The sequence below is a fragment of the Streptosporangium heterodermiicola genome (assembly GCF_051390675.1).
Lineage (GTDB): Bacteria > Actinomycetota > Actinomycetes > Streptosporangiales > Streptosporangiaceae > Streptosporangium.
In genome coordinates this window covers 56,107-111,324 of sequence record NZ_JBPJSR010000019.1, presented here as the reverse complement: position 1 = coordinate 111,324, position 55,218 = coordinate 56,107, and the positions used below count along the sequence as shown (strand labels likewise).

General features: G+C 70.4%; 57 protein-coding genes (2 of these 57 cut by a window edge). 35 read left to right on the top strand and 22 right to left on the bottom strand.

Annotated elements, in window-relative coordinates; genetic code table 11:
• The 3 genes from ACSC1Q_RS33005 to ACSC1Q_RS32995 form a co-directional block, all read left to right on the top strand.
• On the top strand, window positions 1-120 hold the final stretch of the coding sequence (locus ACSC1Q_RS33005; protein WP_012895497.1) for a histone-like nucleoid-structuring protein Lsr2. Its footprint begins 213 nt before the window's first position; only the last 120 of its 333 coding nucleotides appear in the window; its start codon lies beyond the left edge, outside the window; the stop codon is at window positions 118-120.
• A gap of 279 nt (window positions 121-399) precedes the next feature.
• Window positions 400-2,907: an ATP-dependent Clp protease ATP-binding subunit gene (locus ACSC1Q_RS33000; RefSeq protein WP_344744009.1), complete on the top strand. Its 2,508-nt coding sequence runs from the start codon at window positions 400-402 to the stop codon at window positions 2,905-2,907.
• 377 nt (window positions 2,908-3,284) lie between these two features.
• The gene (locus ACSC1Q_RS32995) at window positions 3,285-4,235 is read left to right on the top strand and encodes a TIM barrel protein (RefSeq protein ID WP_436762613.1); all 951 of its coding nucleotides are present in this window, start codon (window positions 3,285-3,287) and stop codon (window positions 4,233-4,235) included.
• Window positions 4,236-4,454: 219 nt separating this feature from the next.
• Here the strand turns inward: ACSC1Q_RS32995 and ACSC1Q_RS32990 are convergent, their stop codons facing one another.
• On the bottom strand, window positions 4,455-5,330 hold the full coding sequence (locus ACSC1Q_RS32990; RefSeq protein ID WP_436762612.1) for an HhH-GPD family protein: 876 nt from the start codon (window positions 5,328-5,330) through the stop codon (window positions 4,455-4,457).
• Between the two features lie 143 nt (window positions 5,331-5,473).
• Here ACSC1Q_RS32990 and ACSC1Q_RS32985 point away from each other — a divergent pair, with 143 nt between their 5' ends.
• The gene (locus ACSC1Q_RS32985; protein ID WP_436762611.1) at window positions 5,474-6,145 is read left to right on the top strand and encodes a hypothetical protein; all 672 of its coding nucleotides are present in this window, start codon (window positions 5,474-5,476) and stop codon (window positions 6,143-6,145) included.
• An 81-nt stretch (window positions 6,146-6,226) separates the two neighbouring features.
• On the opposite strand, the gene disA is transcribed toward ACSC1Q_RS32985, so the two are convergent.
• From disA to ACSC1Q_RS32960, 5 genes are all read right to left on the bottom strand, one after another.
• Window positions 6,227-7,312, bottom strand: coding sequence for a DNA integrity scanning diadenylate cyclase DisA (gene disA / locus ACSC1Q_RS32980; RefSeq protein WP_436762610.1), 1,086 nt, complete (start codon window positions 7,310-7,312; stop codon window positions 6,227-6,229).
• A gap of 156 nt (window positions 7,313-7,468) precedes the next feature.
• A complete protein-coding gene (gene radA / locus ACSC1Q_RS32975) occupies window positions 7,469-8,872 on the bottom strand; it encodes a DNA repair protein RadA (protein WP_436762609.1) in 1,404 nt (467 codons plus the stop codon).
• Between the two features lie 89 nt (window positions 8,873-8,961).
• Window positions 8,962-9,276 (bottom strand): thioredoxin, encoded by a 315-nt coding sequence (trxA, locus tag ACSC1Q_RS32970; RefSeq protein WP_436762608.1) that lies wholly within the window; start codon window positions 9,274-9,276, stop codon window positions 8,962-8,964.
• On the bottom strand, window positions 9,273-9,653 hold the full coding sequence (locus ACSC1Q_RS32965) for a MerR family transcriptional regulator (protein WP_436762607.1): 381 nt from the start codon (window positions 9,651-9,653) through the stop codon (window positions 9,273-9,275). The genes trxA and ACSC1Q_RS32965 overlap by 4 nt, the downstream gene beginning before the upstream one ends.
• Before the next feature lie 106 nt (window positions 9,654-9,759).
• Entirely contained in the window at window positions 9,760-10,458 is a 699-nt protein-coding gene (locus ACSC1Q_RS32960; RefSeq protein WP_436762606.1) for a class I SAM-dependent methyltransferase, read from the bottom strand.
• 162 nt (window positions 10,459-10,620) lie between these two features.
• On the opposite strand from ACSC1Q_RS32960, the gene ACSC1Q_RS32955 reads away from it, so the two are divergent.
• From ACSC1Q_RS32955 to ACSC1Q_RS32930, 6 genes are all read left to right on the top strand, one after another.
• Window positions 10,621-11,430: a sugar phosphate isomerase/epimerase family protein gene (locus tag ACSC1Q_RS32955; protein WP_350972497.1), complete on the top strand. Its 810-nt coding sequence runs from the start codon at window positions 10,621-10,623 to the stop codon at window positions 11,428-11,430.
• Between the two features lie 125 nt (window positions 11,431-11,555).
• Window positions 11,556-12,143, top strand: coding sequence for a TetR/AcrR family transcriptional regulator (locus ACSC1Q_RS32950; RefSeq protein ID WP_436762605.1), 588 nt, complete (start codon window positions 11,556-11,558; stop codon window positions 12,141-12,143).
• A 244-nt stretch (window positions 12,144-12,387) separates the two neighbouring features.
• Entirely contained in the window at window positions 12,388-14,538 is a 2,151-nt protein-coding gene (locus ACSC1Q_RS32945) for a (Fe-S)-binding protein (RefSeq protein WP_436762604.1), read from the top strand.
• Between the two features lie 168 nt (window positions 14,539-14,706).
• Complete coding sequence (locus tag ACSC1Q_RS32940) at window positions 14,707-15,501, top strand: hypothetical protein (protein WP_436762650.1); 795 nt, start codon at window positions 14,707-14,709, stop codon at window positions 15,499-15,501.
• Window positions 15,498-16,574, top strand: coding sequence for a glycosyltransferase (locus ACSC1Q_RS32935; protein WP_436762603.1), 1,077 nt, complete (start codon window positions 15,498-15,500; stop codon window positions 16,572-16,574). The genes ACSC1Q_RS32940 and ACSC1Q_RS32935 overlap by 4 nt, the downstream gene beginning before the upstream one ends.
• Window positions 16,575-16,592: 18 nt before the next feature.
• Window positions 16,593-16,874 (top strand): metal-sensitive transcriptional regulator, encoded by a 282-nt coding sequence (locus ACSC1Q_RS32930; RefSeq protein WP_031157959.1) that lies wholly within the window; start codon window positions 16,593-16,595, stop codon window positions 16,872-16,874.
• Window positions 16,875-17,359: 485 nt separating this feature from the next.
• Here ACSC1Q_RS32930 and ACSC1Q_RS32925 read toward each other — a convergent pair whose 3' ends face one another.
• Complete coding sequence (locus tag ACSC1Q_RS32925; RefSeq protein WP_436762602.1) at window positions 17,360-18,703, bottom strand: hypothetical protein; 1,344 nt, start codon at window positions 18,701-18,703, stop codon at window positions 17,360-17,362.
• Between the two features lie 229 nt (window positions 18,704-18,932).
• A complete protein-coding gene (locus tag ACSC1Q_RS32920) occupies window positions 18,933-19,487 on the bottom strand; it encodes a gamma carbonic anhydrase family protein (protein WP_436762601.1) in 555 nt (184 codons plus the stop codon).
• A 140-nt stretch (window positions 19,488-19,627) separates the two neighbouring features.
• Between ACSC1Q_RS32920 and ACSC1Q_RS32915 the strand changes: the two genes are divergently transcribed.
• On the top strand, window positions 19,628-20,938 hold the full coding sequence (locus ACSC1Q_RS32915; protein ID WP_436762600.1) for a hypothetical protein: 1,311 nt from the start codon (window positions 19,628-19,630) through the stop codon (window positions 20,936-20,938).
• A 208-nt stretch (window positions 20,939-21,146) separates the two neighbouring features.
• Here the strand turns inward: ACSC1Q_RS32915 and ACSC1Q_RS32910 are convergent, their stop codons facing one another.
• The 5 genes from ACSC1Q_RS32910 to ACSC1Q_RS32890 all read right to left on the bottom strand — a co-directional run bounded on the left by ACSC1Q_RS32910 (window position 21,147) and on the right by ACSC1Q_RS32890 (window position 24,880).
• Window positions 21,147-21,377: a hypothetical protein gene (locus ACSC1Q_RS32910; protein ID WP_436762599.1), complete on the bottom strand. Its 231-nt coding sequence runs from the start codon at window positions 21,375-21,377 to the stop codon at window positions 21,147-21,149.
• 126 nt (window positions 21,378-21,503) lie between these two features.
• A complete protein-coding gene (locus ACSC1Q_RS32905) occupies window positions 21,504-22,256 on the bottom strand; it encodes a GntR family transcriptional regulator (RefSeq protein ID WP_436762598.1) in 753 nt (250 codons plus the stop codon).
• A gap of 150 nt (window positions 22,257-22,406) precedes the next feature.
• The gene (locus ACSC1Q_RS32900; protein WP_436762597.1) at window positions 22,407-22,949 is read right to left on the bottom strand and encodes a VanZ family protein; all 543 of its coding nucleotides are present in this window, start codon (window positions 22,947-22,949) and stop codon (window positions 22,407-22,409) included.
• Between the two features lie 340 nt (window positions 22,950-23,289).
• Window positions 23,290-24,003 carry a dienelactone hydrolase family protein gene (locus ACSC1Q_RS32895; RefSeq protein ID WP_436762596.1) on the bottom strand — a complete coding sequence of 238 codons (714 nt, stop codon included), beginning with the start codon at window positions 24,001-24,003 and terminating at the stop codon, window positions 23,290-23,292.
• Between the two features lie 118 nt (window positions 24,004-24,121).
• The gene (locus ACSC1Q_RS32890) at window positions 24,122-24,880 is read right to left on the bottom strand and encodes an IclR family transcriptional regulator (RefSeq protein WP_436762595.1); all 759 of its coding nucleotides are present in this window, start codon (window positions 24,878-24,880) and stop codon (window positions 24,122-24,124) included.
• Window positions 24,881-24,954: 74 nt separating this feature from the next.
• On the opposite strand from ACSC1Q_RS32890, the gene ACSC1Q_RS32885 reads away from it, so the two are divergent.
• From ACSC1Q_RS32885 to kynU, 9 genes are all read left to right on the top strand, one after another.
• Window positions 24,955-26,409, top strand: a complete 1,455-nt coding sequence (locus tag ACSC1Q_RS32885; protein WP_436762594.1) for a 2-hydroxymuconic semialdehyde dehydrogenase — start codon at window positions 24,955-24,957, stop codon at window positions 26,407-26,409.
• Window positions 26,402-27,199 (top strand): 2-keto-4-pentenoate hydratase, encoded by a 798-nt coding sequence (locus ACSC1Q_RS32880; RefSeq protein WP_436762593.1) that lies wholly within the window; start codon window positions 26,402-26,404, stop codon window positions 27,197-27,199. Before ACSC1Q_RS32885 ends, ACSC1Q_RS32880 begins: the two co-directional genes overlap by 8 nt.
• Before the next feature lie 40 nt (window positions 27,200-27,239).
• Complete coding sequence (locus tag ACSC1Q_RS32875; RefSeq protein WP_436762592.1) at window positions 27,240-28,187, top strand: acetaldehyde dehydrogenase (acetylating); 948 nt, start codon at window positions 27,240-27,242, stop codon at window positions 28,185-28,187.
• Window positions 28,184-29,251 carry a 4-hydroxy-2-oxovalerate aldolase gene (gene dmpG, locus ACSC1Q_RS32870; RefSeq protein ID WP_436762591.1) on the top strand — a complete coding sequence of 356 codons (1,068 nt, stop codon included), beginning with the start codon at window positions 28,184-28,186 and terminating at the stop codon, window positions 29,249-29,251. Before ACSC1Q_RS32875 ends, dmpG begins: the two co-directional genes overlap by 4 nt.
• The gene (locus ACSC1Q_RS32865) at window positions 29,248-30,081 is read left to right on the top strand and encodes a 2-keto-4-pentenoate hydratase (protein ID WP_436762590.1); all 834 of its coding nucleotides are present in this window, start codon (window positions 29,248-29,250) and stop codon (window positions 30,079-30,081) included. The genes dmpG and ACSC1Q_RS32865 overlap by 4 nt, the downstream gene beginning before the upstream one ends.
• Entirely contained in the window at window positions 30,078-30,500 is a 423-nt protein-coding gene (locus ACSC1Q_RS32860) for a RidA family protein (RefSeq protein ID WP_436762589.1), read from the top strand. The genes ACSC1Q_RS32865 and ACSC1Q_RS32860 overlap by 4 nt, the downstream gene beginning before the upstream one ends.
• The gene (locus tag ACSC1Q_RS32855; RefSeq protein ID WP_436762588.1) at window positions 30,497-31,015 is read left to right on the top strand and encodes a 3-hydroxyanthranilate 3,4-dioxygenase; all 519 of its coding nucleotides are present in this window, start codon (window positions 30,497-30,499) and stop codon (window positions 31,013-31,015) included. Before ACSC1Q_RS32860 ends, ACSC1Q_RS32855 begins: the two co-directional genes overlap by 4 nt.
• The gene (locus tag ACSC1Q_RS32850) at window positions 31,016-31,987 is read left to right on the top strand and encodes an amidohydrolase family protein (RefSeq protein WP_436762587.1); all 972 of its coding nucleotides are present in this window, start codon (window positions 31,016-31,018) and stop codon (window positions 31,985-31,987) included.
• 126 nt (window positions 31,988-32,113) lie between these two features.
• On the top strand, window positions 32,114-33,346 hold the full coding sequence (kynU, locus tag ACSC1Q_RS32845) for a kynureninase (RefSeq protein ID WP_436762586.1): 1,233 nt from the start codon (window positions 32,114-32,116) through the stop codon (window positions 33,344-33,346).
• Window positions 33,347-33,461: 115 nt separating this feature from the next.
• Here kynU and ACSC1Q_RS32840 read toward each other — a convergent pair whose 3' ends face one another.
• The 3 genes from ACSC1Q_RS32840 to ACSC1Q_RS32830 all read right to left on the bottom strand — a co-directional run bounded on the left by ACSC1Q_RS32840 (window position 33,462) and on the right by ACSC1Q_RS32830 (window position 36,834).
• Complete coding sequence (locus tag ACSC1Q_RS32840; RefSeq protein ID WP_436762585.1) at window positions 33,462-34,223, bottom strand: hypothetical protein; 762 nt, start codon at window positions 34,221-34,223, stop codon at window positions 33,462-33,464.
• 446 nt (window positions 34,224-34,669) lie between these two features.
• Window positions 34,670-36,403 (bottom strand): pyruvate dehydrogenase, encoded by a 1,734-nt coding sequence (locus tag ACSC1Q_RS32835; RefSeq protein WP_436762584.1) that lies wholly within the window; start codon window positions 36,401-36,403, stop codon window positions 34,670-34,672.
• 83 nt (window positions 36,404-36,486) lie between these two features.
• Complete coding sequence (locus ACSC1Q_RS32830; protein ID WP_436762583.1) at window positions 36,487-36,834, bottom strand: alpha/beta fold hydrolase; 348 nt, start codon at window positions 36,832-36,834, stop codon at window positions 36,487-36,489.
• 155 nt (window positions 36,835-36,989) lie between these two features.
• Between ACSC1Q_RS32830 and ACSC1Q_RS32825 the strand changes: the two genes are divergently transcribed.
• The 7 genes from ACSC1Q_RS32825 to ACSC1Q_RS32795 all read left to right on the top strand — a co-directional run bounded on the left by ACSC1Q_RS32825 (window position 36,990) and on the right by ACSC1Q_RS32795 (window position 44,764).
• The gene (locus ACSC1Q_RS32825) at window positions 36,990-37,802 is read left to right on the top strand and encodes a class I SAM-dependent methyltransferase (protein WP_436762582.1); all 813 of its coding nucleotides are present in this window, start codon (window positions 36,990-36,992) and stop codon (window positions 37,800-37,802) included.
• A gap of 205 nt (window positions 37,803-38,007) precedes the next feature.
• Window positions 38,008-39,093, top strand: a complete 1,086-nt coding sequence (locus ACSC1Q_RS32820; protein ID WP_436762581.1) for a YihY/virulence factor BrkB family protein — start codon at window positions 38,008-38,010, stop codon at window positions 39,091-39,093.
• Between the two features lie 133 nt (window positions 39,094-39,226).
• Window positions 39,227-40,612, top strand: coding sequence for an MFS transporter (locus tag ACSC1Q_RS32815; protein WP_436762580.1), 1,386 nt, complete (start codon window positions 39,227-39,229; stop codon window positions 40,610-40,612).
• Between the two features lie 461 nt (window positions 40,613-41,073).
• Entirely contained in the window at window positions 41,074-43,422 is a 2,349-nt protein-coding gene (locus ACSC1Q_RS32810) for a sensor histidine kinase (protein WP_436762579.1), read from the top strand.
• Complete coding sequence (locus ACSC1Q_RS32805) at window positions 43,403-43,828, top strand: roadblock/LC7 domain-containing protein (protein WP_436762578.1); 426 nt, start codon at window positions 43,403-43,405, stop codon at window positions 43,826-43,828. The genes ACSC1Q_RS32810 and ACSC1Q_RS32805 overlap by 20 nt, the downstream gene beginning before the upstream one ends.
• Window positions 43,825-44,175 carry a DUF742 domain-containing protein gene (locus ACSC1Q_RS32800; RefSeq protein ID WP_350972445.1) on the top strand — a complete coding sequence of 117 codons (351 nt, stop codon included), beginning with the start codon at window positions 43,825-43,827 and terminating at the stop codon, window positions 44,173-44,175. Before ACSC1Q_RS32805 ends, ACSC1Q_RS32800 begins: the two co-directional genes overlap by 4 nt.
• Complete coding sequence (locus ACSC1Q_RS32795) at window positions 44,156-44,764, top strand: GTP-binding protein (protein ID WP_436762577.1); 609 nt, start codon at window positions 44,156-44,158, stop codon at window positions 44,762-44,764. Before ACSC1Q_RS32800 ends, ACSC1Q_RS32795 begins: the two co-directional genes overlap by 20 nt.
• A 61-nt stretch (window positions 44,765-44,825) precedes the next feature.
• On the opposite strand, the gene ACSC1Q_RS32790 is transcribed toward ACSC1Q_RS32795, so the two are convergent.
• Window positions 44,826-45,629 carry a TetR/AcrR family transcriptional regulator gene (locus ACSC1Q_RS32790; RefSeq protein ID WP_436762576.1) on the bottom strand — a complete coding sequence of 268 codons (804 nt, stop codon included), beginning with the start codon at window positions 45,627-45,629 and terminating at the stop codon, window positions 44,826-44,828.
• Window positions 45,630-45,783: 154 nt separating this feature from the next.
• Here ACSC1Q_RS32790 and ACSC1Q_RS32785 point away from each other — a divergent pair, with 154 nt between their 5' ends.
• The 5 genes from ACSC1Q_RS32785 (at window position 45,784) to ACSC1Q_RS32765 (ending at window position 49,746) form a co-directional block, all read left to right on the top strand.
• Complete coding sequence (locus ACSC1Q_RS32785; protein ID WP_436762575.1) at window positions 45,784-47,028, top strand: acyl-CoA dehydrogenase family protein; 1,245 nt, start codon at window positions 45,784-45,786, stop codon at window positions 47,026-47,028.
• Window positions 47,025-47,873 (top strand): SDR family oxidoreductase, encoded by an 849-nt coding sequence (locus ACSC1Q_RS32780; RefSeq protein WP_436762574.1) that lies wholly within the window; start codon window positions 47,025-47,027, stop codon window positions 47,871-47,873. The genes ACSC1Q_RS32785 and ACSC1Q_RS32780 overlap by 4 nt, the downstream gene beginning before the upstream one ends.
• 252 nt (window positions 47,874-48,125) lie before the next feature.
• Window positions 48,126-48,527: a type II toxin-antitoxin system RelE/ParE family toxin gene (locus ACSC1Q_RS32775; RefSeq protein WP_436762573.1), complete on the top strand. Its 402-nt coding sequence runs from the start codon at window positions 48,126-48,128 to the stop codon at window positions 48,525-48,527.
• On the top strand, window positions 48,524-48,823 hold the full coding sequence (locus ACSC1Q_RS32770) for a helix-turn-helix domain-containing protein (protein ID WP_436762572.1): 300 nt from the start codon (window positions 48,524-48,526) through the stop codon (window positions 48,821-48,823). Before ACSC1Q_RS32775 ends, ACSC1Q_RS32770 begins: the two co-directional genes overlap by 4 nt.
• Before the next feature lie 584 nt (window positions 48,824-49,407).
• The gene (locus ACSC1Q_RS32765; protein ID WP_436762571.1) at window positions 49,408-49,746 is read left to right on the top strand and encodes a hypothetical protein; all 339 of its coding nucleotides are present in this window, start codon (window positions 49,408-49,410) and stop codon (window positions 49,744-49,746) included.
• A gap of 357 nt (window positions 49,747-50,103) precedes the next feature.
• Here ACSC1Q_RS32765 and ACSC1Q_RS32760 read toward each other — a convergent pair whose 3' ends face one another.
• The 3 genes from ACSC1Q_RS32760 to ACSC1Q_RS32750 all read right to left on the bottom strand — a co-directional run bounded on the left by ACSC1Q_RS32760 (window position 50,104) and on the right by ACSC1Q_RS32750 (window position 51,596).
• Window positions 50,104-50,304, bottom strand: coding sequence for a DUF397 domain-containing protein (locus ACSC1Q_RS32760; RefSeq protein ID WP_436762570.1), 201 nt, complete (start codon window positions 50,302-50,304; stop codon window positions 50,104-50,106).
• Window positions 50,291-51,133 carry a helix-turn-helix domain-containing protein gene (locus tag ACSC1Q_RS32755; protein ID WP_436762649.1) on the bottom strand — a complete coding sequence of 281 codons (843 nt, stop codon included), beginning with the start codon at window positions 51,131-51,133 and terminating at the stop codon, window positions 50,291-50,293. Before ACSC1Q_RS32755 ends, ACSC1Q_RS32760 begins: the two co-directional genes overlap by 14 nt.
• A 154-nt stretch (window positions 51,134-51,287) precedes the next feature.
• Window positions 51,288-51,596, bottom strand: coding sequence for a GntR family transcriptional regulator (locus ACSC1Q_RS32750; protein WP_436762569.1), 309 nt, complete (start codon window positions 51,594-51,596; stop codon window positions 51,288-51,290).
• 747 nt (window positions 51,597-52,343) lie between these two features.
• Here ACSC1Q_RS32750 and ACSC1Q_RS32745 point away from each other — a divergent pair.
• From ACSC1Q_RS32745 to ACSC1Q_RS32735, 3 genes are all read left to right on the top strand, one after another.
• Window positions 52,344-52,571, top strand: coding sequence for a hypothetical protein (locus tag ACSC1Q_RS32745; protein WP_436762568.1), 228 nt, complete (start codon window positions 52,344-52,346; stop codon window positions 52,569-52,571).
• Entirely contained in the window at window positions 52,568-52,885 is a 318-nt protein-coding gene (locus ACSC1Q_RS32740; RefSeq protein WP_436762567.1) for a hypothetical protein, read from the top strand. Before ACSC1Q_RS32745 ends, ACSC1Q_RS32740 begins: the two co-directional genes overlap by 4 nt.
• Window positions 52,886-53,384: 499 nt before the next feature.
• Window positions 53,385-54,419, top strand: a complete 1,035-nt coding sequence (locus ACSC1Q_RS32735; RefSeq protein ID WP_436762566.1) for a DUF4331 family protein — start codon at window positions 53,385-53,387, stop codon at window positions 54,417-54,419.
• Here the strand turns inward: ACSC1Q_RS32735 and ACSC1Q_RS32730 are convergent, their stop codons facing one another.
• Window positions 54,420-54,614 (bottom strand): ferredoxin, encoded by a 195-nt coding sequence (locus ACSC1Q_RS32730; RefSeq protein WP_436762565.1) that lies wholly within the window; start codon window positions 54,612-54,614, stop codon window positions 54,420-54,422.
• 8 nt (window positions 54,615-54,622) lie between these two features.
• On the bottom strand, window positions 54,623-55,218 hold the end of the coding sequence (locus ACSC1Q_RS32725) for a cytochrome P450 (RefSeq protein WP_436762564.1). The gene runs 613 nt beyond the window's last position; the window shows 596 of its 1,209 coding nt (coding positions 614-1,209); the start codon falls outside the window, past its right edge; it ends in the stop codon at window positions 54,623-54,625.

The following is a 55,218-nucleotide window of genomic DNA, read 5'->3' as shown; positions in this document are numbered from 1 at the left end:
GCGCTCACGCGAGAGAAGAGCGCCGACATCCGGGCGTGGGCGAAGTCTCACGGCCTTAATGTCAGCGAGCGCGGTCGAATCGCCTCCAAGATCGTCGAGCAGTACGAAGCGGCTCACTAGATCGGCTCAGCGGATCGAGTGAATCATGCGGTTATGGCGGTCACGGTGGGGTCCGGTGGCGGCCATGACCGCATGATGCGTTTCGCCGACAGACAAACGTCGTTCGCTTGCGGCGTAGCGGGAACATCCCGCCCCTCGTAAGTAGTTGGATGGAGGGTGAACGCCCTGCTCTCGGGGAACGTCTTCTGCATAGAGCGGTCGCCGGGTCGGGGCTACCATGCGGGATGACAGGGCTCGGATATCCCGGACCTGCCTGACCGCTCTGTGAGGAGCGACGAGATGTTCGAGAGGTTCACCGACCGCGCACGGCGGGTTGTCGTCCTGGCCCAAGAAGAGGCCCGGATGCTCAACCACAACTACATCGGTACGGAGCACATTCTTCTTGGCTTGATCCATGAAGGTGAAGGCGTTGCCGCCAAGGCTCTGGAGAGCCTCGGCATCAGTCTTGAAGGTGTGCGTCAGCAGGTCGAGGAGATCATCGGCCAGGGTCAGTCTGCGCCGTCGGGGCACATTCCGTTCACCCCGCGTGCCAAGAAGGTCCTTGAGCTTTCGCTCCGCGAAGCCCTGCAGCTAGGCCACAACTACATCGGCACCGAGCACATCCTGCTCGGCCTCATCCGTGAGGGCGAGGGCGTCGCCGCCCAGGTGCTGGTGAAGCTGGGCGCCGATCTCAACCGGGTCCGGCAGCAGGTCATCCAGTTGCTCCACGGCTACCAGGGCAAGGAGCCGGCCGCCGCGGGCGGCCCGACCGAGGCCGCGCCGTCGACCTCCCTTGTGCTGGACCAGTTCGGCCGCAACCTGACCCAGGCCGCCCGCGAGGGCAAGCTCGACCCGGTCATCGGCCGGGAGAAGGAGATCGAGCGGGTCATGCAGGTCCTGTCCCGCAGGACCAAGAACAACCCGGTCCTGGTGGGCGAGCCCGGCGTCGGCAAGACCGCCGTCGTGGAGGGCCTGTCCCAGAAGATCGTCAAGGGCGAGGTGCCCGAGACGCTCAAGGACAAGCAGCTCTACACCCTCGACCTGGGCGCCCTGGTGGCGGGTTCCCGCTACCGCGGTGACTTCGAGGAGCGGCTGAAGAAGGTCCTCAAGGAGATCCGCACCCGAGGCGACATCATCCTGTTCATCGACGAGCTCCACACGCTCGTCGGCGCGGGCGCCGCCGAGGGCGCGATCGACGCCGCGAGCATCCTGAAGCCGATGCTGGCCAGGGGCGAGCTGCAGACCATCGGAGCCACCACCCTCGACGAGTACCGCAAGCACCTGGAGAAGGACGCGGCGCTGGAGCGCCGCTTCCAGCCGATCCAGGTGGCCGAGCCCAGCCTCAGCCACACGATCGAGATCCTCAAGGGCCTGCGCGACCGCTACGAGGCACACCACCGCGTCTCCATCACCGACGGCGCCCTGGTCGCCGCCGCCCAGCTGGCCGACCGCTACATCAGCGACCGGTTCCTGCCCGACAAGGCGATCGACCTCATCGACGAGGCCGGCTCGCGCATGCGCATCCGCCGCATGACCGCGCCGCCGGACCTCCGCGAGTACGACGAGAAGATCGCCAACGTGCGGCGCGACAAGGAGTCCGCGATAGACGCGCAGGACTTCGAGAAGGCCGCCGCGCTGCGTGACCAGGAGAAGCAGCTCCAGCTCAAGCGCGAGCGCCGCGAGAAGGAGTGGAAGGCCGGCGACATGGACGTCGTCGCCGAGGTCACCGAGGAGCTCATCGCCGAGGTCCTGGCGACCGCCACCGGCATCCCGGTCTTCAAGCTCACCGAGGAGGAGTCCCAGCGACTGCTCCGCATGGAGGACGAGCTGCACAAGCGGATCATCGGTCAGGACGACGCCATCAAGGGTCTGTCCCGCTCGATCCGCCGTACGCGCGCCGGTCTGAAGGACCCGCGCCGTCCGGGTGGCTCGTTCATCTTCGCCGGCCCGTCCGGTGTCGGTAAGACCGAGCTGTCCAAGGCGCTGGCCGAGTTCCTGTTCGGGGACGAGGACGCGCTGATCATGCTGGACATGTCGGAGTTCATGGAGAAGCACACCGTCTCCCGCCTGTTCGGCTCGCCTCCCGGCTACGTCGGGTACGAGGAGGGCGGGCAGCTGACGGAGAAGGTGCGGCGCAAGCCGTTCTCGGTCGTCCTGTTCGACGAGATCGAGAAGGCCCACCCCGACATCTTCAACTCGCTGCTGCAGATCCTGGAGGACGGTCGCCTGACCGACGCCCAGGGCCGGGTGGTCGACTTCAAGAACACCGTCATCATCATGACGACGAACCTCGGCACCCGCGACATCTCCAAGGGTCAGGGCGTCGGCTTCGCGAAGAACAACGACGCCGAGTCCAACTACGACCGGATGAAGTCCAAGGTCCAGGAGGAGCTCAAGCAGCACTTCCGGCCGGAGTTCCTCAACCGTGTCGACGACATCGTGGTCTTCCACCAGCTCACGCCGAAGGAGATCATCCGCATCGTCGACCTGATGCTCGCCCAGGTGGGCCTGCGTCTGAAGGACCGCGACATGGGGATGGAGCTCACGCAGGAGGCCAAGCAGCTGCTGGCCGACCGTGGCTACGACCCGGTGATGGGCGCCCGCCCGCTCCGCCGTACGATCCAGCGCGAGCTGGAGGACACTCTCTCCGAGAAGATCCTGTACGGCGAGCTCCGTCCCGGCCAGATCGTGAAGATCGGCATCGAGGGCGAGGGCGAGAACGCGAAGTTCACCTTCATCGGTGAGAACGCGCCGGTCGACCAGGTTCCCGACTCGGCCGCCGCCATCGCGGAGCCGATCCAGAACTAGGAGCGACCGGGCACGGCCTGATCAGGCAGGGAGCAGACCCCGCCGTGAGGAGACTCACGGCGGGGTCTGCTTATTTGTTACCAAAGACGGTATCTCGCCACGACAGGTAGTACTACACTCTGTAGAGCGAGTTCGGTCGATCCCACCCAGATGATCTCAATGTCGTACGGACTGCGGTGGGAGCGGTGTCGAGGTCAGCCCAGCGACGTACCGAGGAATCAGCTCCGGGAGTGACGCGGAGGTCGGTGCCCGCGCGGGATGCTTCGGACGACCGGGTCGAGCTCCCGGAAGGGAGAGCTCCGGCTCACGCCGCCCTCGGCGCCCGGCACGGAGCCATCGGGGACGCTCACACGGAAAAGTACGCCTTGGAGGCACACATGCGTTTGCGGCACGAGGACGGGACGCTCGTTCACCTGGCCTACAACGCGGGTGTGCACCCCGCCGAGGATCTGGAGAACCTCATCGCGCACCTGACGCGGTACGCGGTGCCGGTGCGCAAGCGCCTCGGGGTGGAGCGCATGGGGGTCGGCCTCTGGCTCTCCCCGAGCGTCGCCGACCATCTCACCGCCGACAGGATCGAGCTGGTGCGCCTGCGCCGCTCCCTGGAGGAACGCGGCCTGGAGGTCGTCAGCCTCAACGGCACCGGCGGCAGGAACCAGGAGGTCCCCGGCCCCGACTGGGCCAAGCCCGAGCGCTACCGCTACACGATGGCCCTCGCCAAGATCCTGGCCTTCCTGCTCCCGCAGGACGTCCGTTTCGGAAGCATCTCCACCATCCCCATCGGCTGGCGCCGCGACTGGCCCGCCGACCTGCACTCGATCGCCTCGCGAAGGCTGGAGCGCCTCGCCCGCGAGCTGCGCGGCCTGTACAGCGTCACCGGCAAGACGATCAGGGTCGGCTTCGAGCCGTGGCCCGGATGCGTGCTGGAGACCACCAAGCAGGCCCTCGACCGGGTGGGCGGCATCGACTCCGAGCATCTCGGGATCTGCCTCGACGCCTGTTACCTCGCGGGCGGCTCTGAGGAGCCCGGAGCCGCCCTGCGCGGCCTGGCCGACACCGGAGCCCCGGTGGTGAAGCTCGGCCACGTGCACAACCACATGGCCGCCGCCTGCCAGGAGCTGCCCAGCACTCGTCCGGTGCTGGAGGACACCCTCACCGCGATGCTCTCCGGCGCGGTGAGCGGCACCGCGCACATCGAGGTGGAGACCCACGATCTGGCCGTGCCGCTGCGGACCAGGGGCCCCGGCGCCCTGGTCAACATGATCGCCGAGGAGCTCGACTGGGCGCGCACCAGCCTCACCGCCCTCGGCCTGCGTCTCGCCGCCTGACCCCCGCGCCCGCCGGTCCGCCGGTTCCACGGCGCGGCGGGAGTCTTTCCCGTCGTGTACGGAGGCCTCGACGGGAAGGGCCCCGGCGGCCTCGTTCCCGGACGAGAGGCCGTCCGTGCCGACCGGCCGCCCCTCGGCGGGCAGGGGCTCGATCCGGCACGTGACCCCGGCCCGGAGGCGGTCCGCGTCGTTTCGGCCAAAAGTCTCAACCAGGAAGTCTCAGCCGGGGAGGCGGTAGGCGCCGTCGTCGAGGACCTCGGCCAGGCCGTCCGCCACCAGGCCGTCGAGGGCCCGCTCGCGCTGCGGGGCGTCGTCCCAGACCACGTCGAGAGCCTCCTTGGGCACGGCGCCGTGGGCCTGGCGCAGCACCGCGAGGAGGCGGCCACGGCACTGGCGGTCCGTTCCCGCGTACGTCTGGCCCTTGCGCGCCGGGCCGTCGTAGGCCGGCTTGCCCGCCAGGCGCCAGGCGCACAGGTCGCTGATCGGGCAGTCGGCGCAGCGGGCGGCGCGGGCGGTGCACACCAGGGCGCCCAGCTCCATGATCGCGACCGCCCAGACGGGGGCGCGCTCGGCGTCCGGGAGGAGCGAGGCGGCGAGCCTGCGCTCGGCGGGAGTGGTGGCCTTCGGCGGGTACTCCTGGCCGCTGACGGCCCGCGCCAGGACCCGCCGGACGTTGGTGTCGAGAACCGCGTGGCGGCCCTGGAAGGCGAAGCTGGCGACCGCGGCGGCGGTGTACTCGCCGACACCGGGAAGCGCCAGCAGGGCGTCGTGATCGGTGGGGACCTCGCCGCCGTGCCGGTCGGTGATCGCGCGGGCGCACGCGTGCAGGTTCAGTGCCCGGCGGGGGTAGCCGAGGCGGCCCCAGTGGCGTACGGCCTCGCCGGGGGCCTCGCGGGCGAGCGAGGCGGGCGTGGGCCAGCGTTCCATCCACTCGGTCCAGACGGGCAGCACCCTGACCACCGGAGTCTGCTGCAGCATGATCTCGCTGACCAGGATCGACCAGGGGGAGGCGCCGGGCGCCCGCCAGGGAAGGTCGCGGGCGTTGGCGGCGTACCAGTCGAGGACGGGTTCGAGTAAGCGGTTCGGCTCGGGCACCTTTCGACGATAGTGCGGCCCCGGGCCCCCTTGACCGGCCTTCCCCCGCCTTCGTCCGTCGGCGTCCCGTGTCGGGAGGCCGAAACAGGCCGGAAGCGGCGGGTCGCCTGCTGTGGCCCGCGAGGACTAACCATACTGAGCGTATGGATCCCGACACGTTCCGTAGCGATATCGGAGTCGACGTCTACTGGCGGCGCCGGATGGCCGCGCTCGTCGGTGTGCTCGTGGTGGTCGCCTTCGTGGCGTGGGCCTGCTCGTCGACGAGCGGTCCCGACGACGTCAGGGAGAGAAACTCGGCCGCCCGGCAGGAGACCCCGGACCCGCTGGTGGCCGTCCTGCCGACCGTGACGCTCATCCCCTCGCCGACCGCGAGCCCGACGCCCTCGCCGGGGGTGGCCAAGGCGTCCGCCAGGCCCAGGCGGCCCGGCGAGGCCTGTGTCTCCCCGCAGCTCGTGCTGAGCATGGAGGGCCAGGGGACGGTCTACCCGGCGGGCATCCGGCCCCGGTTCACCCTCACCCTCGTCAACGTCGGCAAGGTGATGTGCACCGCCGACGTGGGGCCGCGCGCCATGGAGGTGCGTATCACCTCCGGCGACGACCGCGTGTGGTCGTCCTCCGACTGCGTCAGCGGCGAGGCCACCAACGTCCGCGAGCTCGACCGCGGCATCCCGTACGTCAAGGAGCTGGTGTGGGACCGTCGCCGGTCCGGTGACGACTGCGCCGCCGACCGCGCGGCCGCCCTGCCCGGCACCTACGTCGCGGTGGTCCACGCCCCGGGCCTGAGGAGCCGCAAGGCCGTCTTCCACCTCAGGTAGCCGGCCCGGGGGGTCTCATCCGGTGGTCGCCCGGGACCCCGGCCCGCCTTCGGTGACCGGGGGCCCTCGTCCGGGGGAGCCTCAGACGTAGCGTTCCAGGATGGACGACTCCGCCAGCCGGGACAGGCCCTCGCGGATGTGGCGGGCCCTGGCCTCGCCCACCCCGCCCACCTCCTGGAGCTCGCCGATGCTGGCCGCCAGGAGCTTCTGCAGGCTGGCGAACTGGTCGACGAGGCGGTCGACCACCGTGTTGGGCAGGCGCGGGACCTTGGCCAGCAGGCGGTAGCCCCGGGGACTCACCGGGGTCTCCAGGGCGTCGTTGCCCGAGTGGCCGAGGATCTGGGCGACGACCGAGAGGTCGAGCAGCTCGGCGGAGGAGAGCTGGTCGAGCTCGTGCAGCGCCTCGGCGAACTTGCGCGGCCGGCGGCCCGCCACGGGCAGGTAGTCGCGCACGATCAGCTCGCGGTCGCTCTCCGTGCCGGCCACGAGCTCGTCCAGCTGGAGGGAGAGCAGCCGGCCGTCGGTGCCGAGCTCGACCACGTAACCCGCGATCTCCTCCGAGATGCGCCTGACCATCTCCAGCCGCTGGGCGACCACCGCGATGTCGCGGACCGTCACCAGGTCCTCGATCTCCAGCGCCGAGAGTGTGCCGGAGACCTCGTCCAGGCGGAGCTTGTAGCGCTCCAGCGTGGCCAGGGCCTGGTTGGACTTGGACAGGATGACCGCCGACTCCTCCACCACGTAACGGATGCCGTCGAGGTAGAGGGCGATGATCCGCATGGACTTGCTGAGGGAAATGACCGGCAGCGACGTCTGCAGGGCGACGCGCTGGGCGGTGCGGTGCCGGGTGCCGGACTCGTCGGTGGGAATGGACGGATCGGGCATCAGGTGCACGGCCGCCCGCACGATCCGCAGGTCGCCGGCGTTGAGGACGATGGCGCCGTCCATCTTGGCCAGCTCCCGCAGCCGCGTCGCGGAGAACTCGACGTCCAGCTCGAAGCCGCCGCTGCAGATCTCCTCGACCGTGCCGTCGTATCCCAGCACGATCAGGCCACCGGTGTGCCCGCGGAGAATGCGCTCCAGCCCGTCGCGCAGAGCGGTGCCCGGTGCGACCGCGGCCAGGATGGCCCTGCGGCGTTCGTCGAGCCCTTTGTAGGTTGCTGCCACATGACCCCCGTGGTCTGCGTATAACGCTCAGCTTACCGGCGAAGGCCTCGCGCGGCCCGGAATCGGTGGATGCCACGCGCCGTGCGGCTCCCATGACGCGCCGCACCGGTGCGAGCGTACGGCGCCTGTGGACGGACCACGGGAGCGGGGCGCGGCTCAGGTGACGTGGGTGAGGGCGTCCCAGACGTTCTCCGCCTCGACGACGTCGAATCCGGGCGCGAAGGGCGCGCCGCGCCCGGCCACGGGGACGAGGGAGTGGTCGCCGTTGCGCTTCTTGCCCGTGTCGAGGGAGCCGGCGGGGACCAGCGCCCGGGTGAAGCCCAGCCGGGCGGCCTCCGACAGGCGGCGCCGCACGTCGCGCACCGGGCGCAGCTCCCCGGCCAGGCCCACCTCGCCGAGCACCACCAGGCCGGAGGGGAGCGCCTTGTCGCCGGCCGCGCTGGCGACCGCGAGCATCACCGACAGGTCGACCGCGGGATCGCTGAGCTTGATCCCCCCGACGGTGGCGGTGAAGACGTCGCACCCGCCCAGCTTGGCGTTGAGCCGCCGCTCCAGGACGGCGAGGACCATCGTCACCCGGTAGGTGTCGAGCCCGGAGGAGGAGCGGCGCGGCTGCTGCGCCTCGGTCCTGGCGACCAGCGCCTGGACCTCGGCCGGCAGCGGCCGGGTGCCCTCCAGGGTGACCGTGACGCACGTGCCGGGCACCGGGTCGGTGCGGTGGGAGACGAACAGGCCGCTGGCGTCGGCGATGCCCTCGATGCCGCTCTCGTGGAGATCGAAGCAGCCGACCTCGTCGACCGGGCCGTACCGGTTCTTGATCGCGCGGACCAGGCGGAGCCGGGAGTGCCGGTCGCCCTCGAAGTGGAGCACGACGTCGACCAGGTGCTCCAGGGTCCGGGGGCCGGCGATGGAGCCCTCCTTGGTGACGTGGCCGACCAGCACGGTGGCCATGCCGCGCTCCTTGGCCAGCCGCACCAGGTTTCCCGCGACCTCCCTGACCTGGGTCACCCCGCCGGGGACGCCGGTCGCCTGGGTGGAGCCGATCGTCTGCACCGAGTCGACGATGAGCAGGTCGGGCCGGACCTTCTCGACGTGCGAGACCAGCGCGCCCAGGTCGGTCTCGGCCGCCAGGTAGAGGCGGTCCTGGATCGCGCCGATGCGGTCGGCCCTGATCCGCACCTGGGCGGCCGACTCCTCGCCCGTGATGTAGAGGACCGTCTGCTGCCTGGCGATCTTGGCCGCCGCCTCCAGCAGGAGGGTCGACTTGCCGATGCCGGGCTCGCCGGCCAGCAGCACGACGGCTCCGGGGACCAGGCCGCCGCCGAGGACCCGGTCGAGCTCGGGCACCCCGGTGCCGCGCGCGTGCGCCACCTCGGCCTTGACCTGGCCGATCGGCACCGCGGGCGCCGACACCGCTCCGGCGGAGGCCACGCGCGCCCCCGCGGCCGCCGTCTCCTCCTCGACCGTGCCCCAGGCCTGGCACTCGCCGCAGCGCCCCACCCACTTGGCCGTCTGCCACCCGCACTCGGCACAGCGGTAGCCACCAGCCTTCTTCGCCATGGCCGCACGTTACCGGCAGGGCCCGACAACTTTCACCCGGTACGGCATGTCGTACCGGGTGGAGGGAGGCGCGCGCTTCGTCAGATGTGTCAGATGTGGCCTTCGAGGTCGGCCAGGAGCAGGCGCTTGGGCTTGGCGCCCTTGATCTGCCGCACCACCTCGCCGCCCTTGTAGAGGTTGAGCGTCGGCAGGCCGAGGACGCCGTACCTCGCCGTGATCTCGGGGTAGTCGTCGGCGTTGAGCTTGGCGATCGTGACGCGGTCGCCGTACTCGGACTCGATCTCCGCCAGGACGGGCGCGATCATCTTGCACGGCCCGCACCACTCGGCCCAGAAGTCGACCAGGACGGGCTTGTCGCTCCGCAGCACCTGCTCGTCGAAGTTCTCCGCGGTCAATGTGATCATGACTCTCCCACTTTCCTCAGTACGCATCCTGGGCAGGCCGTGGTCAGCTGGGCCGCCACCTCCGCCCTCCGGGTGAGAAGCGCGCGGATCTCGTCGTCGATCTCCGCCAGCTTGCGCTGGTAGACGGCCACGGACTCCGGGCACGACCCTCCCGAGTCGTGCCCGGCCCGCAGGCAGTCCACGAACGGGCGGGCGTCGTCCAGGGTGAACCCGACGGCGAGCAGCGAACGGATCTCGGAGACGAGCCTGAGATCCGCCTCGCCGTACTCCCGGTAGCCGTTGGCCGAGCGCGTGGCCGTGATCAGGCCCTGCTGCTCGTAGTAGCGCAGCGCGCGGGCGCTGACACCCGCCCGCCGAGCCAGCTCACCGATCCGCATCCGGCCCTCCCCATGACACGACGATAAACCTTGACATCAACGTCAAGGTCAAGCCGCGTCGCGTTGTTCCCGGCGGGCCGACCGGCCGGTTGGGTCCGCGAGAAGGTCAGAACAGCTTCCAGCGCAGCAGGTTGGGGTAGGCGATCTCCAGGCCGGGGGTCTCGGCGATGGCCTGTTCGGCGACCGCGGGGGTGAACTCGATGCGCAGCACCGCCTCCAGGTCGGCGCGGCGCTCGAAGGACATGCGCAGGTCGAGCCTGTTCGTCTGCCAGCCCTGGCGGTTCCAGAAGCTCTCGACGGCCCTGGCCGAGTACGCGGGGATGGACTGGCCGAACCAGCGGCCGAAGGCGCCGCGGGTGGTGTCGATGTCGATCACGAAGGCCGCGCCGCCGCGCCGCGTCACCCGGGACAGCTCGGCCAGGCCGGGCTCGCACCCGGGGCCGAAGAAGTACGCCCAGCGGGCGACGGCCACGTCCACGGAGGCGTCGGGCAGCGGGAGGGCCTGGGCGGTGGCGGCGTGGATCTCGACGTTCCGCAGGGCGTGGCAGCGGCGCCTGGCCAGCCGTACGAGGTCCTCGTGCGGCTCCGCGCCGATCACGCGGGTGGCGGTGGCGGCGAGGGCGGGCAGGTGGTAGCCGGTGCCGCAGCCGATGTCGAGGACCGTCGCGCCGGTCCAGGACCGGATGGCCGACATCGCGGCCTCGGCGCGCCCCTCGGGGTCCACCGCCCGGTTCTCCAGTTCGTAGGTCTGTGGGGTGTTCCAGATGTTGGGGCTGGGGATGGCGCCCCTCAAGAACCTCGGCATGCCCTCACCGTAATGGTGTGATCTGGGACGCGTCGGTGGTGGCGGACAGCACTGCTCTCCGGACCCGCTTAGGCTGGCAAAGGTGAGCGACTTGAGCGAGTGGGCCGGTCGGCCCGGCGGTGTTCGCGAGTGTGCGCTCCGAGCCGGAGACGAGGAAGCGGTATGAGCGTCCGTGTATCCAGCGCGAAGATCGCGCTGTCCACAGCGTCGGTGTATCCCGAGCGCACTCCCGACGCCTTCGAGCTGGCCGCGCGCCTGGGGTACGACGGCGTGGAGATCATGGTGGGCGCCGACCCCGTGAGCCAGGACGTCGACGTCCTGGAGCGGCTGTCGGACCACTACCAGCTGCCGATCCTGGCCATCCACGCGCCGTGCCTGCTGGTGACGCAGCGTGTGTGGGGCAAGGACCCGTGGGCCAAGCTCCAGCGCGCGCAGCGCGCCGCCGAGCGGGTCGGCGCCAGGACGGTCGTGGTGCATCCCCCGTTCCGCTGGCAGCGCGACTACGCGCGCGACTTCGAGATCGGCCTGGCCAGGATGCGCGACGAGACCGACGTGGTCTTCGCGGTGGAGAACATGTTCCCGCTGAAGGCCAGGGGCAACGAGGTCGTCCCCTACTCGCCCGACTGGAACCCGGTCGACTACGACTTCCCGCAGGTGACGCTGGACCTGTCGCACACGGCGGTGTCCGGGTCCGACGCCCTGGAGATGTTCACCAAGCTCGGCGACCGGCTCGCCCACCTGCACCTGGCCGACGGCCTGGGGGTGCCGAACAAGGACGAGCACCTGGTTCCCGGGCGGGGCGGCCAGCCGTGCGCGCCGATCCTGGAGCGGATGGCGGGCAACGGATACTCCGGGCTGGTCGTGCTGGAGATCAACACGCGCAAGGCGGCCAGCCGCTCCGAGCGGATCGACGACCTCGCGGAGGCGCTGGCCTTCGCCCGGCTGCACCTCGCGGCCTCCACCCCCGCATGAGCGAGCCCTTCGCGAGCGCCTCGTCCGGGGACGGGTCCCCGTCCGGGAACGGGTCCGTGTCCAGGAACGGGCTCTCGTCCGGAAACGGGAACGGGAACGGGCCCGCGTCCGAGGGCGGGCCCGCCGTGGAGGAGAGGAAGCGCCCGGGGCGCAGGCCGGGGTCGGCCGACACGCGTGGGCAGATCCTCGCGGCGGCGCGCGAGACCTTCGCGGAGAAGGGGTTCGACAAGGCGACCATCCGGGGCATCGCCCGGCAGGCGGGGGTGGACCCGGCGCTGGTCCATCACTACTTCTCCGGCAAGGAGGGGATGTTCGTCGAGGCGATGAACCTGCCGATCACCCCCGACATCGTCCTCTCGGCGGTCACGGCGGTGCCCCGCGAGGAGGTCGGGGAGCGGCTGGTCCGGCTCATCCTGACGATCGTCGCGGAGGAGGGGGCGCGCCAGCCGTTACTGGCACTGATCCGCACCGCGATGACCAACGAGCAGATGGTGGTCACGATCCGCGAGTTCATGACCGGGGCGCTCCTCAACCGGGTCGCGGAGGCCCTGGACGTCCCGCCGATCCGGATGGAGGCGGCGTTCTCGCAGATGTTCGGGGTGGTCCTGGTGCGTTACGTCCTCAAGCTGGAGCCGCTGGCCTCGGTGGACATCGAGGATCTGGTGAAACTGCTCACGCCCACGATCCAGGGCTATCTCGACCGGCCGGAATAGCCCTCCAGGCCTCCTGCTCGCCCGTTTCACGTCACGTCCCGCGGGTCTCCCCGGTCACTCCGATGTCGTCCGGAGGCGTACAGAGCATTGTTCTGGGAACGGTGTTGACCATAGGGTGACCACGGTCGCCGCGGGTCCCGGTGCGAAGCGAAGTTACTCATCGGTAGGATTCGTGGAGACCTCTTGTCATCGTGGATGACCGGCGGTCGTACGCTGGCAGCCAACGCCGTCTGTGGGAGGACCCGTGCTCTGGGTAGCGATCATCGGGCTGGTCATGACAGCCGTCGCGGTCGCGCTTGCCGCGCGCCGCGTGTTGTTCCTGTACAAGCTCGCCACCGTCGGGCCCGCCGCGCCCGAGCGTGTCGCGTACGCCAGGAGTCACCTGGGTGAGGAGATCAAGGCCCAGCTGGTCGAGGTCTTCGGGCAGCGGAAGCTGCTGAAGTGGACGGCGTCGGGCATCGCGCACTTCTTCGTCATGTGGGCGTTCTTCATCCTGGCGACCGTCTATCTGGAGGCGTACGGCGCGCTGATCCAGGGGGCCGTCACCGGCACCCCCGACTTCCACATCCCGCTCGTCGGGACGTGGGCGGTCCTGGGCTTCCTGCAGGACTTCATCGCGGTCGCGGCCCTGCTCGGCCTCCTCGCCTTCGCGATCATCAGGATCAAGAACTCGCCGAAGAGGCTGGGCCGCAGGTCCCGCTTCTCCGGGTCGCACCTCGGCGGCGCCTGGCTCGTCCTCTTCATGATCTTCAACGTGATCTGGACGATGCTGCTCTTCCGCGGCGCGGCGGCCAACACCGGCAACCTGCCGTACGCCTCGGGGGCGTTCGCCTCCGACGCGGTCGCCGCCCTGCTGCGCCCGCTGGGGGCCTCGGCCAACGAGGTGCTCGAACACGTCGGGCTGCTCCTGCACATCGGCGTCATGCTGGTGTTCCTCGTGATCGTGGTGAACTCCAAACACCTGCACATCTTCACCGCGCCGCTGAACGTGGCGTTCTCCCGGCGCCCCGACGGCAACGGCCCGGCCCAGCCGATGCGGATCGACGGCAAGCTCGTCGACTTCGAGGACGAGGAGCTCGACGGAGACCGGCTCGGCCGGGGCAAGATCGAGGACACCACCTGGAAGGGCTTCCTCGACTTCTACACCTGCACCGAGTGCGGGCGCTGCCAGGACCAGTGCCCGGCCTGGAACACCGACAAGCCGCTCTCGCCGAAGATGCTGATCCTGGAGCAGCGCGACCACGCCTTCAAGATCGCGCCGTACCTGACGGCCACCCAGGAGGAGCGCGCGGGCTTCCACGAGGACGTGCTGGCCCTGCTGGAGAAGCCGCTGGTCGGCGAGGACGGCGTCATCCACCCCGACGTGCTGTGGTCCTGCACCAACTGCGGCGCCTGCGTCGAGCAGTGCCCGGTCGACATCGAGCACATCGACCACATCCTCGACATGCGCCGCTACCAGGCGATGGTGGAGTCCAACTTCCCGTCCGAGGCCGGCGTCATGGTCAAGAACCTGGAGAACAAGGGCAACCCGTGGGGGATGTCCGAGACGAAGCGGGCCGACTGGATCGAGGAGCTGGCCGGGCGCGAGGTCGACCCCATCGAGGTCACGCTGATCGACGAGAAGATGCCCGACGACACCGAGTACCTCTTCTGGGTCGGTTGCGCCGGGGCCCTGGAGGACCGGGCGAAGAAGACCACCAAGGCGGTCGCGGAGCTGCTGCACGTCGCGGGCGTCAAGTTCGCGGTGCTCGGCCCGATGGAGGCGTGCACCGGCGACCCGGCCCGCCGCCTGGGCATGGAGTATCTCTTCGACATGCTGGCCAAGCAGAACATCGAGACCCTGAACGAGGCCGGGGTCAAGAAGATCGTCGCGACCTGCCCGCACTGCTTCAACACCCTCGCCAACGAGTATCCCCAGCTCGGCGGCACCTACGAGGTGGTGCACCACACCCAGTTGCTCGCCAAGCTCGTGGACGAGGGCAAACTGGTCCCGGTCACGCCGATCGAGGAGAAGATCACTTACCACGACCCGTGCTTCCTCGGACGCCACAACAAGGTTTACTCCCAGCCCCGCGACATCATGGCCAAGGTGCCCGGGGTGAGGACCCAGGAGATGCACCGGCACAAGGACCGCGGCTTCTGCTGCGGCGCGGGCGGCGCGCGGATGTGGATGGAGGAGCGGCTCGGCAAGCGCATCAACACCGAGCGGGTGGACGAGGCGCTGACCACCGAGCCGGACACCATCTCCACCGCGTGCCCGTTCTGCCTGGTCATGCTCGGTGACTCGATCAACGAGAAGAAGAACACGGGTGAGGCCAAGGAGACGCTGGAGGTCGTCGACGTCTCCCAGCTGCTGATCAAGTCGATCAAGGGCCAGCCCGTCGAGGCGTCCTGACATCCGGCCGGCAATCGGTCAGAGGGAACATTTTCCCGATGTTCCCTCTGACATATGGTCAAGTCATTGGGAAAAGGATGTCAGGTCCGAAAACCTTTCTCCACATAACGGGAAAATCACGGTAACCTCAACGTCGCGTAGCTCATTCAACGGGGAGGGGGCTTGACGATGCCCGTCGTCGTCAGCGATGCCGAGGTTACCCTGGCCGATGTTCTCTCACTTCGGCTGGCCGTCGACGAACCTCTGGCCGACGGCACCGAACTGGTCCTGCGTAACCGGGCCACCTCGGTCGAGAGCCGGGTGCCGCTGGGCACCCCGGACGTACGGATGCGCGAGGCGGAGCTGGCGGTCTCGCTCGCGCCGCTCGAACTCGGTCCCGGCCGCTGGGACACCTACCTGCAACAGGGCACGGCGCGCACGCGGCTGCGCAGCGTCGACCCCGGATTCTCCCTCGACCACCTCGACGCGTACGCGCTGAGCCGCCGCACGCTGGCCTATCGCGCCTACCGGACCCGCAACGGCTTCCTCGCCCTGAAGGTCGACGACGCCCGGCCGGCGGCGGACGTCCGTTCCGTCTGGTTCAGGGAGGGGCGCTTCGAGGTCACCGGGCTGCTCGCCTTCACCGGTCTCGACGACGACGAGGCGCGGCACGAGGCGAAGCTCGCGCTGCGCCGCAGCCGGCCCGACGCGGAGCTGACCTCCGTTGCAACGGTCCAGGGTGTGCGCTTCCACGCCGCGCTCTCGCTGTGCGACGTGCTCGCCGCCGCCCCCGACCAGACCGGCACCTGGGAACCCTCGCTGGAGGTACGCGGCGTGGCCACGCCGCTCCGCCTGGCCTCCCGGCTGGACGACGTCGACGGCAAACGCCGCCGCCTGCACTACCCCGCCGCGCAGATCGACGGCGTGCCGATCCGGCCCTGCTACACGGCGGACGACGAGCTCAGGATCGAGGTCGGCGGGTGAGGATCTGCCTGCTCACCCCCTCCGTCTACGGCATGCGCGGTGACGTCCGCTCGATCGTCAACCTCGCGGGGGAGCTGGCAGAACGTCACGAGGTCGAGATCATCAGCGTCCGCCGCCACCGGGAGAAACCGTTCTTCCCGGTGGCGTCCGGCGTGAGGCTCTCCTGGGTGGTCGACGCCCAGCCGGGGGTCAGGTACCTGCTCCCGCGAGGCCAGATGCGCACCGAGGTCGCCCTCTGGCGGCGGCTGCGCGGGCTGCGGGCCGACGTGCTGATCAGCACCCGGCCGGGGCTGAGCGTCCAGGTGGCCAGGCACGCCCCCCGCGACGTCACCCGGATCGCCCGCGAGTGGGGCCGGCCGCCGGTGCCGGGGCCGATCAGGAAGTTCTACCCGCGCCTGGACGCGGTCGCCGCCGCCACCGAGGCGAGCCGGGAGGAGTGGGACCGGCTGCTGGACGGGAACGTCCCGGTCAGCACGATCCCGGACGCGCTGCCCGCCGGGCCGTGGCCGCGCTCGCGGATGGACAACCGCATCGTCGCCGCGGGCGGGCGCCTGGTGCCGGTGAAGGCCCACGACCGGCTGATCCGCGCGTTCGCCGTCGTCGCGGGCAAGCGCCCCGACTGGCGGCTGCGGCTGTACGGCGGGGGCCCCGAGGAGAAGCGCCTGCGCGCCCTGGTCGGCGACCTCGACCTGCACAACCACGTCTACTTCATGGGGACGACCTCCGACCTGACCGGCGAGTTCGCCAAGGCGTCGATCGTGGCGACGACCTCCAGGACGGAGGTGCTCGGGATGACCGTGATCGAGGCGATGGCCAGCGGGGTGCCGGTGATCGCGTTCGACGCCCCCCGGGGGCCTGGCGAGTTCGTGGCCGACGGCCGGAACGGGGTGCTGGTCGCCGAGGGGGAGGACGAGATCGAGGCGTACGCGTCCGCGCTGCTCGCGCTCATCGACGACGAGCGGCGGCGCAGGGAACTGGCCGCGGGCGCGCTGGAGGTCGCGGCGGGCCACGGCGCGGCCTCGGTGGCCGACCGCTGGGAGAAACTGATCGCGGCCGCGTCCCATCGCGCCTGACACCGGTACCGTTGGGACATGCATGGGTACAGCGGTGACAAGCAGGCTTATCTGACCCGGTTGCGGCGCATCGAGGGGCAGATCAGGGGCCTGCAGCGGATGGTCGAAGAGGATGCCTACTGCATCGACGTGCTGACCCAGGTCTCGGCCGCCACGCGGGCGCTCCAGGCGGTGGCGCTCGGCCTGCTGGAGGACCACATCGGGCACTGCGTCGCCGACGCCATCAGCACCGGGGGGCCGGAGGCGGAGGAGAAGGTCAAGGAGGCCTCGGCCGCGATCGCCCGTCTCGTCCGTTCGTGACTAGTCACATGACTATCTTTTCCGACCACGTCCCGGACCCCGCTGGAGGGTCCGGGACCAGGTCTTGGAAACGGTTCTTCCCGAGGCCTCAGCAAACAGCCGAAGCACTCAATCCGAGCGCGTTGTCGAGCTCCACCAAGGTGAGGGGCCGTTCGCTGATCGCGACGGCGGACAGCACCTCGGCATAGAGCGCGATCTCGTCCAACGCGACACGGTCGTGGACCCTAGAGTCCAGGTCGTCGTGCCCCACCGCGTCGTCCTTCCTTCCGCAGCCCACACCCACTTCGAGGTTACGGCGGGCGGTCATCGGTGCCCATGGCCCATCGGGACCATTCCTCGCCCCGCCCGTCACATCCTCAAGGAGGATCATTTCCCGTTTAGGAGATCACAATTCAGCTAATTGTCTGATGCGTAGGGGGCTAGAAGGATATAGGGAGAGTAAGGATGAAATAACTGTATTTGTGGTTTAGCTATACCGGTGTGTGTCAGAAGTGACGGGGGTACGTTCCCGACACTCCGGGGACGGGATCGTCGCGCTCGTGCGTCAGCCGGTGCACGACCGCGGAGGCCGTCGCGAATCCGCGCTCCGGTATGTCGGTCCCCGTGAGGCGGCACCACGCGAGCCCGGTGGCGTAGGCGGCGCCGAGCAGGGCGGCCGCCGCGGCCCGGTCCGGCGGGTGGAGCGCCGATGGCAGCTTCCCCGAGCGCGGCCAGCACCCCCGCAGCGGGTGCGAGGCGTCGGTGAGCACCACGTGGAGGATGTGCCGCAGCTCGGGATCCAGCCACGGGTAGAGACCGTCGGCCGCCCTGGGCGCGACGCCCGACAGGTCGGCGGCGAGCAGCGAGGCGGCCACCGCCCTGGGGTCGGCGCCCATCGGGGCGAGGAAGCCCAGCGCCTGGACCAGGTCGTAGACCGCGTGCTGGAAGTGCTCGCCGGGCGAGGTGTCGGGCAGCGTCAGGTGGGGCGGGCATCGCGAGAGCCACGCGTGCCGTACGGGCTCGTCCCCCTGACGGGCCACGACGGGGTCCTGGCAGGCCCGGCGGAGCAACGGCTCGACCATGGACAGCAGGGCGTCGGCCCTCGGCCCGAACCTCGGGTCCTCGCGCACCGCGGCGGCGGTGTCGGCCATCAGCGCGACCAGCCGCAGGCCCGCCTCGGGGTGCCCAGCCCTGACCCGCTCGCCGTACAGCGCGACCAGGTCGTCCAGCGAGGTGGGCGGCAGCCAGCGGACCCACTCGTCACCGGGCAGGGGGCGGGCCAGGAACTCCCCGAACATCGACAGCAGCACCTCGTTGCCGTCGAAGGCCGGGGCGTAGGCGCACCACATGAGCGTGCCCCAGATCGCGGCGACGGGACTGGCCACCTCCCTGGCGAAGAGCTTGGCGAACGCCCCGGTGATCGGGAAGTCCTCCCTGCGCCTGCCGCGCTGGGCGACCACCAGCTCGCGGACCCGCTCAGTGATCTTGTACGGCACGTCGGGGCCGACGAACCCCTGGACCGACCCCCGGTCGGCGACGAGGTCGGCGCCGGAAGGCACCAGGTGCGGCGTGAGCATCGAGGTGACGTGGATCACGTGCGCCGCGGCGCGGAACTCGCGGTCCGCCGGGGGAGCGGTCAGGTACCAGCGGCCGTCGGCGGGATCCTGGCGGTACCACCGGGCGTGGGCGCCGAACAGCCAGCGCCCGCCGTCCGGGGTGGCCAGCGTGCGCTGCGCGATGGCCTGGGCGCGCGCGAGCGGCGGCAGCGCCACCCACCGGTGGTCGGCGACCATGGTCCGCACGTCGTTCTCGATGGCGTCGAACCCGTCCCACTGCCACACGCCGGTCATCGGCATTCCGGGGCGATGGCCCCTGGCCTGCGCCACGGGCGGGATGCCCCTGCCTCCCTTCGGTCAAGGTCGTGCCAGGCCCCGCGATCCCCCGATGGGGCCTGGCACGATCGTAAGGCCCTCCCCGCCACCGCGTCGGGGCGCGTCCGGTGCGGCTCGGGGCCGGGAAATCCCGAAACGCCGGTACACCTGGGCGTCCGGAGCTTTCGGATCTTCGGCGTTTGGTCGTTCAGGTCGGCTGGAGGGGTGACGGGAGGGCGGTCGCGGCCCGGTGGCGAGCCGCCTTGGCGATGTAACCGGCCGGTGTGCGGGCGAAGGAGTCGCGGTCGTCGTCGGTGAGCTCACGGATGATCTTCCCGGGGACGCCCGCGACGAGCACTCTCGCCGGGATCCGCTTGCCCGGTCCCACCAGGGCGCCCGCCGCGATCAGCGACCCCGCGCCGATCCTGGCGCCGCCGAGCACGATCGCGCCGATGCCCACGAGCGCGCCGGTCTCCACGTGGGCCCCGTGCACCACGGCCTTGTGCCCGAGGCTCACCCGGGGCTCCAGCACGGCCGGCTCGCCCGGGTCGGCGTGCAGGCAGCACAGGTCCTGGATGTTGCACTCCTCCCCGACCTCGACGTCCTCGTCGTCTCCGCGCAGGACCGAGCCGTACCAGACGTTCGCGGCACGGCCCAGCCGTACCCTCCCGACGACCACCGCTCCGGGGGCTATGTAGGCGTCCGGATGGATCTGGGGGACCGCGTCGCCGTCGAGGGCGGCGATGTAGGGCGTGGCGTTCATGCAGACGATGGTACGAGGGGGCGATCTGCCCGGTATTTCCGCAAGCAGGTCGGGCGTTCCGGTTGCGGACTTGGGCAGTAAGCAGGAAAGTCGTCTCCTGACGTCTCCTTTCCCGCCACACAACCTCCACGGGCAGTGCCATGACAAACCAGCACGAGAGCTTTCCCGACCTGATGCATGAGGACTCGTTCGAGGTCGTCATGCGCGGCTACAGCCGTCGTCAGGTTCACGACTACATGGACCGCCACCGCCACCAGATCCGCGACCTGGAGGAGCGGCTCGGGCGCGCGATCGACCAGGCCGAGCAGGGCCGGATCGAGTTGGTCGAGGCCCGCAAGAGGATCTCGGACGCCCCGCAGGACTACGACGAGCTCGGCCAGAGGCTCAGCCAGATCCTGAAACTCGGAGAGGAGGAGGCCGCCTCCAAGAAGCAGGTCGCCGAGGCCGAGTCGATCAAGCTCCGCGACGACACGGTCGCGGAGGCCGAGCGGCTGATCACCTCCGCCCGGGATCGGGCCGAGGGCATCCTGAACGCCGCGCAGCAGGAGGCCGAGCGCCGGGTCGCCGAGGCCACCGCCGCGGCCGAGCAGATGCTCGCCCAGGCTGGCAACGACGCCGAGGAGACGCTCAACGCGGCCCGTGCCGAGTCCGAGGAGACCCTGCGCGGTGCCCGCACCGAGGCCGACCGGATGGTCACCTCGGCGCGGAGCGAGGCCGAGCGGACGGTCCAGGAGGCTCGCGCCGAGGCCGACTCCACGCTGAGCGCCGCCAGTGCCGAGGCGGAGGCGACCGTCCTCGCCGCCAACACCGACGCGCACTCCACCCTGTCGACGGCCCAGCAGCGCGCCGCCGCCCTGGACGAGACCACCGGCCGCCGGGTCGTCTATCTCACCGACACCCACCACGAGGTCATGCGCCGCCTGCACGAGATGGGCGCCGTCCTGGGGGACCTGCTCCACCGCGAGGGCACGTCCGGCCCCCTGGTCGACGAGGCCTCCGTGCTGCCCCCGGCCCGCGTCCAGCCCGCGCTGCCCGCCCCGGTCGCCGGGCCTGACCCCGATCACGTCCCCGATTCCGCTTCCACCTCCGCCCCGGCCGAGGCTCCCGACGACGTCCAGGGCGCAACCGGTGCGGCGGACACCGTCACACCTGACGGCGCGGAGGCGCCGTCGGGACAGGCCGGGCACGCCCCGCAGGCCGGACCCGAGGACACGCGGGACGCCGACTTCGACAGCTCGTCCGACCTGGAGTCCGTACGCGTGATCGTGGACGACGAAGTCCCGGCCAGGGGCGCGGGCGAACGGCGCGGCGACCGTTCCGACGAGGCGCGTGTCGAGGTGTACGACGACACCGCCGGGCTCGGCGCCGACGACACCGACACCGACCTCGGTCCGGCCGCGGGGAAGGCCGGCAAGGGCGAGGAGAAGTACGCCGCCCCCAGAAGGAAGTAGGGGACCCCGCCCCCGGAGACCGTGAAGCGGGTTCGTGCGGCCGTGGAGACGTCGCGCGTCACGGGTGGCGGGAGTGGCCCGGCGATCGACGGGAGTGGCCCGAGGATCAAGCGGAAGCCCCCGCCCCCGATAGGGTCGGGGGCTTCCGCGATTGGGGGCCCGGCGCCGGGACCGCATCGGATCCGCTCATCCCGGCACCGGGCGGTCTTCAGGTGTCCGTTCGCGGCTCCGTGTCGCCGGAACGTTCCCGTTGGTCGAGTAGCTGCTCGCGCAGCCCTTCCGGATCGTCCGCGTCGATGGTCATCGCGCAGCCGACGTCACGCTGGGCGGAGGTCAGCGGGTGGTGGCGGGTGGCCCACCACCTGCCCGCGTCGCTCCGCCAGATCGTCCAGTCGGGGAACTCCCGGGCGATTTCAGCGAGATGTCGGTCGAGAGACATCCGTGCACCTTCCCCGCGCCCAGGCCCGCCTTTGCGACGTTCCACCTCTGACGGTGAGGCACTTCTCTAGAGAAATCAATGATCGCGGGGGACAGGTCAACCTATCGGTTGACGGATGGCCTTGATCTATGAGTCGAAGTCGTACTGAAGTACGTAAGAGGCGGCATCGAGGATCATCTCGTTGACCTCGACGGCGACGCCGTCGGCGGTGCGGGCGACCCGGGCGATCACGATGACCGGGGTGCCCGCGGGCAGGTCGAGCTGGACGGTCTCATGGGGATGGGGCATACGGGCCCTGATCTCCTCGGTGAAGTGCACCGGGGCGTGGCCGAGCTCGCCGAGGCGCGCGTATACGCCTCCCGGGCCCGTGTCCTCTCTCGTGATCGCGGTTCCCTCCACCAGGGTGGCGGGGAAGTGGGAGACCGACAGTTGCACCGGCCGCTCGTCCACCGAGTAGCGCCGCCTGCGGACCCACACCTCGGGGCCGCCCAGCACCCGGGCGACGGCGTCCTCGGCGGTCTCCCGGTCGATGTACACCTCGTCCACGGTGTAGGGGCGCCCCCTGGTGTCGGAGTCCCAGATGGCCTCGCCGCGCCCCCACTGGTCGCGGGAGAGCCGCCGGGAGCCGTGCCGCCTGATGGGGCGGAACTGCCTGACGTACACCCCCGAGCCGCGTTTGGGGACGGCCAGTCCTTCGTTGATTAGTACGGACAGGGCCTGCCTGGCGGTGGCACGGGCTATGCCGTGCCTCGCCATCAGGGCGTTCTCGCCCGGAAGCCGATCCCCGTCTCGGAGATCGCCGGACAGGATCGCTTCGCGAAGCCCGTCGGCGATGCGCCGATAGATCGGGGGCTCGGGAGGTACCGGGGACTGCTGCACGTTCGATCACCCTCTGTCACCAACCGGGTTTGGCGTCTCCAGAGAACTTGCCCCGCCTTGTCCACGATCGCACAGATACGGAGGTTGGTATCGTGCTTCTTTTGGGAGGATCGTGCCCGTGTGGCGATCTTAAAGAGTTTCTCCGGCCCGTTACCGTGGAACGGTCCCAGCCGGTATTCGGACGGCCCACCACCGGCGCGTGACGAGCGCGGCCGACACGGCCCCCGTCGCGTTGACGATCACGTCGTCGACGGAGCTCACCCGCCCCAGGCGCAGGACGTACTGGAGGACCTCCACGGTGAGCGAAGCCCCGGCCGCCACGGTCGCGATCCTGGCGAGTGACGCGAACCGCGCCGAACGGACGGGGAGCATGGCCCCGAGCGCGGCGAAGACCAGGAGATTGCCTCCCACCTGCACGAACGCCGCCTGTCCCGGCCCGTTGAGTGTCGCCCACAGGTCCGCGAACGGGACGAGGCTGACGCCGGAGACCCCTGCCCCGGGGGTGAGGATCATCCAGATCCAGGGCGCGGTACCGGCCACCGTGACCGCGTCGGCCAGGGCGGTGCGCGCGGGGAAGGGGTGCCCGGCGCGGGTGCGGCGGAGGGTCAGCAGACGGGCGGCCACGACGACCGCGGGGACCGCGAGGAGGGCCGCCAGGACGATGTTCCCCCACTGCTGCCACGCCTGGTGCATGAGGCAATGATCAACGATTCGGGGCGCGGAGGCCCGCAGGGCGGCCACCAGGGTTACGAGAAGGTGACCTTCGAGCAAGGGTCGTTCCCACCCTCGGCGGCGCCGCGAAGGCGTCCGGGCGCGGGGGAATCGGGGTGAGGGAGAGACCGGCCGGCGCAGTCCTCCCGGGAGACGAGGCCGGGGGTACTTGGAGCGGGAAGCCGCCTCCAGGGCAGGGAGGTGCCTTTCGGGGCTTTCAGGTTCTTCGGACCCTCCTGGGCTTTCGGGTCCTTCGGGTCCTTCGGGTCCTTCGGGTCCTTCGGGTCCTTCGGGTTCTTCAGGGTTTCGGGGCGGGGGCGTCTCAGGGGAGGGAGGCCGGGGCGAGGTTGCGGCCGAGGAAGTGCACGGCCCGGTCCCAGGCGGCCCGCGCGGCCTCCGGGTCGTGGAACTGCGGGGCCTCGTGGTTGTGGAAGGCGTGCCCGGCCTCCTCGGCGACGTACACCTCGACGTTCGGCCGCCCGGCCGCGGCCTTCTCCACCACGGAGACCCGCTCGCGCGGGATGTAGGGATCGGAACCGCCGAACACGAGCAGCAGCGGGCAGGTGATCTTCTCCAGCATGCCCGCCGCGTCGGGTACGGCGGATCCGTAGAACGACAGGACCGCGTCCACCTCGACCGTGGCCGCGAGCAGGTAGCCGATCGAGCCGCCCAGGCAGAATCCGACCACCCCGGCCCCGCCCTCGGCCTCGGGCAGCCCCCGCAGGTGCGTCAGGGCCACGGCCGAGTCGGCCACCCCGTGGGGGACGTCGAACGTGGAGACCATCTCGACCGACAGGCTCGTCCCCGCGTCGTCGTGGTCGGACACCCAGTTGGGCCGGATCCGCCAGAACAGGTCGGGGGCGCCGACGACGTACCCGAGCGCCGCCAGGTCCTCGGCCACCTTCCTGATGTACGGCCCCACCCCGTAGATCTCCTGGACCAGCAGGACGACCGGGCCCCGGCCTGCCGGGGGCAGCCACAGATGCAGGTCGAACGAGCCGTCGGCGACGGTAACCGTCTCGGTGCGAGCTTCCACGTGTTCCTCCTGCTGGCGTATGGCTTACGGCGGTCGGCGTACGGCGACGGACGGGCGGGCAGTGAATCGCATACCCGTCGAACGCGGACAGATGTGCGGACCGGCACACGTCCTGCCGTCAGATGGTCCTGGCCAGGGCGCGGGAGATGCCCAGCGCGGCGGCCTTGACGGCCGGGGCGAGCCGGGTGGGCTGGAAGCGGGCGAGCGGCACCGAGACGGACAGCGCGGCCACGGCCACGCCGTCGCCGAACACCGGGGCCGCGATGCACGCGCCGCCCAGCTGGGCCTCCTCCCGTTCGTAGGCCAGTCCCGCCGCCTGGATCTGGCCGATGGCCTCCTCCAGGCGACGGGGGTCGACGATCGAGTGCGGGGTCAACCGGCGCAGCGGGCGGCCGAGGACCTCGTCGATCAGGTCGGGCCCCGAGTAGGCCAGCAGGGCCTTGCCGATCCCGGTGCAGGTCAGCGGGAGGCGCCCGCCGACGCGCGAGGGCAGCGCGAAGGTCTCCTGGCCGCGGATCTTCTCGACGTAGACGACGTCGAGCCCGTCGCGTACGCCCAGGTGGACGGTCTCGTGGGTCGCCTCGTAAAGGTCGTGCATGTAGGGCAGCGCCGCGTGTCTCAGGTCGCGCTCCAGGGGCACGATGCTCCCGAGTTCGAAGAGGCGGCGGCCGAGATAGTAGCCGTCGGGGCGGCGGGTGACCGCGCCGATCGAGGTCAGTTCGGTGAGCAGCCGGAAGGCGGTGGTCTTGGGCAGGTGGCAGCGCTCGGCGACGTCGGTCAGGCGCAGCGGCCCTCCCGTGGGACGGAACGCGTCCAGCACGAGCCAGGATTTCTCCAGCACGGACAGCCGGTCGGGGTTCCGTTTCACGGAACGCATTCTTGCCTATGGGCCACTCACGGCTCTATACCCGTACATAGTGACCTTAAGGAGTACATCCCCGAGGAGCAGTCTTGTCTGACCAGGTGAACCACTTCATCGGTGGGGTGCCGGTCGCCGAGGGCGCGACGTTCACCACCCACGATCCGGTGACCGGCCTGCCGGTGCGCGAGGTCCGTGAGGCGGACCGGGAGGTCGTCGGCAGGGCGGTGGCCGCCGCCCGCGCGGCCCTGCCCGGGTGGGCGGCGCTGCCGGTGGCGGAGCGGGCCGCCTGGTCGCGCCGCCTCGCCGACGCGATCGAGGAGCGGTTCGAGGACCTGGTCGCGGCGGAGATCGCCGACACCGGGAAGTCGGTCACCCAGACCCGCACCCTGGACATCCCGCGCGGCGCCGCGAACCTCCGGTCGTTCGCCGAGATCGCGGCCCAGCACCCGGAGGACGCGTTCCACCTGACGGACGTGCTGAGCTACACCGTCCGCAAGCCACTCGGCGTGGTCGCGGTGATCGTGCCGTGGAACCTGCCGTTCCTGCTCGCGACCTGGAAGCTCGGTCCCGCGCTCGTCGCGGGCAACACCGTGGTCGTCAAGCCCTCGGAGCACACGCCGGGCTCGGTCGCGGTGCTCGCGGAGATCGCCGCGTCGATCGGCCTGCCCCCGGGCGTCCTCAACGTCGTGAACGGCTTCGGCGGCGGCTCCACCGGCCAGTTCCTGGTGGAGCACCCCGGCGTGGACGCGGTCACCTTCACCGGCGAGAGCCGTACCGGGTCGACGATCATGAAGGCGGTCGCGGACCGGGTCAAGCCCGTCTCGTTCGAGCTGGGCGGCAAGAACGCCGGGCTCGTCTTCGCCGACGCCGACCTGGACGCGGCCGTCGAGGGGAGCGTGCGGTCGGTCTTCACCAACGGCGGCCAGGTCTGCCTGTGCACCGAGCGGCTCTACGTGCAGCGGCCGGTCTTCGAGGAGTTCACCGGGCGGCTGGCCGCGCGCGCCGGGGAGCTGCGGTTCGGCCGCCCCTCCGACGAGGACGCCACGATGATGCCGATGATCTCCGCCGAGCACCGGGACAAGGTGCTCTCCTACTACGAGCTCGCAAAGCACGAGGGCGCCGAGATCCGCGCCGGGGGCGGGGTGCCGCGCTTCGGCGACGACCGCGACGGCGGCTACTACGTCGAGCCGACCGTGCTGACCGGCCTGCCGCCCGGCTCGCGGGTGAACCGGGAGGAGATCTTCGGCCCGGTCTGCCACATCGCCCCGTTCGACACCGAGGCCGAGGCGGTCGGGCTGGCCAACGACAGCGAGTACGGCCTGGCGGCGACCGTCTGGACCTCGAACCTGAGCAGGGCCCACCGGGTCGCCAGGTCGCTGGAGGCCGGGCTGGTCTGGGTCAACACCTGGTACCTGCGCGACCTGCGCACCCCCTTCGGCGGGGTGAAGCTCTCCGGCATCGGCCGCGAGGGCGGTACGCGCTCACTGGACTTCTACTCCGAGCCCACCACGATCACCATCAAGCTGGAGCCTGGACATGACTGAGTGGAGCGAGGCCACCGACGTGCACGCGGAGGCGGCCGACCGGCTGCTGGAGGCGGCCAGGAGCGGCAGGCCGTGCGCCCCGGTACGCGAGACGCTGCCGAACGGGAGCGCCGAGACCGGCTACGCCGTACAGGAGATCAACACCAGGCGGGCGCTGGACGAGGGCCGCAGGCTGGTCGGCAGGAAGATCGGGCTGACCTCCGAGGCGGTCCGGCGCCAGCTCGGCGTGGACCGGCCCGACTTCGGGATGCTCTTCGCCGACATGGCCTACCTCGACGGCCTGCCCGTGCCGACCGGCCGCTTCCTGCAGCCCAGGGTCGAGGCGGAGATCGCGCTGGTCCTCGGGGGCGACCTGGAGGGCGGCCCGTTCACGGTCGCCGACGTCATCCGGGCGGTCGACTTCGCGCTTCCGGCGATCGAGATCGTCGACAGCCGCATCGCGGGCTGGGACATCACGCTCGTCGACACGATCGCCGACAACGCCTCCAGCGGGGCGTTCGTCCTAGGCAACACCCCGGCGAGCCTGCGCGGCCTGGACCTGCGCCTGGCCGGGATGACCATGAACCGGCGCGGCCAGGAGGTGTCCACCGGCGCGGGCGCGGCCTGCCTCGGCCACCCGCTCAACGCCGCGGTCTGGCTGGCCGACGCGCTGGGCCGCACGGACTTCCCGCTGCGCGCCGGGGACGTCGTGCTCACCGGCGCGCTCGGCCCGGTGGTCGACGCCGAGCCGGGCGACGCGTTCGAGGCCCACATCGAGGGCCTCGGCTCGGTCAGGACGGTGTTCTCGTGACGGCCCGCGCCACGGGAGGATCCGGGAAGGCGGTCCACTCGTGAAGATCGCCATCATCGGCTCGGGGAACATCGGCACCGACCTGATGTCCAAGGCCCTGCTGTCGGAGAAGGTGGAGGTCGTCGCGATGGCGGGCATCGACCCCGGCTCCGACGGCCTGGCCCGCGCCCGCCGCCGCGGGGTCGCCACCACCCACGAGGGCGTCGAGGGGCTGGTCGCGCTGCCCGGGTTCGCCGAGGTGGACGTCGTCCTCGACGCGACCTCCGCGGGCGCGCACCGGCACAACGACCGGGTGCTCCAGGCTCACGGCAAGCGCGTCATCGACCTCACCCCCGCCGCCGTCGGCCCCTACGTGGTGCCCTCGGTCAATCTGGACACCCACCTCGCCGAGCGGAACCTCAACATGGTCACCTGCGGCGGGCAGGCCACCATCCCGATCGTCGCGGCGGTCGCCTCGCGGGTGCCCGTCCGGTACGCGGAGATCGTCGCCTCGATCTCCTCCCGGTCGGCGGGGCCCGGCACCCGGGCCAACATCGACGAGTTCACCGAGACGACCTCCCGGGCGATCGAGCGGGTCGGCGGAGCGGCGAGGGGCAAGGCGATCATCGTCCTCAACCCGGCCGAGCCGCCGCTGATCATGCGCGACACGGTCTACTGCCTGGTGGACGAGTGCGACGAGACGACCGTGGCGGAGGTGGCGGGCGCCGTGCTGGAGATGGTGGCGCGGGTCAACGGCTACGTGCCCGGCTACCGGCTCAAGCAGGACGTGCAGTTCGAGACGATCCCGGCCGGGGAGCCGCTGCCCGACGGCACCCGCGACGGCGGCGTCAAGGTGACCGTCTTCCTGGAGGTGGAGGGCGCCGCCCACTACCTGCCCGCCTACGCGGGCAACCTCGACATCATGACCGCCGCCGCGCTGCGCACGGCCGAGCGCCTGGCCGAGCTGCCGGACCCGGCCGCCCGTACGGACGCGGAGGTGGGCGCGTGAAGCTGTACATGCAGGACGTGACACTGCGGGACGGCATGCACGCCATCCGGCACCGCTACACCGTCGCCCAGGCCGCCGAGATCGCCGCGGCCCTCGACGCCGCCGGGGTGGCGGCCATCGAGATCGCGCACGGCGACGGCCTCTCCGGGGGGAGCTTCAACTACGGGGCGGGCGCGCACACCGACGACGAGTGGATCGAGGCGGTCGCCGGGGTCGTGCGGCGGGCGAGGCTGACCACCCTGCTGCTGCCCGGCATCGGCACCATCCAGGACCTCAGGCGCGCCCACGCCCTCGGCGTCACCTCGGTCAGGATCGCCACCCACTGCACCGAGGCCGACATCTCCGCCCAGCACATCTCCACCGCGCGCGAGCTCGGGATGGACGTGGCCGGGTTCCTGATGATGTCCCACATGGCCCCCGCCGAGGAGCTGGCCCGGCAGGCCGCGCTCATGGAGTCGTACGGGGCCCACTGCGTCTACGTGACCGACTCCGGCGGCCGGTTGACCATGGACGGGGTGCGGGAGCGGGTCCTGGCCTACCGCTCGGTGCTCGGCGAGGGTACGGAGATCGGCATCCACGCCCACCACAACCTGGGCCTGGGCGTGGCCAACTCGGTCGTCGCGGTGGAGAACGGCACCTACCGGGTGGACGCCTCCCTCGCCGGGATGGGCGCGGGCGCGGGCAACTGCCCGATCGAGGTGTTCGCCGCGGTGGCCGACCTGATGGGCTGGGAGCACGGCTGCGACCTGCACGCCCTGATGGACGCGGCCGACGACCTGGTCAGGCCGTTGCAGGACCGGCCGGTCCGGGTGGACAGGGAGACGCTGACGCTCGGCTACGCGGGGGTCTACTCCAGCTTCCTGCGGCACGCCGAGGCGGCCTCCGCGCGGTACGGCGTCGACACCCGGACCATCCTGACCGAGGCGGGCCGCCGCCGGATGGTGGGCGGCCAGGAGGACATGATCGTGGACATCGCACTGGACCTGGCACGGTCGGCGGAGCGAACGGACCCGGCACGGTCGGAGAAGCAGCCGGACCTGGCGCGGACGGGAGAGCGGTCGTGACCGACGTGCACAAGCTCGCCGCCGTCCTGGACGAGGCCGCCCGTACCGCCCGCGCGGTGCCGAGGCCCGAGCAGGACTACGGGGTCGCCGACGCCTACCGGGTCCAGGAGGAGCTGATCCGGCTCCGCCTGGAGCGGGGGGACCGGCTCGCCGGGGTGAAGCTGGGCTTCACCAGCGAGGGCAAGCGCCGCCAGATGGGCGTGCGCGACATCATCTTCGGCCGGGTGCCGGAGTCGTCGGCCATCCTCGACGGTTCGTACGCGGACATGTCGAGATATATCCATCCGAGAGTGGAGCCGGAGATCGTCTACCTCGTCGGGCGGCGCATCGCGTCGCCGGGCGACGCGCTCGCGCCGGGCGCCATCGCGGCCGTCGCGACCGGCATCGAGGTGATCGACTCGCGCTACGAGGACTTCAGGTTCTCGCTGCCCGACGTGATCGCCGACAACACCTCGGCCGCCGGGTACGCCGTCGGCCCCTGGCAGCCGTACGACCCGTCGCGCTGGAACCTGGGCGTCGTCCTGGAGATCGACGGGCGCGTGGTCCACGCCGGGTCGACCGGCGCGATCCTGGGCGACCCGCGCCGGGCCCTCGCGGAGGCCGCGCGCCTCGCCCTCCAGGCGGGGACGGTCCTGGAGCCGGGCTGGGTCCTCCTCGCGGGGGCCGCCACGCCCGCCGAGCCGCTCGCGCCCGGCGCGCGGGTTCGGGCCGAGATCCAGCACCTGGGCTCGGTCTCGTTCGCCGCCTCCGCGCCGGAACCCGCTCCGAAGGCCCCGGGAACCGTACCGGGTGCTCCGGAACCCGGGGTCCCGGAAGGGGAGGGATCATGAGCGACGGGCTCGTCGTCGCGGGGAAGGCCACGCCGCGAGGCAGGTTCCCGCACGTCAAACGGGCGGGAGACTTCCTGTACGTGTCCGGGACCAGCTCGCGCAGGCCCGACAACACGATCGCGGGAGCGGAGGCCGACGAGTTCGGCACGGTCGCGCTCGACATCGCCGAGCAGACCAGGGCCGTTATAGAGAACATCGGCGACATCCTCAAGGCGGCGGGAGCCGACCTGAGCGATCTCGTGCAGATCACCACCTACCTGGTGAACATCAACGACTTCGGCGGATACAACGCGGTCTACGCGGAGTACTTCGACGAGACCGGCCCGGCGCGCACCACCGTGGCCGTCCACCAACTGCCCCACCCGCACCTGCTCATCGAGATTCAGGCCGTGGCCCACCGACCGGAGGAGCGCCCGTGATCCCGCCCATCGACCTCACCAAGTGGATCGACGAGCACGCCCACCTGCTCAAACCGCCGGTGGGCAACAAGATGGTCTTCGAGGGCGCCAGTGACTTCATCGTCATGGTCGTCGGCGGCCCGAACGCGCGGACCGACTTCCACATCGACCCGTACGAGGAGCTCTTCTACCAGATACGCGGCAACATGCACGTCAACGTGATGACCCCCGGGGGGCCGGAGACCGTGCACGTGCGCGAGGGCCAGATGTGGCTGCTCCCGCCGAACACGCCGCACTCGCCGCAGCGCCCGGAGGAGGGGTCGGTCGGCCTGGTGGTGGAGCGGGTCAGGCCGGAGGGCGTGCTGGAGCGGTTCCTCTGGTACTGCCCGGAGTGCAGCGGCGTGGTCCACGAGGTGGAGCTCCAGGTCCGGGACATCGTGACCGACCTGCCGCCGATCTTCCAGGCGTTCTACGACGACGAGAAGGCGCGCACCTGCGAGAACTGCGGCGCCCCGCACCCCGGCAAGGGACAGTAGTTGATCATCGACGTCCACACGCACCACGTCCCCAAAGGCTGGCCCGATCTGGGCTGGCCGGGGGCGCCCCGGCTCAGGGTCGACTCCGAACGGGAGGCCGTGATCCTGCTCGGGGACCGGGAGTTCCGCCGGATCGCCGACGACTGCTGGAACCCCTCGGTCCGCCTGGAACGGATGGACGCCGACGGGGTGGACGTCCAGGTCGTCTCGCCGACGCCGGTCTTCTTCTCCTACGAGCGCCCGGCGGCCGAGGCCGTACGGGTCGCGAGGGTGTTCAACGACCTGGCGCTGGAGGTCTGCGCCTCCGAGCGGCTGGTGCCGTTCTGCCAGGTGCCGCTCCAGGACCCCGACCTGGCCTGCGCCGAACTCGACCGGTGCCTGGCCGCCGGGCACGCGGGCGTCGAGATCGGCAACCACGTCGGCGACCGCGACCTCGACGACGAGGGGGTCGTCCAGTTCCTCCAGCACTGCGCCTCGGTGGGCGCGCCTGTCTTCGTCCACCCCTGGGACATGGCGGGCGGCCCCCGGCTGGAGCGCTGGATGGCGCAGTGGCTGGTCGGCATGCCCGCCGAGACGCACCTGTCGGTGCTCGCCCTGATCCTGGGCGGTGTCCTCGACCGGGTTCCGGAGACGCTGCGCCTGTGCTTCGCGCACGGCGGTGGCTCGTTCGCCTTCTGGCTCGGCCGGTTCGAGAACGCCTGGCACCGCCGCGACGACCTGGTCGGGGTCTCGGAGTTCCCCCCGTCGCACTATCTCGGCCGGTTCAGCGTGGACTCGGTCGTGTTCGACGAGCGGGCGCTGCGGCTGCTGGTCGACACGATGGGGGAGGACGGGGTGATGCTCGGCTCCGACTTCCCCTACCCGCTGGGCGAGTCGCCGGTGGGCTCGCTGGTCCGCCGGGCCGGGTTCCTCTCCGACACCGCCCGCGCCAAGCTGCTCGGCGGCAACGCCACCCGGTTTCTCGGCCGCTGATCGGGAAGGACGCCGATCGGCGAGGAAGCTGATCGAGTAGGACGCCGATCGGGGAGGAATGCCATGAAATCCGGCATTGACGGCATTATGGGAGGGTTGCCAGGAGCCTAAACCGGGAGACGATTCGTGGCCATCAGCCGTGCGGAGTGTGTCGCGCTCGACGCCGCCGACCCCCTCAAGGACGTCAGGGACGAGTTCGTCCTGCCCGACGGGACGATCTACCTGGTCGGCAACTCCCTCGGCGCCCCGCCGAGGACCGCCACGGCGGCGGTGACGCGGACCGTGGAGCAGGAGTGGGGAGGCCGCCTGGTCGGCGCCTGGAACACCTCCGGCTGGTTCGACCTCCCGCTCACCACGGGCGACCGGCTCGCCCCGCTGATCGGCGCGGGCCCCGGCCAGGTGGCGGTGGGCGACACCACCTCGATCGCCGTCGTCAAGGCCGTGTCCGCCGCCCTGAGGCTGCGTCCCGGGCGCCGGGTCGTCGTCTCGGACCTGGCCAACTTCCCCACCGACCGTTACGTGGTCGAGGGGCTGGCCGAGGCGCTGGGCGGCTACGAGATCCGCGACGTCACCGGCGTCGACGACCTCGCCGCCGCCCTCTCCGACGAGGTCGCGTGCGTGCTGCTGTCGGAGGTGGACTACCGGACCGGGGCCCGCCACGACACGGCGACGGTCACCGCGCTGGTCCAGGAGGCGGGCGCGCTGATGATCTGGGACCTGTGCCACAGCGCCGGCGCCTACCAGGTGGACGTCTCGGCGGCCGACTTCGCGGTCGGCTGCACCTACAAGTATCTGAACGGCGGCCCCGGATCCCCGGCCTTCGTCTACGTCCACCCGCGCCACCAGGCCGAGGCGCGGCCCATGCTGACCGGCTGGCACGGCCACGCGGCGCCGTTCGCGTTCGAGCCCGGCTTCCGTCCCGCCGACGGCATCCGGCGCTTCACCGTGAGCACCCCGCACGTGCTGTCCTTCGCCTCGCTCAACGCCTCGCTCGACATCTGGGAGCGCGTCGACCTGGCCGCCGTACGGGCCAAGAGCGTGGCGCTGAGCTCGATCTTCATCGAGCTCGTCGAGGAGCTCTGCGCGCCGTACGGGCTGGAGCTGGTCTCGCCCCGCGACCCGGAGCGCAGGGGCAGCCAGGTCAGTTTCGGTCATCCCGACGGCTATCCGGTCATGCGCGCCCTGATCGACCGTGGCGTCCACGGCGACTTCCGGGCTCCCGACGTCCTCAGGTTCGGGTTCGCGCCGCTCTACATCCGCTTCGCGGACGCCTACGACGCGGCCGTGGTCCTGGCCGAGGTGCTGGAGAAGGAACACTGGCGCGACGACCGCTACGCCGGCCGTCTCACCGTCACCTGAGGGGGACTCGTCGCCCGGTGGGGCCTGTCACCGGGCGAGGCGCCTCCTGACCCGCCGGGCGGCCCGTCGTGCGGGGAGCCGGGGGGCTCAGCCGCGGAGCCGGGGAACCGGGGGCTCAGCGCCTGCTCAGCCGGCGTCCCCTGAACATCGGGTGGTCGGTCTCCCAGTATCTCCAGCCCTCCACCCGCGCGGGGACGCTGGCCACCCCGGCGGCGATCTTGCGTACCCGGCAGTCGTAGATCTCGCGCCATGCCGAGAAGCCCACCCGGTAGCCGAAAACGCGGTACCACATGTTTCCGTACTTGCCGTCGGTGACCGCCCGCTCGTATTCGTGTCCGGTCTCGACGATGTATTCCTCGGCGAGCAGCGGGTTCACCATGTTGCGCAACTGGCGGATCAATTCGTCCCTGTCGATCTCGCCGATTCTCTCCCTTTCGATTTCCATCTCGGCGTACACGCGATGCTGCCGGGTGACCGAAACCGTCATCGTGCCGCCGGGGCCGTCGATGAAGCGCGTACGGGGGACGAAGAAATTCCTCGGCCTGAAGGAATGGAACCTGAAGAAGGACCTCGGCTTGCATTTCTTGCGCGCCTGCTCCAGAAGCGAGTGGCGAGGGCCGTCGTCGTCATCGTCATCGTCGTCATCGTCGTCACCGTCGGTGCCGAAGTCGGTGCCGGTGCCGGTGTCGGTCTCGCTGTTGGGACCGGTGGCGGTCTCGGTGTCGGTGTCGTCGGGGCCGGCGTTGCTGGTGGTGGTGCTGGTCGACGTGACGGACGACGTCGAGTCAGGGGGCGGGTCGCCGAGCGCGGACGCGGCGGCGGGCGAGGAGGCGGCGACGACGAGGGTCACGGAGAGCGATCCGGCCAGGGCCAGCATCGCCGTTCCTTTCCCCGGCCGGCGTCCCTTTCGCCGGTCACGCACGATCGCGGCGCTCGTTTGAAGGTCGGGGGTGAGCATGGGGACACCATTCCCTTCGAGACGTGGTCCGTGGCCGCGACCAATCCGCTGACCGAAATACGGCTTTTGCCGATGCGCCGAGCCACTCAGCGTGACAGTGATGATGCTTACAGTCGTGATTGACGGTCATGTGATGCCACGCCGAGACCCAGTCCACCGAATAGGGAAAGGGCGAGTGAAAAGGGGTCCGGAGCGATTGCCCCCGCGTGCCGGGTCGTCGCCGTTCCGCGAGGGCGCGTGGAACCTGGCGTCGGAGCCGGCCCCGCTCTTCCGTGAGGGCGCGTGGAACCCGGTGTCAGGGTCGGTTCGGCCTCCCGGTCCGGTTCGGCCGTCCGGGCTCGGACGGGACCGGACGGTTCGGCGGTTCAGGGGCGCGGGAGGCTCCGCAGGTTCGCCTTCGCCATGTCGATCATGCGCCCGACCCCGCCGTTGAGCACGATCTTGCCCGCGGCCAGGGCGAACCCCTTCACCTGCGCCCGGCTGATGTTCGGCGGCATGGCCAGCACGTCCGGGTCGGTGACCACGTCCAGGAGGAAGGGCCCGGGGGTCGCGAAGGCCGTGGCCAGGGCCTCCCGTACGTCCGAGGGGTCCTCGACCCGCAACGACCCGATCCCGGCCGCGGCGGCGATCGCCGCGTAGTCGACGGGAGCGTGATCGGTGCCGAAGTCGGGCATCCCGTCCACCATCATCTCCAGCTTCACCATGCCGAGCGAGGAGTTGTTGAACACCACGGTCTTCACCGGCAGGTCGTGCAGCCGGACGGTGAGAAGCTCCCCGAGGAGCATGGCGAGCCCGCCGTCCCCGGAGAGCGAGACGACCTGCCGGCGCCGGTCGGTGAACTGGGCGCCGATGGCGTGCGGGAGGGCGTTGGCCATGCTCCCGTGCCAGAACGAGCCGATCACCCGGCGGCGCCCGTTGGGGCTGAGGTAGCGGGCCGCCCAGACGGTGCACATCCCGGTGTCCACGGTGAACACCGCGTCGTCGGCGGCGAGCTCGTCGATCAGGTTCGCGACGTACTCGGGGTGGATCGGCAGGTGGTGCTCGATGTCGTGGGTGTACGCCTCCACGACGTGCTCCAGCGCCTTCAGGTGCCTGCCCAGCATCCTGTCGAGGTGGCGGCGGTCCGTCTTCTGGGCGACGTGGGGCAGCACCGCGCGGATCGTCGCGCCGACGTCGCCGTGCACGGCCAGCTCCAGCGGGGTCCTGCGGCCCAGCCGCGTCGCGTCGTGGTCGATCTGGACCGTACGCGAGCCCGGCAGGAAGTCGTCGTAGGGGAAGTCGGTCCCGGCCAGCACCACCAGGTCGGCCTCGTGCGTCGCCTCGTAGCAGGATCCGTACCCGAGCAGCCCGCTCATCCCCACGTCGTACGGGTTGTCGTACTGGATCCACTCCTTGCCGCGCAGCGCGTGCCCGACCGGTGCCAGGACGCGTCCGGCCAGCGCCATGACCTCGTCGCGGGCGTGGCGCGTCCCGGCGCCGCAGAACAGCATCACCTTCTCGGCGCGGTTCAGCGCCGCCGCCAGCTCGGCCACCTGGTCGGGGTGCGGGACGACCGTGCCGGTCCTGGTCAGGAAGTCGTGCTCGCCGGTGGGCCGGGCGGCGGGCAGGTGCGCCACGTCGCCGGGAAGCACGACGACCGAGACGCCGCCGAGGCCGATCGCCTGCTGGACGGCGATACGGAGCACCCGGGGCATCTGCTCGGGAGTGCTGATCATGTCGCAGAAGTGGCTGCACTCCACGAACAGGCGCTCGGGGTGGGTCTCCTGGAAGAAGCCCGTGCCGATCTGCGCGGAGGGGATGTGCGAGGCCAGCGCGAGCACCGGGGCGCCGCTGCGGTGGGCGTCGTAGAGCCCCTGGGCCAGGTGGGTGTTGCCGGGCCCGCAGCTGCCCGCGCAGACCGCCAGGCGCCCGGTGACCTGCGCCTCGGCCGCGGCGGCGAACGCCCCGGCCTCCTCGTTGCGCACGTGGATCCACTCGATGCCGCCGGCCTTCCTGACGGCGTCGACCACCGGGTTCAGGCTGTCGCCCACCACCCCGTAGATCCGTTCCACCCCGGCCTGGCGGAGAACCTCGATGAACTGCTCGGCGACGGTCGCCATGGTGCCCCCTCGTGTCTGGCGTCACCGGGGTACCTCACCGTATTTCGCCGGATCACTCAGGAATCACTCCCGGTCACCCACGGTCACCCCTGGAGGAGGTGCCCGACCAGGTGCTCGGAGACCGCCTCCGGTCGCTCGACGTTCGCCAGGTGGGCGGCTCCGGGCAGGACGACCAGCCGGGAGCCGGGGATCCCCTCGGCGATCCGCCGCGCGTGCCCGGGCGGCGTGGCGGGGTCGTCGGCCCCGGCGAGCACGAGCGTGGGCGCCGAGAGCGGGGAGCGCCCGTGGCCGCGGTGATCGAAGCGGACGACCCTGAAGTGCCCGGTCAGCGCCTCCATCTGCGGATCCCACATCTCCAGCGTGGTGCCCAGGGAACCGGCCAGCACGAGCGGCCGGCCGTCGGCGGGTCCTTCGATCTCGTGATACAGCATTGTTCACCTGTCGCACATAAGTTCTTTATCCGGACATATTGTAGCTCGGAGGATACGTTCTCCAGAGAAGATGGCCAGGTCCGGCCGGAGGCCTGTCACTTTCCGTGGCGCCCTACCTACCATGCGGCGAGGTAACCGCTCTTGGAAGGGTCCAAATGACCGGGCAGAACCCAGCGACCGCCTCCGACTACGTGTTCGACAACGACGGGGACCACTCGTCCGACCAGCACCACTATCTCGCGCGGCTGCTCGATCCGCTCACCTTCGAACGCCTCGCCCTCACCGGTGTCGGCCCCGGCTGGGACTGCCTGGAGGTCGGGGCCGGCGGGGGCAGCGTGGCCCTCTGGCTGGCCGAACGGGTGGCACCGGGCGGGCGGGTGCTGGCGACCGACATCAAGCCGGGCCTGATCCCGTCCAGGCCGGGGCTGACCGTGGCCCGCCACGACGTCGTCACCGACCCGCTGCCGGAGGGCGCGTTCGACCTCGTCCACGCCAGGCTCGTGCTCAGCCACCTGCCGAGGCGCCACGAGGTCCTGCGACGCCTGCGGGCCGCGCTGCGGCCCGGTGGCTGGCTGCAGCTCGACGAGATCGACATCACCCGCTGGGTGGCGCCGCCCCTCTCCGGAGGGCGCGAGGGAGAGGTGTACGCGGCCTACGTCACGGCGATGGCCCGGGTGCTGAGCGCGGGCGGCGGCGATCCGACCTGGGGCGGCTCAGCCGCGCGGGACATGGCGGCGGCGGGTCTGGCCGACGTCGACCAGGCGCGCTGGACCGAGGTGTGGGAGCGAGGCTCCGCCGGGCTCGGCCTGCTGATCAGCAACAGCCACCACCTGGAGGACCACCTGCTGGAGGCGGGGATGACCCTCGGGCAGCTCCGGAAGGTCCGGGAGGTCATGTCGGCACCGGGTTTCAGCGCCCCCTCCTTCGAGATCCACTCGATCCTCGGCCGCAGGGCCCGCGACGACTGAGTGCCACGCGGGGAGCGCGACCATGACCGCCTGCCCGTGGCTGCCTGTGGCTGCCTGTGGCGCGAGAGCGGCGACGACCGCCGGCGGGTTGGTGGCCGGTGTGGCGAGCGAGGGTCACGCGGAATTCGTGACGGCCGGGGACCGGGCACGCGGGTGAGGCGCACCGGTTGTGGTAGGTGGGAAGGTTGGGGGTAAAGGTCCTGGCATGACGGTCACGGGCCTCACCGCGCGCATCTCCAGGGAGTGGACGCGTGCCCGCCGTCGCCACGGCCGGCTGGACCATCTGGTGCGGGCCGGGGTGCGCTACGACGAGGTGGACGCCGGACGGCTCTCCGCGGCGCTCACCTACTACTCCTTCTTCGCCGTGTTCGCGCTGGGGCTGCTCGGTTTCGCCGTCATCGGGCAGGTCCTCGACGATCCGCAGGTGGTGCGTGCCGTCGAGGGTTACCTCTCGGAGAACCTCCCCCGCCTGGACGTACAGGCGCTGCAGAGCGCCAGGGCCACGGCCGGGGCGATCGCCTTCGTCGGCCTGCCGCTCACCGGCCTGTTCTGGATGGACGCCCTGCGCTCGGCGATCAGGGCCATCTGGCGGATCGAGGAGTACCCGGGCCGCTTCGTGATGCGCCAGGTCATCGACCTGGGGGTGATGGCCGGTCTGGGACTGCTGCTGTCGGCCTCGCTCGCGGTGGCCTTCGTCGCGGAGACGGTACTGAACTGGTTGTTCCTGCACACGGTGGGCGTCGACGACACGCTGTCGCGGTGGCTGCTGTCGGCGGCCGCGTTCGTGATCGGACTGGCCGTCAACACCCTGCTGGCGATCGCCCTGCTCTGCGGCCCGCCGCGCCTGCGGCTGTCGCCGCGCCGGGTCATCCCGCCCGCTCTGCTCATCACCGCGGGGCTGGAGGTCCTCAAGTCCCTGGGCCAGGTCTATCTGGAGATGACCGTGGGCAACCCCGCCTACCACGTCGTCGCCGGTGCCGTCGGGATGCTCGTCTTCCTCAAGATCCTCAACCAGCTGATCCTCTTCGCGGCGGCGCTCACCGCCACCGGCGAGGGCACCATGATCGACCTGGCCGCCCGCCGCGCCCGCTCCGAGGCCGCCCGCGAGGCCGGGACCGCCCGTGAGGCCGAGGTCGCTCGTGAGGCCGAGGTCGTAGGTGACGCCGGGACCGCCCGTGGGGCTGATCCGGACGTCTCACGGGGGCCCGTGGGCGATGCTCCGAAGATCTCGCGGAGGCCGGTGGGCGGTTCTTCCGCACCCTCCCTGTCCGCCCCTCGCGACGGTCCGTAAGAGAGCCGGCTCCGCGACACGCCGAATCTCGCGTCTCATGTTTCGGCCATTTACCGGCGCTGTGATCTGTGTCACCCTCCATAACAAAGCTCTAGAAGCGGATTCTAGATTTTGGCTACAGGAAGGCCGGCGCATGGTCGACACGCCCACCACCCCACGCCTGAAACTCGGAGCGCCCCGCAACGGGGAGGTCGACGCCGGGTCCCGTGCCCCCTACGGCTGGGCGCCCCTGGCAGTGCTCTTCATCGTCGGGCTGGTCGACCGCATCGAGTTCAACCTGCTGTCCGGGGTGCTGCCGCTCATCCAGGCCGAGTGGGGCTTCGGCGACACCGTCGCCGGGTCCATACCGACCGCCTCCGCCCTGGCGGCCGCGCTCGTCGCGCTGCCCGCCGGGTACCTCGCCGACCGGCGCAGCCGTACCCGGATCATCGCCGTCGTCGTCTTCTGCTGGGCCCTGGCCACGCTCGGCTCGGGACTGGCCACCGGGTTCGCGATGTTCTACGCGATGCGCGTCTTCCTCGCCGCCGCCGAGAGCATCGACAACCCGGCCGCGGGCAGCCTCCTGGCCGACTACTACCCCCCGGCCACCCGCGCCCAGGCCTACGGCTGGACCCGCGTGACCGCCTATCTGGGAGGCGTCGGCACGCTGCTCGGCGGCGTGCTCGCGGAGGCGTTCGGCTGGCGCAGCGCGTTCCTGATCATGATCGTGCCGGGCGTGCTCACCGCGCTCCTCGTGTGGCGGCTGAACGAGCCCGTCAGGGGCCACCTCGACCGGCTGGTCGCCAACGCGGCCCCCACCGGCAGCGGCAACGGCGCCGAACCCGTTATCGGCGCCGACTCCGGTCTCGCCACCGCCGAGGCGCCCGCTCCCAAGCCGCCGTTCGCCCGCCAGCTCCGCGAGGTCCTCACCATCCGCACCCTGCTCGCGGTCTCCGTCGGCCTGATGCTGCTCAGCCTGGGCCTCGCCGGGGTCTTCTACTGGCTGCCGTCGCTGCTGGTGCGCAACTTCGGCATCGGCCCCGCCGCCGCGGGTTCGCTGAGCGGTCTCATGACCATCGTCGGCGTGGTCTCGGGAACCCTGATCGGCTCGTGGCTCGGCCGCCGCTGGCACGGCACCCGCAAGGGCGGCAGGCTCCTGGCGGGCGGCGGGGGCATCACGGCCGGGTCGGCCGTCCTGGCCGCCGCGCTCTCGATGGACTCCCTGGCCACCTTCTGCGTGGTGGTCACGGCCTCCAGCGTGCTGATGTCGATGGCCATCCCCAACCTGACAGCCTCGCTCGCCGACGTGATCGGCGCGGCTTCCCGCGGCCTCGGTTTCGCCGTCCTCCAGGTCCTCATCACCGCGGGGGCGGCGTTCGGGCCGCTGGTCGTCGGCATCGCCTCCGACGGCACCGGCTCGCTCATCTCCGCCATGTACGTCCTCATCGTGCCCATGGTGATCGGCGGCCTGCTCACCCTGGCCGCGCGCGGCTTCTTCGAGAGCGACGCGCGGCGGGTCCTCGAAGCGGCCCGTCGCTGACCCCGGCCCGCCGCTCCCCCCGCCCCCGCTCCGCCGCCGACTCCGGCCCCGGCACCGGCCGCCCACCTCGGTTCGGCCGTCCGTCACCGGACGGGCGGCCTCCGGACGGCGCCGGATGGTGACGGAATAATCTCAATCCGTGGTGGCGGTGAAGGGGCACCCGCTCGCCGACGGCACCCGGTGTGAGCTGGGTCGTTGCCGAAAATCCCGGTTTTTACGGGGTTGCGGTCGCGCGGCGCACCGTGAACATTGATACCCAATATTCGCTCCGGTGGCTTGAAGCGCGATATGTCCCATGGGCATAGTGTGTCGAATCACACACGCACCAGTCGCGGCGTGCGACCGCGGGGCACCTTAACGCCCGCGGCTGTCGGCCACGCGCAGGAACCGCGGATTGGACAAGTCGAATGAGTTCCCCCCCTCCGATTCGCTCGAAGATCCTCCGGATCCTCATCCTCCCCGTGCTGTCGTTGATCGTCCTGTGGGCGTTCGTCGCCTACTCGACCGTCGCGCAGGTCGCCGGCATCGCCCAGACCCAGACCCGCTGGCAGGTGCTCGGGGTGCCGATGCGGCAGCTGATCGTCGAGATCCAGCGGGAACGCCAGCTCTCCGCCGACGCGGCCGGTGCCACCGCCAAGAGCGGGCCGCTCGCCGACCAGCGGCGGGTCACGAACGGCAAGCTGGACCTGGTGCGCCAGGCGATCGCCTCCGCCGCGGCCTACGAGCCCGGCAACGCCCCGAAGGACGTGCGGTCGCTGGAGGCGGCCATGGACGGCCTCGTCCAGGTCCGCACCTTCGCCGACAGCGGTTCGATCACCGCCATCCAGGTCACCGACGGCTACAACGAGTTCATCAGCGTCGCCAACCGGCAGTTCGGTGACATCGCCGCGATCGCCGACCTGACGTCCTTCCGCAACGTCCGCGGCATGGGCGCCTACAGCACCACCGGCGAGTACGCGGGCCGGGAACACGCCGTGCTCACCGCCGCGATGAAGCGCGGCGAGATGACGCCCGCCGAGCACGCCGCCTTCGTCTCGGCGATGACCAGCCGGAGGAACTACCTCGTCTACGCGGAGCGGGACATGAGTCCCGACCTGCGGGCGGACTACGAGACGTTCGCGCAGAACCCCGCCTACCTGCGGTTCAAGGCCCACGAGGACAGGATCTTCTCGTGGAACCTCATCGGTAAGCCTCCGCTGGACGCCGCCGAGTGGAAGCGTGACGCCGAGACCGTTCTCGCCGCCGTCAACAAGCAGAGCGTGCAGGCGCTGGCCCGCTCCACGGCCAGGGGCGACGACCTCAGGAACGCGGCCGCCCTGCGGATCGGGCTGACCCTGGGGCTGGGCCTGCTCGCGATCATCATCTCGATCGTGGTCTCCTACCGGTTCGGCCGGTCCCTGATCGCCGAGCTGAAGCGGCTCCAGGCGTCGGCCGTGGAACTCGCCGAGGAGCGGCTGCCCCGGCTGGTCGAGCGGCTGCGCAAGGGCGAGGACGTGGACCCGGCGACCGAGGCCCCCGAGCTGGCCCCGGCGAACACCGCCGAGGTCGACCGCGTCGTGAACGCCTTCTCCAGCGTGCGGCGTACCGCGGTGGAGGCCGCGGTCGGCCAGGCCACGCTCCGCAAGGGCGTCGGCATGGTCTTCCTGAACCTCGCCTGGCGCAACCAGGCGCTGCTGCACCGCCAGCTCACGCTCCTCGACACGATGGAGCGCCGCGTCGAGGAGCCGGAGACCCTGGAGGGTCTCTTCAAGCTCGACCACCTGACCACCCGCATGCGGCGGCACGCGGAGAACCTGATCATCCTGTCCGACGCGGCCCCGGCCCGCAGGTGGCGCGACCCGGTGCCGATCTTCGACGTGGTGCGCAGCGCCGTGCTTGAGGTCGAGGACTACACCCGCGTCACCGTGCTTCCCATGCCGCAGGCGCCGCTGCTGGTCGGCGCCGCGGTCACCGACGTGATCCACCTCATCGCCGAGCTGGTGGAGAACGCCACCATCTTCTCGCCGCCGAACACCATGGTGCACGTGCGGAGCATGGTCGCGGCCAACGGCTTCGCGCTGGAGGTCGAGGACCGGGGCCTGGGACTGAGCCAGGCCAGCCTCGACGAGCTCAACGCCAAGCTCGCCGATCCGCCGGAGTTCGACCTGGCCGACAGCGACCGGCTCGGCCTGTTCGTCGTGGCCAGGCTCGCCGCCCGGCACGGGATCAAGGTCGTGCTGCGCCCCTCGCCGTACGACGGCACCACCGCGATCGTGCTGCTGCCGCAGAACCTGCTCGCCACCTGCGCGTCGCTGGCCGCCGAGGGCGTGTACCCACGCCAGGGCGGCGCGCACGCGGGCGGGCCCGTCCGGGCACTGAGCGCGTCCCCGGAGGAGTGGCCCAAGGTCCTGCCCGGTACGCGGGAGGAGGTGACGGCGACCGCTCCCGAGACCACGCAGAGCTGGTTCCCCACCCAGGACCGTCGCGAGGCTCCGGCGTCCCCGAACGGGTCCTCGACCGCTTCCAACGGGTCCCTGAACGGCTCCCCGAACGGTTCTCCGACGCCGGTGCGGCGGGCCGTGTTCGTACCCGACACCGACGACGACCTGGACGGGCTGCCGATGCGGGTACGGCAGGCTAATCTGGCCCCTCAGCTCCGCCAGACGCGTTCCCCCGAGAGGCGCGACATCACCGCGCGAACTCCCGAGGAGCTCTCAAACCTCATGTCGTCCATGCAACGAGGCTGGCAGCAGGGCCGCAGCCAGGCCGAGCAGGAACTGGACGTGTGGAAGCGAAAGGATGGCCACTCCGATGCCCGACCCCAGATCTGAACTGAGCTGGTTGCTCGACGACCTGACCCAGCGGGTCACCGGTATCCGGCACGCCATCGTGCTGTCCGCCGACGGCCTGGCGATGGGCGGTTCCCGGGAGCTGACCCGGGAGGACGCCGAGCATCTGTCCGCCATCTCGGCGGGAAGCCACAGCCTCGCGCTGGGCGCGGGGCGGCACTTCGGCCTCGGCGGCGTGCGGCAGACCATCATCGAGATGGAGGGCGGCTTCCTGTTCGTCACCGCGGCGGGACAGGGAGCCAGGCTGGCCGTGCTGGCCGCGGGCGACGCCGAACTGGGCATGGTGACCTACGAGATGGCGCTGCTGGTCAAGCGTGTCGGCGAGCACCTGTCCTCGCAGCCGAGGGGAGCTGCCCCGGCACCGGCCTGGAATGGTGCGAGGACGTGACGGGAGAGGATCCCGGGCCCCTCGTCAGGCTCTTCGGGGTGACCGGCGGCCGGGCTCGTCCGGTCGGGGAGAGCTTCGACCTGGTGGCCATCGTCACGACCGTCGAGATGCCCTTCGAACCGGTCGGGCTGATGCCCGAGCATCTCGACCTGCTGTCCACCTGCCGCCGGCCCACCCCCGTGGCGGACGTCGCAGCGCACCTCAAGCTGCCGCTCAACATCACCCGCGTCCTCCTCAGCGAGCTCCGACGCGAGGGCCTGCTCACCATCGACAGGCCCCGGCCGATGGGGAAGACGATCGACGAACGCATATACAGGGAAGTGCTGCATGGAATACGCGGCCTCTGAGCCGGGGATGACCCCGGCCGACAGCCCGGCCATGGCCATCAAGATCCTCGTCGCCGGTGGTTTCGGGGTCGGCAAGACGACCATGGTCGGCACGATCAGCGAGATCAGGCCCCTGCACACCGAGGAACTGCTGAGCGAGCGCGGCATCTACGTGGACGACACCGCGGGGGTGGAGTCCAAGATCACCACGACCGTCGCGCTGGACTTCGGCCGGATCACCATCCGCGACGGGCTCTGGCTCTACCTGTTCGGCACCCCGGGCCAGGACAGGTTCTGGTTCATGTGGGACGAGCTGTCCGTCGGCGCCCTCGGCGCGGTCGTGCTCGCCGACACCCGCCGCCTGCAGGACTGCTTCCCCGCCGTGGACTACTTCGAGCAGCGCGGGCTCCCATTCGTCGTCGCGGTCAACTGCTTCGACGGCGCGCGGCGGCACGACCCGATCAAGGTACGGCGGGCGCTGGGCCTGGACGGGGTGGCCCCGATCATCCTTTGTGACGTGCGCAGGCGCGACTCGGTCAAGGAGGTGCTGACCACGCTGGTCACCTACTCGGCGGGAGGCGCCTTCCAGACGGCTCACGCGGGCGCCTGACGCCCGGGCCTCCTTCCCTCCCCTCCGTCGAGTCCGCCGGGGCCGGGGGCCTGGTCGCCCTTCAGGGCCTCTCCGGTCCGCCGGCCGAGTCCCCGGCCCTCTCGCCGGGTTCCCCGGTTCTTTCGCCGCGTTCCTCGGTCCGCTCGCCGCGTTCCTCGGTCCGCTCGCCGCGTTCCTCGGTCCGCTCGTCGCGTTCCCTGTCACGCTCGTCGCGCCTCCTGTCGCGCTCTCCCAGGAGCCGCGCGGTCTCCTCGGAGACCTCGGTGGCCAGCACGGCCGACACGACGTCGACCAGGTGGCTGGTGAAGAGCCGGTCGTCCTTGCCCTCGGGCCCGGCGGCGCGGCGGGCCAGCTCCACGTACGTGACCCGGATCGCCATGAAGCGCTGGTGCAGGCGGCGCAGGGCGACCTCGGACAGCAGCGGGGCCACGAGCTCGCGCCACCGGTCGACGCTCTGCCCCGGGTCCGTGCTCCGCGTGGCGGGGAGGGGCGTGCGCTGGACGAGCTGCTCCATGATCCGCAGATAGTGCCGGCCGCCGTCGGGGTCGGCCAGCTTGGCGGCCATCGGCCGTACCAGCGCGGCGGCGAGGGTGCGGCGGGCCTCGGCCTCCGGGAGGGCGCCCCGGGACTCGTACTCGTCGAGCAGCTGGTGGCGGCGCGCCTCGATCTCGGGATGGTGCTTGGCGAGCACCGCGCCCAGCAGGCCCGCGCGGTCACCGAAGTGGTACTGCAGCGCCGTCGAGTTGCGCTGCCCGGCGGCGCCGTTGATCTCGCGGAGCGACACGCCGTCGATCCCGCGCTCGGCGAACAGCCGCTCGGCCGCCGCGACCAGGCGCCTGCCGGTCGCTTCCGGGTTAGGGGGCATGCGTGTTCCTGCCTTGCCGGTGGATGTGACGATCGCTAGGGTAATAATGCATGTGTATCAAATCATGAAGCAGTCGCATCAAGGTCGCGGCACACCCGCCCGGCGGCCCATCGGACCTGTAGGACCTGTCAGCCGCCGCTAAGGGGAGGACCCCATGGCCATCGACTTCACCCTCGCCCCCGAGCACGAGGAGATCCGCCGCCGCGTGCGGGTCTTCGTGCGGGAGACCATCATCCCGGCCGTCAGTGGTTTCGACGACCTCGACGACACGGAGAAGGTGACCTCGCGCGACGAGTACATCCGGGTCATCTTCGAGTTGCGCGGCAAGGCGCGGGCAGAGGGGCTGTGGCTGCCGCACATGCCGAAGGAGTGGGGCGGCATGGGCCTCGGCCACGTCGAGCTCGCCATGGTGCAGTCGGAGGCGGCCAAGACCCGGCTCGGGCCGTGGGTCCTCAACTGCTCGGCACCCGACGAGGGCAACATGCACACGCTGCTGCACTGGGGGACCGACGAGCAGAAGGAGAAATACCTCAAGCCACTGCTCAAGGGTCACAAGATGTCGTGCTTCGCGATGACCGAGCCGGAGGTGGCCGGTTCCGACCCCACGCTCATCCGTACCCACGCCGTCCAGGACGGCGAGGAGTGGGTCATCAACGGCCACAAGTGGTTCATCTCCAACGCCCGTCGTTCGAGCTTCGCCATCCTCATCGCCAAGACCGAGCTCGACGTGCCCGAGGGTTCGCGCGGCGGCAACACGGCCTTCCTCGTCGACCTCCCGCAGGAGGGGTGGAACGACGTCCGCGAGGTCGAGACGATGCACGGCTCCACCGGTCACAGCGAGATCGTCATCACCAACCTGCGCGTGCACGACAGCCAGATCCTGGGCGGGCGCGGCAACGGCCACCGGCTCGGCCAGTACCGCCTGGGCCCGGCGCGGCTGGCGCACTGCATGCGCTGGATCTCCCAGGCCGAGACGGCGCTCGACATGATGGTCGACCGCGCGCTCAACCGCTACAGCCACGGGTCGCTGCTCGCCGAGAAGCAGGGCGTCCAGTGGCTGATCGCCGACTCGGCCATGGAGCTGTACCAGTGCAAGCTGATGGTCCTGCACGCCGCCTCGAAGATCGACAGGGGTGAGGACTTCAGGACCGAGGTCTCGATGTCGAAGCACTTCGTGGCCAACAGCCTCAACCGGATCGTCGACCGGGCGATCCAGGTGCACGGCGCGCTCGGCTACTCGACCGACACCCCGCTGGCCAAGATGCTCCAGCACGCCCGCTGGGCCCGCTTCGCGGACGGGGCCGACGAGATCCACCAGATGCGCATCGCCGAGCGTACGATCGCGGCGTACCGGAGCACGGGCTCGACCAACGCCGCCACCGGAGGGTTGCCACTGTGAGTACCGACAAAACAGGCGGGTTCACCGGAGCGGGCGGCGGGGGCGGGCTGCTCAGCGGCCTGGGAGGGGAGATCCCGGCGGAGGCGTTCAACGTGGTCCGCGGTGACGATCTGGAGGGGAAGGTCGCCCTCGTCACCGGCGGCGGCAACGGCATCGGCGCGGGCGTGGCCCGGCGGCTGGCCGAGGGCGGGGCCCGCCTCGTCCTCGCCGACATCGACGACGTCGCGGGCGGGAGGCTCGCCGACGAGCTGGGCGCGACGTACGTCCACTGCGACGTGTCGCGGCTGGAGGACAACGAGGCGGCGGTGGCGACCGCGGTCGAGCGGTACGGCAGGCTCGACCTCGCCTTCCTCAACGCGGGCATCGCCTCGGGCTTCGGGCTGGGCGAGGACTTCGACGTCCGCCGCTACCGCCTGGCGATGGGCGTCAATCTCGACGGCGTCGTCTTCGGGACGCACGCCGCCCTCCCGGCCCTGCGCGCGGCCGGTGGCGGCACGATCGTGGCGACCGCGAGCATGGCGGGCATCGTCGGCATCCCGTCCGACCCCGTCTACGCCGCCAACAAGCACGCCGTCGTCGGCCTCGTCCGCTCGCTCGGCGAGGACCTCCGGCCGAGGGGGATCAGGGTGCATGCACTCTGCCCGTCGTTCGCCGACACCGCGATCCTCGGCGAGGGCAAGGCCGTGCTGGAGCGGCTCGGCTTCCCGATCCTGGACGTCTCGTCCGTCGTCGACACGTTCTTCCGGCTGCTCGACAGCGACGGCACCGGCGAGTGCTGGTTCGTCATCCCGGGCCGCGAGAGCGAACCCTTCACCTTCCGCCGCGTCCCGGGCCCACGATCCTGAGCCGGTTCCGGGGTGGATTCGGCGTGTCAGGTGGCTGGAGACGCCGCCTCCCACAGCGCGGACAGCGGAAGAGCGCGCATCCGGTCTCCGGATGGAAGTGTTTCCTGTCCCGCGTAGAGGACGTATCCGGCGATGAGCCGGTCGCCGAGTTCGCGGGTCAAGTGCTGAAGCCCTCTGTGGAAGGTTTGCCGGATTTTCCGGGCTTGTCTGTCGAGGGATGAGTCGACGAGTTCGGTGGGCGACTGTGTTCGGTTGAAAGCAGAGCGCGACGAGGAAGTGGTCCATAGCATCAACGCTATAAGCCGGGGTACCGTAGAACTGGAGCCGGAAGTTCGGAAGTGGCTTGAAAGCCTGCCTGTGGCATTGTTCGCGAGGGCGGCCTTCTACGTCGATCTGCTTGCGGCGGAAGGAGTTCCGCTGGGGGAGCCTTACACGAAGCAGCTTGACGGCAAGCTACGTGAGCTCCGGTTTCACCTTGACGATTTCGCCGTGCGCATCACCTACTGGATCGCACCTCATCGCCGGATTGTGCTCTTGACCGTGTTTCACAAGACGCGGATGCGTGATGACCGTGAGATCGAGCGGGCCCGGCGAGCCATGCGCCGCTGTGCCGAACTGGCGCACACTGTCGACGAGGAAGAAGAAACAGCATGAGCGAGCAGGGGAGCTGGCGAGAGCTCAGAGGTCGCCGGATGAGCGAGCCGGGCGCGGCTGAGGCCCATGAGGCCACGCGTCTCGCCTACGAACTCGGCAAGACGGTCCGGGGGATGCGCGAGGGGCGAGGCTGGAGCCAGAATGACCTGGCTCGTGCGGCGGCCATGACACAGTCGGCCGTGGCGCGGTTCGAGGCGGGCGGGACCGTCCCCACGTTGCCGGTTCTGGAGCGTCTGGCGCGCGCCCTGGACGCGGATGTCGAGGTTCGCCTGACGCCACGGGCTCCCGCCGCTTGAGCCGAGGTCTCGATGACGACGGGAAACCTTTGTCATGCCGCCGGCACTCAGCGCGGTGACCTGGTCGCCGCCCGCACCGGCCTGACCGATCAGCTACCCGCACTGCCGGGAGTCCACCGGCCGGGGTGACGGCCTGCTCACCGCCGTCGAAGCGGCGAGGTTCCCCCGTAGTCCGGACCTGCGGCATTCCTGGCCGTGGTTCACGCCGGTCTCCGGGCATACCTAGACGCTGGTGCCTTCGGCGACGGCGAGCCGTCTCGTCGCGGATCGGGGAGAGCCGTACGGGGTGTCGAGGTGAGGTCTCCCCCGGTCGGCACTCCCGTGTCAGACGGCCCCGGCTTCCTGACATCTCGCGTGCGCCCGACTCGCCGCCGCCTGCGGAAGCAGGCTTCTCCTCACCGCCGACGGCGCTTTCCTTGTTTCCCGATCCCAGAACAAAGGAATGTCGGCCCGGCGCTGAACGAAGGCTATATAGAAAATATGCGGCCCATCCATAGTCTTCACCCAGTCAGGCGGCAAACGGGCGAATAATTCGGCTCGTGAAGCGTCGCAACCTTTCTGTGATCCCACGGGGGAAATCAAAGATGAACAAGGTAATTCGTTCGCTGACCGTCACGGCGGGTGCCGTCGCCGCGCTGATGTCCTTCGGCGCCGCTGCCCAGGCCTCGGCGGGGACGTCCACGATCATGGCCGCGAAGGTGAGCTGCAACGCCCCCGGGACCGGCAACACCACCGTTTGGGGCAACTGCAAGAACACCGGCACCACGGCCGGCAAGGCAAGCCTGGTGTACTGGTGCGTCAACGCCATCGGCGGGGGCTCGAAGCAGTACAGCACCACGAAGAGCGTCCCGGCCGGCAAGACGGTCAAGTTCGTGGGCGAGTGCACTTTCAAGGCCCGCAACCCCTACTTCAAGATCGGCTGATCCCACCCGATCCCGCGGGGCGTCCCCGTCACGGTGACGCCCCGCATCCTGATTCACGGACGCGGGAGCGCCACACATCCCTGTACGGGGTGGGTGGCGCTCCCGTGTCCGTACGGGTGCGGAGGCGATGAGGATTCGCCCGTCTACCACAGGCCACGACGCACTTACCTGGTTGCGATCCCTCGTAGGGGCGATGAGGACACCCCAGGGTAAAGGCCCAGGCCGGAGGGTGCGGTAGCGGGTGCTGAGGCCGTTGTTTTGCAGTGAACCTCCGGTAGTGCGGAAAACCCGGGAGGTTTGCTGCAGAACGCATGTGGCTCTCGCCCGAGTCGAGCCATGGCTGAGGCTCCTGCTGGGTCAGAAGTCGTTGGCGCGGATGCTTGTGAGGAAGTTGGTCCAGTCCCTTGAGGTGAAGGTCAACAATGGGCCGGACGGGTCCTTGCTATCGCGGACGGCGACGAGGCCCGGCAGGTTGGTGGCCACCTCCACGCAGTCGTTGCCGCCAACGCTGTAGCTGCTCTTGCGGAATTCGGCGCCGGACAGATTAGGGGAGGTCATGGTGACTCCTCGCTGCGGCGATGAGCACCGCAGACTTCTCGGGGGACAGGCACACGTCAACGAGACGCTCGAAGGTCAGCATAAGGTTTCGCACCTGGCCGGCTGCCTCGATGTACACCTCCCCGGCAGGACCTTCCGTGTATCCCACGGCCGGGTCTTCTGCATCGAACGACAGAACGGAAAAGCCGCCTTCCATCCCGACATGTGCTCCTGTGCTGAACGGTAGGACCTGCACTGTGATGTGGGACCACTCCATGACTCGGAGAAGGTCGTCGAACTGGTGAGCCATGACGCCTGGCGACCCGATGGGGCGGCGCAGGACCGCCTCGTCCATCAGGACATGGAGCTTGGGGGCATTGGGGCCAACGAGACTGACCTTGCGGACCATTCGAGCGTCCACGCGGCGCCTCAACTCAGCTTCGCTCAGATTGGGCAATGTCGCCTTGATGACTCCATGGGCGTAATCCTCGCTTTGGAGCAGGCCCGGAATAGCGCGTTGTTCCCACTTGAGGATCGTGGACGCCTCTGCCTCCATGCTGATGTAACTGCCGGTGAACACATCGCTATATGCGGTCCACCAACCACGTCGCCCGGCGTCTTTGCCGAGCTGGATCAAGCTTGCTGTCGTCGCGCTGTCCGCCCCGAACAGATCGCAGGCATCGGCTAGATCCGCCTCGGACACCATGATCCGACCAGCTTCGATACGGTGCGCCTTGCTGGCGGACCAGCCGAGCCGCCGGGCTACTTCGGGCACGGACAGACCCGCGCGCTCCCGAAGTCGGCGCAGCTCACGGCCTAAGCGGCGATGACGAACGGTAGGGGACTTCATTGGCATAGAGACATTGTGCCGCTACTGCTCGTGAAAATTCTATGTGCGTAAGGCTTGCGTACGTGCCTCACGCACGCTCATGATGTCTCTAGCGACGCTACTGTGAGTGAGGTCATCGTGACAAGGTCGAATGGGGTCGAGCCCTTTGGTTGGCTCAGGCGCGGGGCGCCGGGCTTTCCTCCTGAGGGGAGGATTCCCATTCGTCGGGAGGACGGGCGAAGGTCCCCAGTCCCCGGACGGCGTACACCACACCCTCTTCTCGAAGCCGTTGAAGCGCCTTGCGAGCAGTGCCCCGAGCCACGCCGAACTCTTGGACAATCTCGTGTTCGGATGCCACGGGTTCATCGACGGCGTACACACCCTTGCGGATGCGGTCCTTAATCAGTATCGCGACCTGTTGCCACTTCGGCTGATTCGCCCTCCAGTCGATCATCACTAGATCACCGTAGGTGTCCAGGCTCACCTGGAGATACCTACAGTTACCTCTGGTTCACCATGGACAACCATGGTGAATTTCTCCTACCAAAATGGACCCGCCTAGCGCTGCAACGCTTGGGCGAGTCCTTGATCAGGAAGGTCCTCCTGACCCGTGAACAACCCTAGTGCTCCGGTTCCTGACCGGCCGATCGCGGGGAAAAACGGCTGCGGCTGTTTCGCTGAGGTCGCGCCGATGCCGATGGGGTGTGCCGTCTGTGGGCATGCGCCGTACGCGCATGGTTGTCCCGGTCTGCCCGCCGATCACGAGTACGCGCAGCCGTCCGGGGAGCTGATGGCGGTGCGTCTGGAGGCTCGCCGCCTCGGTCTTCCGTTGCCCGTGCCCGGCTTCGAGTCGTCCGCCGACGAGGCGGTTCCGGTCGAGGTGATCCCGCTGGTGCCCGCGCAACGTCGCCCCGACCCGTCCGAGACCGTCCCGGCCGTGCCCGCCGTGCCCGCCGTGCCCGCGCCGCTTCCCCGGCGAGCGCTCCGGCCTCGGGGAGCGCTCCGTTCCCCGGGAGTAGGACCCGCCGGGCCGCCTCAGCGTACGGACACCCGGTGCCCAGCCGTTGGTGGCGGGCATCCGGTCGCCCCGCGTTCTCGCCGATCCAGGACCGTTCCGCCCAGGCCGTCGTACGGCGGCGTACCCCAGACCCCTCCTGCTCACCTCATAAGCCGGACCCGCCCGGCGCTCGCGATGTCCGGGCGGATCCTTGATCGGATGGAGGTCCGATCCATGGACGGTGGTAAGTCAACGACACCCGGGCCGGTGATTTCGGGCTGGCGGGTCATTCTGAGTGACAGGGGGCGGTTGTGGGCCTCCCGGGTCGTCCCGTTCAGTGATGCCGAGTTCGACGCCGGAGCGGCGCGTACGGTCGACGCCGACACCCTCGACGAGTTGCGGGACGAGGTCGAGCGGCAGGAGAGCATGGCACGGCAGGTGACCGGGCAGGCGGCCTCGTGATCCGGCGCGGGCCCGCGCCCGCCGGAGGGCGGCACCGAGACGGCCTAATCCCCACCTTCGTTCCCCGCCGCTCGTGGGATCGGCGGGCACGCGCGGACGCGGAGCGGCTGGGTCGCGAGTGGAAGGACTGGGCCGTTCTCTACGGCACCCACTCGCGCCTGTTCTACGCGATCGCGGCCTGGCCGGTGCCCGGTTCGGAGATCCTGCGGGCCTCCACCGCCGACGACCTCGAAGCCCAGATGTACGAGGTGGTCATGGCCATGGCCATCCGGCGCGGTTTCCCGGCGAGTGCGGCGGTGACTCCCGCGAGATGACTCCCGCGAGCGGCGGTGCGAACCTTCCGGGACCGCTCGCGGGGATGGGGGCGAGCGGGGACCATGAGCCCGGCCGCCACGGCGGTGCCCTCGTCAGGGGTGGCGAGGGCACCGTTCCCACCAGGGCGCGGGAGACGCCCAGCGCGGTGCGGCCGGCCTCGGACGTCACCAGGATTTTCCACGGGCGCGAAGTTGACCGAACCGGGGAGTGATGTTTATTCGGTCATAGACCATCGACGCCAGTCGGTGGGCATTGACTGACGTTGAGGGAAAAGTCCTGCTTGTCCTGAGCGAGCTCTTCCCGTCAGGACCGGTGTCCCCGCCGCGAGTGAGCCAGTGAGCGAACGAGGCCAGTGAGTGAGCAGGCGGGCGGGCCACTGTGCGAGGCCGTCAAGAGACCGCCGTGCGAGGCCGTCAAGAGGCCGCTGTGCGAGGCCGTTGAGAGATCGCGATGCGCGGCCGTCAAAAGAAGCGGCCGTCAAAAGAACGGGAGAGCGACATGTCCCATCACCTTGACTCACCGGGTGCCCGGCAGGATGTCCGCCTGGACATCACCGACCTGTACGTCTTCCGGGGCGAGACGGGCACCGTGTTCGTGATGGACGTCTGTCCCTCCATCGCCGGTGAGGACGCCCCCAAGGGCTTCCACCCCGAGGCCACGTACGAATTCAAGATCGACGGCGACGGCGACCACGTCGAGGACCTCACCTATCGCCTCACCTTCGGCGAACGCGACGCTGCGGGGGACCAGGAGGTGGAGCTACGCCGTCTCGCCGGTGTGGAGGCTCGCGAGGTCGACGCGGCCGGTGCGGTGGTCGGCCGTGGAACGACCGGACGGCCGATCGACGCCGAGAGCGGCCTGCGGCTGTGGGCCGGCGAGACGAGCGATCCCTTCTGGATCGAACCCGACGTCCTCGCCGCGATCGGGAAGGCCTTCGCGAACGGCACCAGGGCCGACCTGTCCCTGCGGGACCCGGCGGGCGCGAAGAACCTGTTCGCCGGGAACAGGGTGTACGCCATCGTGCTCGAAGTCCCCGACGGCGACCTGCTTCCCGTCGCCGGTGACGACCGGCGCGTCGACGTGTGGGCCCTCACCAGCCTGGCCACCGACGCCGGTGGCCGGCGGGTCGTCAACCGCGCCGGCCACCCCATGGTCCACCCGCTCTTCACCCAGCACGACGGGGATCTCGGCGACCGGCTCAACGTCACCCCGCCCGCCGACGACCCGAAGAACTTCGGCGAGGTCGTCGCCGGCATGGTCGCCGGGGTCGTCGGCGCCTACGGGACCGCCGAGGATCCGCGGGCGTACGGCAGGCTGGTCGCCGACAGGCTCTTCCCCAACGTGCTGCCGTACACCGTCGGCACCCCGGCGGTCTACGGCTTCGCCCAGTGGAACGGCCGCTCGCTCACCGACAACGCGCCGGACGTGATGTTCTCCTTCGCCACCAACACCGCGTTCACGATCGGCCTCGACAGCGACTCCGTCGCCGCCGGGCCGACCCGGACCTTCCCCTACGTCCCGTCGGCCGGCTGATCAGTCGCCCACCGAGATGGCGCCCGAGGGGCAGAGCTGCCGAGCCCGGCGGGCGGCGGCGTGCAGCTCGGGCGGGGGCGTCTCGTCGAGGAGCACGACGGTGCCCTCGTCCTCGCTCTGGTCGAAAACCTCCGGCGCGGTGAGCGCGCACATGCCCGCCCCGATGCACCGCCCCAGGTCTGTGGTGATCTTCATATCCCCTCCTACCATCTGACCGGCAGCTCCCGTACACCGTAGATGGACATCGTGTCCCGCATCGGGACCTCCTCAGCAGGCACGGCGAGGCGCAGGCCGGGGAAGCGGTCGAACAGCATCGGGAACGCGGTACGCATCTCCACGCGGGCGAGCTGCTGGCCGAGGCACTGGTGCAGCCCGTGCCCGAACGCCAGGTGCCCGCTCGCGGGGCTGGTGACGTCCAGGCGGTCGGGGTCGGCGAAGCGCGCCGGGTCGCGGTTGGCGGCCATGACCGAGAGGGTCACCGGGTCTCCGGCCCTGATGAGCTCTCCCTCCACCTCGACGTCCTCCAGGGCCGCGCGGAGCGGGCCGACGTGGATGATCCCGAGGTAGCGCAGCAGCTCCTCGACCGTGTTGTCGATCAGCGAGGGGTCGGCGCGCAGCGCGGCGAGCTGCTCGGGGTGCTGGAGCAGGGCGAACGTGCCGAGGCCGAGCATGTTCGCCGTCGTCTCGTGCCCGGCGGCGAGCAGCAGGAACCCGACGTTGCTCAGCTCCTCGTCGGTCAGGTCGCCGCTCGTGATCAGGCCGCTGAGCAGGTCGTCGGCCGGATCGGCCCGCTTGGCCC

What these genes read in the sequence shown, in the direction of transcription:
- ACSC1Q_RS32815 (WP_436762580.1), top strand. Translation starts at nt 39,227, where the DNA reads ATGGTCGACACGCCCACCACCCCACGCCTGAAACTCGGAGCGCCCCGC.
- ACSC1Q_RS32760 (WP_436762570.1), bottom strand. Translation starts at nt 50,304, where the DNA reads ATGACCTCCCCTAATCTGTCCGGCGCCGAATTCCGCAAGAGCAGCTAC.
- ACSC1Q_RS32745 (WP_436762568.1), top strand. Translation starts at nt 52,344, where the DNA reads ATGGACGGTGGTAAGTCAACGACACCCGGGCCGGTGATTTCGGGCTGG.
- ACSC1Q_RS32730 (WP_436762565.1), bottom strand. Translation starts at nt 54,614, where the DNA reads ATGAAGATCACCACAGACCTGGGGCGGTGCATCGGGGCGGGCATGTGC.
- ACSC1Q_RS32755 (WP_436762649.1), bottom strand. Translation starts at nt 51,133, where the DNA reads ATGAAGTCCCCTACCGTTCGTCATCGCCGCTTAGGCCGTGAGCTGCGC.
- ACSC1Q_RS32880 (WP_436762593.1), top strand. Translation starts at nt 26,402, where the DNA reads ATGACTGAGTGGAGCGAGGCCACCGACGTGCACGCGGAGGCGGCCGAC.
- ACSC1Q_RS33000 (WP_344744009.1), top strand. Translation starts at nt 400, where the DNA reads ATGTTCGAGAGGTTCACCGACCGCGCACGGCGGGTTGTCGTCCTGGCC.
- ACSC1Q_RS32795 (WP_436762577.1), top strand. Translation starts at nt 44,156, where the DNA reads ATGGAATACGCGGCCTCTGAGCCGGGGATGACCCCGGCCGACAGCCCG.
- ACSC1Q_RS32955 (WP_350972497.1), top strand. Translation starts at nt 10,621, where the DNA reads ATGAGCGTCCGTGTATCCAGCGCGAAGATCGCGCTGTCCACAGCGTCG.
- ACSC1Q_RS32790 (WP_436762576.1), bottom strand. Translation starts at nt 45,629, where the DNA reads ATGCCCCCTAACCCGGAAGCGACCGGCAGGCGCCTGGTCGCGGCGGCC.
- ACSC1Q_RS32995 (WP_436762613.1), top strand. Translation starts at nt 3,285, where the DNA reads ATGCGTTTGCGGCACGAGGACGGGACGCTCGTTCACCTGGCCTACAAC.
- ACSC1Q_RS32835 (WP_436762584.1), bottom strand. Translation starts at nt 36,403, where the DNA reads ATGGCGACCGTCGCCGAGCAGTTCATCGAGGTTCTCCGCCAGGCCGGG.
- ACSC1Q_RS32840 (WP_436762585.1), bottom strand. Translation starts at nt 34,223, where the DNA reads ATGCTGGCCCTGGCCGGATCGCTCTCCGTGACCCTCGTCGTCGCCGCC.
- ACSC1Q_RS32825 (WP_436762582.1), top strand. Translation starts at nt 36,990, where the DNA reads ATGACCGGGCAGAACCCAGCGACCGCCTCCGACTACGTGTTCGACAAC.
- ACSC1Q_RS32940 (WP_436762650.1), top strand. Translation starts at nt 14,707, where the DNA reads ATGCCCGTCGTCGTCAGCGATGCCGAGGTTACCCTGGCCGATGTTCTC.
- ACSC1Q_RS32820 (WP_436762581.1), top strand. Translation starts at nt 38,008, where the DNA reads ATGACGGTCACGGGCCTCACCGCGCGCATCTCCAGGGAGTGGACGCGT.
- ACSC1Q_RS32915 (WP_436762600.1), top strand. Translation starts at nt 19,628, where the DNA reads ATGACAAACCAGCACGAGAGCTTTCCCGACCTGATGCATGAGGACTCG.
- ACSC1Q_RS32785 (WP_436762575.1), top strand. Translation starts at nt 45,784, where the DNA reads ATGGCCATCGACTTCACCCTCGCCCCCGAGCACGAGGAGATCCGCCGC.
- trxA (WP_436762608.1), bottom strand. Translation starts at nt 9,276, where the DNA reads ATGATCACATTGACCGCGGAGAACTTCGACGAGCAGGTGCTGCGGAGC.
- ACSC1Q_RS32925 (WP_436762602.1), bottom strand. Translation starts at nt 18,703, where the DNA reads ATGACCGGCGTGTGGCAGTGGGACGGGTTCGACGCCATCGAGAACGAC.
- ACSC1Q_RS32910 (WP_436762599.1), bottom strand. Translation starts at nt 21,377, where the DNA reads ATGTCTCTCGACCGACATCTCGCTGAAATCGCCCGGGAGTTCCCCGAC.
- ACSC1Q_RS32805 (WP_436762578.1), top strand. Translation starts at nt 43,403, where the DNA reads ATGCCCGACCCCAGATCTGAACTGAGCTGGTTGCTCGACGACCTGACC.
- ACSC1Q_RS32985 (WP_436762611.1), top strand. Translation starts at nt 5,474, where the DNA reads ATGGATCCCGACACGTTCCGTAGCGATATCGGAGTCGACGTCTACTGG.
- ACSC1Q_RS32900 (WP_436762597.1), bottom strand. Translation starts at nt 22,949, where the DNA reads ATGCACCAGGCGTGGCAGCAGTGGGGGAACATCGTCCTGGCGGCCCTC.
- ACSC1Q_RS32735 (WP_436762566.1), top strand. Translation starts at nt 53,385, where the DNA reads ATGTCCCATCACCTTGACTCACCGGGTGCCCGGCAGGATGTCCGCCTG.
- ACSC1Q_RS32860 (WP_436762589.1), top strand. Translation starts at nt 30,078, where the DNA reads ATGAGCGACGGGCTCGTCGTCGCGGGGAAGGCCACGCCGCGAGGCAGG.
- ACSC1Q_RS32770 (WP_436762572.1), top strand. Translation starts at nt 48,524, where the DNA reads ATGAGCGAGCAGGGGAGCTGGCGAGAGCTCAGAGGTCGCCGGATGAGC.
- ACSC1Q_RS32930 (WP_031157959.1), top strand. Translation starts at nt 16,593, where the DNA reads ATGCATGGGTACAGCGGTGACAAGCAGGCTTATCTGACCCGGTTGCGG.
- radA (WP_436762609.1), bottom strand. Translation starts at nt 8,872, where the DNA reads ATGGCGAAGAAGGCTGGTGGCTACCGCTGTGCCGAGTGCGGGTGGCAG.
- ACSC1Q_RS32765 (WP_436762571.1), top strand. Translation starts at nt 49,408, where the DNA reads ATGAACAAGGTAATTCGTTCGCTGACCGTCACGGCGGGTGCCGTCGCC.
- ACSC1Q_RS32960 (WP_436762606.1), bottom strand. Translation starts at nt 10,458, where the DNA reads ATGCCGAGGTTCTTGAGGGGCGCCATCCCCAGCCCCAACATCTGGAAC.
- ACSC1Q_RS32890 (WP_436762595.1), bottom strand. Translation starts at nt 24,880, where the DNA reads ATGCGTTCCGTGAAACGGAACCCCGACCGGCTGTCCGTGCTGGAGAAA.
- ACSC1Q_RS32920 (WP_436762601.1), bottom strand. Translation starts at nt 19,487, where the DNA reads ATGAACGCCACGCCCTACATCGCCGCCCTCGACGGCGACGCGGTCCCC.
- ACSC1Q_RS32830 (WP_436762583.1), bottom strand. Translation starts at nt 36,834, where the DNA reads ATGCTGTATCACGAGATCGAAGGACCCGCCGACGGCCGGCCGCTCGTG.
- ACSC1Q_RS32965 (WP_436762607.1), bottom strand. Translation starts at nt 9,653, where the DNA reads ATGCGGATCGGTGAGCTGGCTCGGCGGGCGGGTGTCAGCGCCCGCGCG.